At 32.8% G+C, this 57,671-nt stretch carries 39 protein-coding genes (2 of these 39 cut by a window edge); 19 read left to right on the top strand and 20 right to left on the bottom strand.

Annotation, left to right across the window (positions count from 1 at the left end; translation table 11 throughout):
* From rpoB to AB3G34_RS10795, 7 genes are all read left to right on the top strand, one after another.
* Window positions 1-3,205 carry the 3' portion of a DNA-directed RNA polymerase subunit beta gene (rpoB, locus tag AB3G34_RS10825; protein ID WP_367771745.1) on the top strand. 608 nt of this gene lie to the left of the window's left edge, so 3,205 of the gene's 3,813 nt are visible here — the last part of the coding sequence; the start codon falls outside the window, past its left edge; the stop codon is at window positions 3,203-3,205.
* 292 nt (window positions 3,206-3,497) lie between these two features.
* Window positions 3,498-7,808 (top strand): DNA-directed RNA polymerase subunit beta', encoded by a 4,311-nt coding sequence (gene rpoC, locus AB3G34_RS10820; RefSeq protein ID WP_367754850.1) that lies wholly within the window; start codon window positions 3,498-3,500, stop codon window positions 7,806-7,808.
* 3 nt (window positions 7,809-7,811) lie between these two features.
* Window positions 7,812-8,123 carry a DUF3467 domain-containing protein gene (locus tag AB3G34_RS10815; protein WP_331578288.1) on the top strand — a complete coding sequence of 104 codons (312 nt, stop codon included), beginning with the start codon at window positions 7,812-7,814 and terminating at the stop codon, window positions 8,121-8,123.
* Window positions 8,124-8,391: 268 nt separating this feature from the next.
* Window positions 8,392-8,739 carry a hypothetical protein gene (locus AB3G34_RS10810; protein WP_367754848.1) on the top strand — a complete coding sequence of 116 codons (348 nt, stop codon included), beginning with the start codon at window positions 8,392-8,394 and terminating at the stop codon, window positions 8,737-8,739.
* A 321-nt stretch (window positions 8,740-9,060) separates the two neighbouring features.
* Window positions 9,061-13,242, top strand: coding sequence for a two-component regulator propeller domain-containing protein (locus AB3G34_RS10805; RefSeq protein WP_369752460.1), 4,182 nt, complete (start codon window positions 9,061-9,063; stop codon window positions 13,240-13,242).
* 1,192 nt (window positions 13,243-14,434) lie between these two features.
* Entirely contained in the window at window positions 14,435-17,458 is a 3,024-nt protein-coding gene (locus AB3G34_RS10800) for a SusC/RagA family TonB-linked outer membrane protein (RefSeq protein ID WP_369752459.1), read from the top strand.
* Window positions 17,459-17,476: 18 nt separating this feature from the next.
* On the top strand, window positions 17,477-19,003 hold the full coding sequence (locus tag AB3G34_RS10795) for a RagB/SusD family nutrient uptake outer membrane protein (protein WP_369752458.1): 1,527 nt from the start codon (window positions 17,477-17,479) through the stop codon (window positions 19,001-19,003).
* Between the two features lie 452 nt (window positions 19,004-19,455).
* Here the strand turns inward: AB3G34_RS10795 and AB3G34_RS10790 are convergent, their stop codons facing one another.
* Window positions 19,456-21,045, bottom strand: a complete 1,590-nt coding sequence (locus AB3G34_RS10790) for a peptide chain release factor 3 (RefSeq protein ID WP_369752457.1) — start codon at window positions 21,043-21,045, stop codon at window positions 19,456-19,458.
* Between the two features lie 368 nt (window positions 21,046-21,413).
* Between AB3G34_RS10790 and AB3G34_RS10785 the strand changes: the two genes are divergently transcribed.
* The 4 genes from AB3G34_RS10785 to AB3G34_RS10770 all read left to right on the top strand — a co-directional run bounded on the left by AB3G34_RS10785 (window position 21,414) and on the right by AB3G34_RS10770 (window position 29,379).
* Window positions 21,414-22,847 (top strand): peptidylprolyl isomerase, encoded by a 1,434-nt coding sequence (locus tag AB3G34_RS10785; protein ID WP_367771737.1) that lies wholly within the window; start codon window positions 21,414-21,416, stop codon window positions 22,845-22,847.
* 80 nt (window positions 22,848-22,927) lie between these two features.
* Window positions 22,928-23,881 (top strand): AAA family ATPase, encoded by a 954-nt coding sequence (locus tag AB3G34_RS10780; RefSeq protein WP_369752456.1) that lies wholly within the window; start codon window positions 22,928-22,930, stop codon window positions 23,879-23,881.
* Between the two features lie 343 nt (window positions 23,882-24,224).
* Window positions 24,225-26,996: a bifunctional aconitate hydratase 2/2-methylisocitrate dehydratase gene (locus AB3G34_RS10775; RefSeq protein ID WP_369754095.1), complete on the top strand. Its 2,772-nt coding sequence runs from the start codon at window positions 24,225-24,227 to the stop codon at window positions 26,994-26,996.
* A 121-nt stretch (window positions 26,997-27,117) separates the two neighbouring features.
* A complete protein-coding gene (locus AB3G34_RS10770; RefSeq protein WP_369752455.1) occupies window positions 27,118-29,379 on the top strand; it encodes an aconitate hydratase in 2,262 nt (753 codons plus the stop codon).
* A gap of 71 nt (window positions 29,380-29,450) precedes the next feature.
* On the opposite strand, the gene AB3G34_RS10765 is transcribed toward AB3G34_RS10770, so the two are convergent.
* Entirely contained in the window at window positions 29,451-30,794 is a 1,344-nt protein-coding gene (locus AB3G34_RS10765) for a kelch repeat-containing protein (protein ID WP_369752454.1), read from the bottom strand.
* Window positions 30,795-31,078: 284 nt separating this feature from the next.
* On the opposite strand from AB3G34_RS10765, the gene AB3G34_RS10760 reads away from it, so the two are divergent.
* On the top strand, window positions 31,079-32,512 hold the full coding sequence (locus AB3G34_RS10760; protein WP_367771731.1) for a LysM peptidoglycan-binding domain-containing protein: 1,434 nt from the start codon (window positions 31,079-31,081) through the stop codon (window positions 32,510-32,512).
* Between the two features lie 227 nt (window positions 32,513-32,739).
* Here the strand turns inward: AB3G34_RS10760 and AB3G34_RS10755 are convergent, their stop codons facing one another.
* The 5 genes from AB3G34_RS10755 to AB3G34_RS10735 all read right to left on the bottom strand — a co-directional run bounded on the left by AB3G34_RS10755 (window position 32,740) and on the right by AB3G34_RS10735 (window position 35,704).
* Complete coding sequence (locus AB3G34_RS10755) at window positions 32,740-33,198, bottom strand: VOC family protein (RefSeq protein ID WP_367754833.1); 459 nt, start codon at window positions 33,196-33,198, stop codon at window positions 32,740-32,742.
* An 89-nt stretch (window positions 33,199-33,287) separates the two neighbouring features.
* Window positions 33,288-33,656, bottom strand: a complete 369-nt coding sequence (locus AB3G34_RS10750; protein ID WP_369752452.1) for an iron chaperone — start codon at window positions 33,654-33,656, stop codon at window positions 33,288-33,290.
* A 33-nt stretch (window positions 33,657-33,689) separates the two neighbouring features.
* Window positions 33,690-34,070: a PH domain-containing protein gene (locus tag AB3G34_RS10745; RefSeq protein ID WP_367754829.1), complete on the bottom strand. Its 381-nt coding sequence runs from the start codon at window positions 34,068-34,070 to the stop codon at window positions 33,690-33,692.
* Window positions 34,071-34,086: 16 nt separating this feature from the next.
* Window positions 34,087-34,950 carry an NAD(P)-dependent oxidoreductase gene (locus AB3G34_RS10740; protein WP_369752450.1) on the bottom strand — a complete coding sequence of 288 codons (864 nt, stop codon included), beginning with the start codon at window positions 34,948-34,950 and terminating at the stop codon, window positions 34,087-34,089.
* 154 nt (window positions 34,951-35,104) lie between these two features.
* Window positions 35,105-35,704 (bottom strand): GNAT family N-acetyltransferase, encoded by a 600-nt coding sequence (locus AB3G34_RS10735; RefSeq protein WP_367771723.1) that lies wholly within the window; start codon window positions 35,702-35,704, stop codon window positions 35,105-35,107.
* A 141-nt stretch (window positions 35,705-35,845) separates the two neighbouring features.
* Between AB3G34_RS10735 and AB3G34_RS10730 the strand changes: the two genes are divergently transcribed.
* Window positions 35,846-36,073, top strand: coding sequence for a CDGSH iron-sulfur domain-containing protein (locus tag AB3G34_RS10730; RefSeq protein WP_367771720.1), 228 nt, complete (start codon window positions 35,846-35,848; stop codon window positions 36,071-36,073).
* A gap of 108 nt (window positions 36,074-36,181) precedes the next feature.
* Here the strand turns inward: AB3G34_RS10730 and AB3G34_RS10725 are convergent, their stop codons facing one another.
* The 6 genes from AB3G34_RS10725 to AB3G34_RS10700 all read right to left on the bottom strand — a co-directional run bounded on the left by AB3G34_RS10725 (window position 36,182) and on the right by AB3G34_RS10700 (window position 42,700).
* The gene (locus tag AB3G34_RS10725; RefSeq protein ID WP_369752448.1) at window positions 36,182-38,152 is read right to left on the bottom strand and encodes a KUP/HAK/KT family potassium transporter; all 1,971 of its coding nucleotides are present in this window, start codon (window positions 38,150-38,152) and stop codon (window positions 36,182-36,184) included.
* Window positions 38,153-38,250: 98 nt separating this feature from the next.
* Window positions 38,251-38,928: a response regulator gene (locus AB3G34_RS10720; RefSeq protein WP_367771715.1), complete on the bottom strand. Its 678-nt coding sequence runs from the start codon at window positions 38,926-38,928 to the stop codon at window positions 38,251-38,253.
* Entirely contained in the window at window positions 38,921-40,003 is a 1,083-nt protein-coding gene (locus AB3G34_RS10715; RefSeq protein ID WP_367771712.1) for an ATP-binding protein, read from the bottom strand. The genes AB3G34_RS10720 and AB3G34_RS10715 overlap by 8 nt, the downstream gene beginning before the upstream one ends.
* Before the next feature lie 124 nt (window positions 40,004-40,127).
* Window positions 40,128-41,099, bottom strand: coding sequence for a tetratricopeptide repeat protein (locus AB3G34_RS10710; RefSeq protein ID WP_369752446.1), 972 nt, complete (start codon window positions 41,097-41,099; stop codon window positions 40,128-40,130).
* Window positions 41,100-41,176: 77 nt separating this feature from the next.
* Entirely contained in the window at window positions 41,177-41,929 is a 753-nt protein-coding gene (locus tag AB3G34_RS10705) for a hypothetical protein (protein WP_369752444.1), read from the bottom strand.
* A gap of 36 nt (window positions 41,930-41,965) precedes the next feature.
* Window positions 41,966-42,700, bottom strand: a complete 735-nt coding sequence (locus AB3G34_RS10700) for a hypothetical protein (RefSeq protein ID WP_369752442.1) — start codon at window positions 42,698-42,700, stop codon at window positions 41,966-41,968.
* Window positions 42,701-43,108: 408 nt separating this feature from the next.
* Between AB3G34_RS10700 and AB3G34_RS10695 the strand changes: the two genes are divergently transcribed.
* Complete coding sequence (locus AB3G34_RS10695; protein ID WP_367774170.1) at window positions 43,109-44,515, top strand: APC family permease; 1,407 nt, start codon at window positions 43,109-43,111, stop codon at window positions 44,513-44,515.
* Between the two features lie 257 nt (window positions 44,516-44,772).
* Here AB3G34_RS10695 and AB3G34_RS10690 read toward each other — a convergent pair whose 3' ends face one another.
* Complete coding sequence (locus AB3G34_RS10690; protein ID WP_369752441.1) at window positions 44,773-46,221, bottom strand: glyceraldehyde-3-phosphate dehydrogenase; 1,449 nt, start codon at window positions 46,219-46,221, stop codon at window positions 44,773-44,775.
* A 154-nt stretch (window positions 46,222-46,375) separates the two neighbouring features.
* Window positions 46,376-47,776, bottom strand: coding sequence for a trypsin-like peptidase domain-containing protein (locus AB3G34_RS10685; RefSeq protein WP_369752440.1), 1,401 nt, complete (start codon window positions 47,774-47,776; stop codon window positions 46,376-46,378).
* Window positions 47,777-47,913: 137 nt separating this feature from the next.
* Between AB3G34_RS10685 and dapF the strand changes: the two genes are divergently transcribed.
* The 5 genes from dapF to AB3G34_RS10660 all read left to right on the top strand — a co-directional run bounded on the left by dapF (window position 47,914) and on the right by AB3G34_RS10660 (window position 51,975).
* Complete coding sequence (gene dapF / locus AB3G34_RS10680; protein WP_369752438.1) at window positions 47,914-48,696, top strand: diaminopimelate epimerase; 783 nt, start codon at window positions 47,914-47,916, stop codon at window positions 48,694-48,696.
* A 33-nt stretch (window positions 48,697-48,729) separates the two neighbouring features.
* Window positions 48,730-49,263, top strand: coding sequence for a GNAT family N-acetyltransferase (locus tag AB3G34_RS10675; protein ID WP_369752437.1), 534 nt, complete (start codon window positions 48,730-48,732; stop codon window positions 49,261-49,263).
* 10 nt (window positions 49,264-49,273) lie between these two features.
* Window positions 49,274-50,314 (top strand): endolytic transglycosylase MltG, encoded by a 1,041-nt coding sequence (mltG, locus tag AB3G34_RS10670; protein WP_369752436.1) that lies wholly within the window; start codon window positions 49,274-49,276, stop codon window positions 50,312-50,314.
* A gap of 2 nt (window positions 50,315-50,316) precedes the next feature.
* Window positions 50,317-51,237 (top strand): DUF2279 domain-containing protein, encoded by a 921-nt coding sequence (locus AB3G34_RS10665; RefSeq protein ID WP_369752435.1) that lies wholly within the window; start codon window positions 50,317-50,319, stop codon window positions 51,235-51,237.
* Between the two features lie 96 nt (window positions 51,238-51,333).
* Window positions 51,334-51,975 carry a peptidoglycan-binding protein LysM gene (locus AB3G34_RS10660; RefSeq protein WP_369752433.1) on the top strand — a complete coding sequence of 214 codons (642 nt, stop codon included), beginning with the start codon at window positions 51,334-51,336 and terminating at the stop codon, window positions 51,973-51,975.
* A gap of 58 nt (window positions 51,976-52,033) precedes the next feature.
* On the opposite strand, the gene AB3G34_RS10655 is transcribed toward AB3G34_RS10660, so the two are convergent.
* The 5 genes from AB3G34_RS10655 to AB3G34_RS10635 all read right to left on the bottom strand — a co-directional run.
* On the bottom strand, window positions 52,034-52,570 hold the full coding sequence (locus tag AB3G34_RS10655) for a hypothetical protein (protein ID WP_369752431.1): 537 nt from the start codon (window positions 52,568-52,570) through the stop codon (window positions 52,034-52,036).
* Window positions 52,571-52,885: 315 nt separating this feature from the next.
* On the bottom strand, window positions 52,886-53,422 hold the full coding sequence (locus AB3G34_RS10650; protein ID WP_369752430.1) for a hypothetical protein: 537 nt from the start codon (window positions 53,420-53,422) through the stop codon (window positions 52,886-52,888).
* Window positions 53,423-53,777: 355 nt separating this feature from the next.
* Window positions 53,778-55,907 (bottom strand): methylmalonyl-CoA mutase, encoded by a 2,130-nt coding sequence (gene scpA / locus AB3G34_RS10645; protein WP_369752429.1) that lies wholly within the window; start codon window positions 55,905-55,907, stop codon window positions 53,778-53,780.
* Between the two features lie 48 nt (window positions 55,908-55,955).
* Entirely contained in the window at window positions 55,956-57,320 is a 1,365-nt protein-coding gene (locus AB3G34_RS10640) for a methylmalonyl-CoA mutase subunit beta (RefSeq protein WP_369752427.1), read from the bottom strand.
* Between the two features lie 22 nt (window positions 57,321-57,342).
* Window positions 57,343-57,671: the 3' portion of a septum formation initiator family protein gene (locus AB3G34_RS10635; protein ID WP_367754795.1), read on the bottom strand. Its footprint extends 4 nt past the window's final position; the window shows 329 of its 333 coding nt (coding positions 5-333); its start codon lies off the right edge, out of view; the stop codon is at window positions 57,343-57,345.

Raw genomic sequence — 57,671 nt, 5'->3', positions numbered from 1 at the left:
ATTCCGTGCAATAGGTTTCGAAAGAGACAAGGATATCCTTGAGATTTTTGACCTTGCTGAAGAAATTAAAGTTTCTAAAACAGGACTTAAAAAATATATCGGTAGAAAATTAGCTGCTCGTGTATTAAATACATGGCATGAAGATTTCGTAGATGAAGATACTGGTGAAGTAGTTTCTATCGAACGTAACGAAATAATCCTTGATAGAGATACTATTATCGACAAAGATAATGTGGAAGAAATCATTGATTCTAACGTTAAATCTATTTTGTTACATAAAGAGGATGCTAATCAAGCTGATTATGCTATCATCCATAACACGTTACAAAAAGATCCAACAAACTCTGAAAAAGAAGCTGTTGAGCATATCTACAGACAATTGCGTAACGCAGAACCGCCTGATGAAGAAACTGCTCGTGGTATTATAGATAAATTATTCTTCTCTGACCAACGTTACAACTTAGGTGAAGTAGGTCGTTATAGAATGAATAAAAAACTTGGTTTAGATATTCCAATGGAAAAGCAAGTGCTTACCAAAGAAGATATCATAACTATCGTTAAGTATTTGATTGAATTAATAAATGCAAAAGCAGATATTGATGATATTGACCACTTATCAAACCGTCGTGTTAGAACAGTTGGAGAACAATTGTCGCAACAATTCGGTGTTGGTTTAGCGCGTATGGCTAGAACTATTAGAGAGCGTATGAACGTTAGAGATAACGAGGTGTTTACACCAATAGATTTGATTAATGCTAAAACATTATCATCTGTTATCAACTCTTTCTTTGGAACAAACCAGTTGTCTCAATTTATGGATCAAACGAATCCACTAGCTGAGATAACGCACAAAAGAAGATTATCTGCACTAGGACCAGGTGGACTTTCGAGAGAAAGAGCTGGATTTGAGGTTCGTGACGTTCACTATACACATTACGGACGTTTATGTCCTATTGAAACACCAGAGGGACCAAACATTGGTTTGATTTCATCTCTTGGAGTTTATGCTAAAGTAAACGGAATGGGATTCATTGAAACACCTTACCGTAAAGTAACTAATGGAGTTGTAGATTTAGAGTCTACTCCTATTTACTTAAGTGCTGAAGAAGAAGAAGGAATGTTAATCGCGCAAGCGAATATTGAAATGGACAATTCTGGAAAAATCATTGCCGAAAACGTAATTGCGCGTCAAGAAGGTGATTTCCCTGTTATTGATCCTGCTCAAGTAGATTATACAGACGTTGCTCCAAACCAAATTGCTTCTATATCTGCCTCTTTGATTCCTTTCTTGGAACATGATGATGCGAATAGAGCCTTGATGGGATCTAACATGATGCGTCAGGCCGTACCATTAATTCGTCCTGAAGCTCCAATTGTTGGAACTGGTTTAGAGCGTCAAGTAGCTTCTGATTCTAGAGTATTGATAAATGCTGAAGGTCCTGGAGTTATTGAATATGTAGATGCTAATATTATTACTATTAAATACGATCGTTCTGAGGAAGAAAGAATGGTAAGTTTTGATACTGATGAGAAAACATACAATCTAATTAAATTTAGAAAAACCAATCAAGGAACAAGTATTAACCTTAAACCTATCGTAAGAAAAGGGGATAGAGTAGTTCTTGGACAAGTATTATCAGAAGGTTATGCAACTCAAAATGGGGAGCTAGCTTTAGGTCGTAACTTGAAAGTGGCGTTTATGCCATGGAAAGGATACAACTTTGAGGATGCGATTGTAATTTCTGAAAAAGTAGTTCGTGACGATATTTTTACCTCTATTCACGTTGATGATTATTCATTAGAAGTTAGAGATACTAAATTAGGTAACGAAGAATTGACAAATGATATACCAAACGTTTCTGAAGAGGCTACTAAAGACTTAGATGAAAATGGTATGATTAGAATTGGTGCCGAGGTTAAACCTGGTGATATTCTTATCGGTAAAATTACTCCAAAAGGGGAATCAGATCCTACTCCAGAAGAGAAATTGCTTCGTGCAATCTTCGGGGATAAAGCAGGTGATGTAAAAGATGCTTCATTAAAAGCTTCTCCTTCTTTACATGGTGTTGTTTTAGACAAAAAATTATTTGCAAGAGCAGTAAAAGATAAACGCAAACGTACTCAAGATAAAGATGCTTTAGGCGCTTTAGAAATGGAATTCGAAACTAAATTTGTTGAATTAAAAGACAAATTAGTTGAAAAACTTTTCTTAATCGTTAACGGTAAAACATCTCAAGGTGTAATGAATGATTTGGGTGAAGAAGTTTTACCAAAAGGTAAAAAATATACTCAAAAAATGCTTTATGCTGTTGAAGATTTTGCTCACTTAAGCAAAGGTCAATGGGTTGCGGATGACTCAACTAATAAAATGGTGAATGAATTAATTCATAACTATAAAATTAAGTTGAATGATTTACAAGGTGCATTAAGAAGAGAGAAATTCACTATTACTGTTGGAGATGAATTGCCAGCAGGAATCTTGAAATTAGCTAAAGTATATATTGCCAAAAAACGTAAGTTGAAAGTAGGGGATAAAATGGCTGGACGTCACGGTAACAAAGGTATTGTTGCTCGTATTGTTCGTCATGAAGATATGCCTTTCCTTGAAGACGGAACGCCAGTTGATATTGTGTTGAATCCACTTGGGGTACCTTCACGTATGAACATCGGTCAAATTTATGAAACGGTATTAGGTTGGGCTGGACAAAACTTAGGTAGAAAATTTGCTACTCCAATTTTTGATGGTGCTTCTCTTGACCAAATTAATGAATTGACTGACGAAGCTGGAGTGCCACGTTTTGGACATACACACCTTTATGATGGTGGTACTGGAGAGCGTTTCCATCAAGCAGCAACTGTAGGTGTGATCTATATGTTAAAATTAGGACACATGGTTGATGATAAGATGCACGCACGTTCTATCGGACCATACTCGTTGATTACACAACAACCACTTGGAGGTAAAGCTCAATTTGGAGGTCAACGTTTTGGAGAGATGGAGGTTTGGGCACTTGAGGCTTATGGAGCGTCAAGTACACTTAGAGAAATCTTGACAGTGAAGTCTGATGATGTAATTGGTAGAGCTAAAACTTACGAAGCTATCGTAAAAGGAGAGTCTATGCCAGAACCAGGATTACCTGAATCATTCAATGTATTGATGCATGAATTGAAAGGTCTTGGATTAGACATTAGATTAGAAGAATAATAATATTTAGTAGTTTTCAGCCTTGATTTTTTCGGGGCTGAATTCTCATTTTTAAGAGTTTTTAGGATTTATACCCGTAACCCGTTCCGATTTTTTAATGAACTAAATTTAGTTTTTAATTAGCACTTCAAGTCGTTTGAAGTTTAGAGAAGTAAGCCGAGGTAATGTTATAGTCGAAAGTTTGAAAGTCGAAAGTCCAAAGTCGTTTATGACTTTAAAAACTTTATGACATTTGACTTTAGACTAAAACGAGAATCAATTTTCAATTGCTAATAAATCAATAGTAAAAACTATGATGAATAATAGAAATAATAATAAAGATAAGAATCCTGTAAAAAGGTTTAATAAAATTTCGATTGGTCTTGCTTCTCCTGAATCTATCTTGAAAGAATCAAGAGGTGAAGTTTTAAAACCAGAAACTATCAATTACCGTACGCACAAGCCTGAGCGTGACGGTCTTTTCTGTGAAAGAATTTTTGGACCAGTTAAGGATTTTGAATGTGCTTGTGGTAAATACAAAAGAATTCGTTACAAAGGAATTATTTGTGACCGTTGTGGAGTAGAAGTTACTGAGAAAAAAGTACGTAGAGATAGAGTGGGTCATATCAACCTTGTTGTGCCTATCGCTCACATCTGGTATTTCCGTTCTCTTCCAAATAAAATTGGTTATATCCTTGGTCTTCCATCTAAGAAATTAGACATGATCATTTACTACGAAAGATACGTAGTAATCCAAGCTGGTATTGCTAAAAATGCAGAAGGTGAATCAGTTCAAAGATTAGACTTCTTAACTGAAGAGGAATATTTGAATATCTTAGATACACTTCCTGCTGATAATCAGTATTTAGATGATTTCGATCCTAATAAATTCGTTGCCAAAATGGGAGCTGAATGTATTATGGACTTATTAGCTCGTATTGATCTGGATGAGTTATCTTACCAATTAAGACATAGTGCTAACAATGAAACGTCTAAACAACGTAAAACAGAAGCATTAAAAAGATTACAAGTTGTTGAGTCTTTCCGTGAATCTAACTTGAACCGTGAGAATCGTCCAGAATGGATGATTATGAAAGTAGTTCCTGTTATTCCACCAGAATTACGTCCACTTGTGCCACTTGATGGAGGTCGTTTTGCAACTTCAGATTTAAATGATTTATACCGTCGTGTAATTATACGTAACAACCGTTTGAAAAGATTAATGGAGATTAAAGCTCCAGAAGTGATCTTAAGAAACGAGAAACGTATGTTGCAAGAATCAGTAGATTCATTATTTGACAATACAAGAAAAGCATCTGCTGTTAAAACAGAATCTAACAGACCATTAAAATCATTATCTGATTCCCTTAAAGGTAAGCAAGGACGTTTCCGTCAAAACTTACTTGGAAAACGTGTGGATTATTCTGCTCGTTCGGTAATTGTTGTTGGACCTGAATTGAAATTGTTCGAATGTGGTATCCCTAAAGATATGGCAGCTGAACTATACAAACCTTTTGTTATCCGTAAATTGATAGAAAGAGGTATTGTTAAAACTGTAAAATCAGCTAAGAAAATAATAGATAAGAAAGAGCCAGTAGTTTGGGATATCCTTGAAAATGTAATTAAAGGTCACCCAATATTACTGAATCGTGCTCCTACTTTGCACAGATTAGGTATACAAGCGTTCCAACCAAAATTAATTGAAGGAAAAGCAATCCAATTGCACCCTTTAGTTTGTACTGCATTTAATGCGGATTTTGATGGGGATCAAATGGCAGTTCACTTGCCGTTAGGACCAGAAGCTATTCTTGAAGCACAATTATTAATGTTGGCTTCTCATAACATTCTGAATCCTGCAAATGGTGCGCCAATTACTGTACCTTCTCAGGATATGGTTTTGGGTCTATATTATATGACCAAAGAACGTATCTCAACTCCTGAACACATTATTTTAGGTCAAGATTTGACTTTCTATTCTGCTGAAGAAGTAAATATTGCATTAAACGAAGGTAAATTAGAATTGAATGCTCGTGTTAGAATTAGAGCTAAAGATTTTAATGATGCTGGAGAATTAGTATATAAAATCATTCAAACTACTGCGGGTCGTGTATTATTTAATGAAGTAGTACCAGAAGCAGCAGGTTATATCAATGATGTATTAACTAAGAAAAACCTTAGAGATATTATTGGTCACGTATTAAACGCGACTAGTGTACCTGAAACAGCAGCTTTCTTGGATAATATGAAAGATATGGGGTATAAATTCGCCTTTAGAGGAGGATTATCATTCTCATTAGGTGATATTAGAATTCCAGAGCAAAAACCAAAATTAATTGCAGATGCTAGAGAGCAAGTTGAAGGTATCTCTGCTAATTATAACATGGGTCTTATTACAAATAACGAACGTTACAACCAAGTTATTGATGTATGGACTTCTGCAAATGCTCAGCTTACTGAATTAGCAATGAAAAACATTAGAGAAGACCAACAAGGTTTCAACTCAGTGTATATGATGCTTGATTCTGGAGCAAGGGGTTCCAAAGAACAAATTCGTCAGTTAACTGGTATGCGTGGTTTGATGGCTAAGCCTAAAAAATCGACCGCTGGTGGTGGGGAAATTATTGAAAATCCGATTCTTTCTAACTTTAAAGAAGGTCTTTCTATCCTTGAGTATTTTATCTCTACTCACGGTGCGCGTAAAGGTCTTGCGGATACTGCCTTGAAAACGGCGGATGCAGGATATTTAACAAGAAGATTGCATGATGTTTCTCAAGATGTTATTGTTAACATCGAAGATTGTGGAACATTAAGAGGTGTTGAAGTTTCAGCATTGAAAAAGAATGAAGAAATTGTTGAATCATTAGGAGAAAGAATTTTAGGGCGTGTTGCATTGCAAGATGTCATTAATCCTTTAACTAATGAAGTATTAGTACAATCTGGACAACAAATTACTGAGGCAATAATGAAAGTAATTGAAGCTTCTCCAATCGAGAAAGTGGAAGTTCGTTCGCCTCTTGTATGTGAAGCTCCTAAAGGTATTTGTGCTAAATGTTACGGTAGAAACTTAGCTACTGGTAAAATGACACAAAGAGGTGAGGCAGTTGGTGTAATTGCAGCACAATCTATTGGAGAACCAGGTACACAGCTGACATTACGTACTTTCCACGTTGGAGGGGTTGCGGGTGGTATTTCTGAAGAATCTAGCATCGTTACTAAATTTAACGGTAAACTAGAAATTGAAGATTTAAAAACTGTTAAAGGTGAAGACAATGATGGTAATGCAGTTGACATCGTAGTTTCTCGTTCAACTGAATTAAAATTAATTGACGAAAAAACAGGTATTTTATTAAATACTCATAATATCCCTTACGGTTCAAGTATTTTTGTAAAAGACGGTCAATCCGTTGCAAAAGGAGATGTAATCTGTAAATGGGATCCATATAATGGAGTTATTGTTTCGGAATTCACGGGTAAAATTGCTTACGAAGATTTAGAGCAAGGTCAATCATTTATGGTTGAAATTGATGAGCAAACGGGTTTCCAAGAAAAAGTAATTTCTGAGTCAAGAGCTAAAAAATTAATACCTACTTTATTGGTTTACGGTAAAGAAGGTGAATTGATTCGTTCTTACAACTTACCAGTAGGTGCCCACTTAATGGTTGAAAATGGGGAGAAAATTAAAGCAGGTAAAGTATTGGTTAAAATTCCACGTCGTTCTTCTAAATCAGGAGATATTACAGGAGGTTTACCAAGAATTACAGAGTTGTTAGAAGCTCGTAATCCATCTAATCCAGCTGTAGTTTCTGAAATTGATGGTGTTGTTTCTTTTGGAAAAATCAAAAGAGGTAACCGTGAGATTGTTATCGAATCTAAATTTGGTGACATCAGAAAGTACTTAGTAAAACTTTCAAGTCAAATTCTTGTTCAAGAAAATGACTTCGTAAGAGCTGGTGTACCTTTATCTGATGGAGCAATCACACCAGATGATATCTTAAGAATTAAAGGACCTGCTGCTGTTCAACAGTATTTGGTTAATGAAATTCAAGAAGTATACCGTTTACAAGGGGTGAAAATTAACGACAAGCACTTTGAAGTAGTAATACGTCAAATGATGCGTAAAGTGAGAGTTCAAGATCCTGGAGATACTTTATTCTTAGAAGATCAATTGATTCATACTAAAGATTTTATCGTTCAAAATGATAAGCTTTATGGTATGAAAGTTGTTGAAGAAGCTGGTGATTCGACTAACCTAAAAGAAGGTCAAATTATAACGCCTCGTGAATTACGTGATGAAAATTCACTTTTAAAACGTAATGATAAAAATATTGTTGTAGCACGCGATGTTATTACTGCTACTGGTACTCCAGTTTTACAAGGTATTACGAGAGCGTCATTACAAACAAAATCATTTATTTCTGCTGCTTCTTTCCAAGAAACAACTAAAGTATTAAACGAAGCTGCTGTTGCGGGTAAAATTGATTATTTAGAAGGATTGAAAGAAAATGTTATTGTTGGTCATAGAATCCCTGCCGGAACTGGTATGAGAGAATACGATCACACGATAGTAGGATCAAAAGAAGATTATAATGATATGATGGCTAATAAAGAGGAATATATTTATTAAGATATGAGTAATTCTAAACAACAACAGGAACAAATTAATATAGAGTTGGATGAAAAAACTGCTGAAGGAATTTATTCCAATTTAGCAATAATTAATCATTCATCTTCAGAGTTTGTTCTCGATTTTGTAAGTATCATGCCTGGTATTCCTAAAGCTAAAGTAAAGTCAAGAATAGTTTTGACTCCGCAGCATGCCAAAAGATTGTTGAAAGCAATTGGAGAAAATATTCATCGTTTTGAACTTGCCCATGGTGAGATTAAAGATACTGAACAACCTCCAATACCGCTGAATTTTGGTCCTGCAGGACAAGCATAATTTTTATTAAAGGCTCCATTTTTATGGAGCCTTTTTTGTTATATCTTATTATTGCAAATGGGATATTCGTAGTAAGTAGTAAATATTTGTTGTTAATGTGAAAATTAGTAGGTCAGTGAACGTACATATTAGCGTTTAAACTGTTCTTTTGTTAGTTAACGAGTTTAAGTGGTGTTCATCGGAAATATTTTTTAAAAGTCTAATGCGGTTGTATTTTTGCTAAAGAATAAGGAGATAAATTAATAATCCTTATTGAAAAACAAAAATTATGATCAATTCAGTAGCTATAAATAACAAGAGAAATTCAATAACATTATTTTTAATGTTTGCTTTTATTTTGTTGTCTAATGTTTCATTTTCTCAAACTCAAATTGTTAATTCTTTAGTATCAAATACTACAGAATCTACTAATGAGGTTAAACAAGAAAATAACAAAGCAGCTAATATGGAATTTGTTCTTTGGTTCATGGGTTCAAAACAAGATCCAAACAGTACAATATCTACTGAGGGTATAAATACAAAAAAACAAATTATGACTTCTGGGTTGGCACCTAATCGTTTATTGATTAAAGCTTTCTTGAAAAAAGCAGTGAATTTTGAAAGTGCTTTAGCATAAACAAAATAAAATTTAAAAGGGATAAAAAAAACGCTAATGTGAATTAGCGTTTTTTTTATGCCTCTTATTCTGAAACAGCATTACACAATTTAATTTACCCAGCCTAAAAAATTAACACACTTAATAGGAAATAAACAAACAAAAAATAATAATTTGTTGCTATTTTTTCAAATAAATTTTCCGCCAACTCGAGTTTTTAAATATCTTTATCTTTTCTGTATCAGTTGATTTAAGATTTTTTGACTTCTTAAATTTAAATGATTTAGAATATTTAAAATTCTAATTTTAATTCTATTTAGTTTGAAGAAGGGGGTGTTTACTATGAAAAGAATTTTGTTTGTTTGTTATTTGGTGTTGTTATCGTTAACTATTTGGTCTCAAAATCAAGTTGAGAAGTATAGATTTGTTAATATAAAAGAAAGCATTTCCCAAATAGGCGTTCAAACTATAATTCAAGATCATTATGGTTTTATTTGGCTTGGGACCAGTGGAGCTGGATTAAATAAATTTGATGGTACTGAGTACAAGATATATAAATTCAAACCAAATGATCCTACCTCATTAAGTAACAATACTATTAATTGTTCCTATCTTGATAGTAAGAACAGATTGTGGTTTGGTACTGATGATGGACTCAATTTATATGACTACAAGAATGATTGTTTTAAAAGAATTCTTTTGTCCGAATTCAAAAGAAACAAAGTAAAAGTTTTGGTTAAGAGTTTAATAGGTGATAATAGGGGGAGCTTATTTATTGGTACTTTAGAACTTGGATTATTCAAGCTGGATTTAAATACATTTAAAGTAGAAAAAATATCATTTCAGGAAACTAACTTACCGACTACTGTTTCGATAAATGCGTTAAAGGTGGACTCTAAGGGAAAGGTATATGCTGGAACTGATAAAGGTCTTAAGGAGTTTGATGCTAAAACTAATACACTTAGACGTTCTATTTTTAAAAATAAGGAAGGGTTTAAGTCCATTAATGAACCTGTTCAATGTTTATTGATAGAAAGTGATAATATATGGATTGGAACTGTTTCTACTGGCTTATTTAAAATTAAGAGGAACGATAATAGTAAAAATCATCTATTTGAGATTAGTCATTTTCAAATTTCACCAAACCGTCTTTTATCAATTATTACTTTACCGGACAAAACGGTAATGTGTGGTACGGAGAATGATGGATTATTTCATATTGATGCCAACGGACAAATTTTAAATCACTATCTATCGAGCAAATCCGAGAGAAAAAACATTTTATGTAATTCTATTTGGTATTTATTCTTGGATCGTAATGAACGTATATGGATTGGTTATTATAATGAAGGAATCGGTATTTATGACAAGTTATATGATAAGTTTGATAATCTAGAATGTCTACCTGGTATTGCTAATTCATTACAAATAAGTTCTGTTACCTCTATTGTAAAGGATCATCTTAACAGATTTTGGATAGCTATGGATGGGGGAGGTATTGATGTTTTTGAGCCTAAGTCAGGTCATTATACTCATATTAGTTCTACCGAAAACAAGGTCTTTTCTGGGTTGACCAATAATTATGTTGAGGCATTATTTATTGACAGCAAACAAAATATTTGGGCAGGTACCTGGAACGGAGGGTTGTATTTTTTAAAGAATGGTGATAAAAAATTCATTAATTTCACAGTAAAAAATACAGGTGGAGGTTTAATCTCAAATAATATCATCAGCATTGCTGAAGATTTAGATGGAATCATGTGGTGTGCTAGTAGGGATAAAGGTCTACATTCGTACAATCCTGAAACGGGAAAATTTACCAACCATAGATCAGCACCGTTTCTAAAACATCGTATTTCAGAAAGTTATGTTTCTAAAGTATTGGTTGATAAAAAAGGTAACCTTTGGGTAGCAACAAGAAATATAGGTTTGTTTAAGATAAAAAAGTTAGCAGGGAATACGTTTTCTATTGTATCAATGGCTAATAGGATGTCTAAGGAATTTAAAAATTATGCAAAAACTGAAGACATTTTGTCACTATATGAAGGTGAGGATGGATCAATATGGATTGGAACAAAAGGGGCTGGTTTATGTAAATATAGTGGTAAAACTGATAGTTTTAATTGGTATAACAAAGCAAATGGTTTAGAAGCCGATAATATAGTTGGTATTATTGGTGATTTGGAAGGCAATATTTGGCTAAGTTCAAATTCAGGGATTGCTAGATTAGATGTAAAAACCAATACGATTACGAGTTATACAAAAAATGATGGACTCCTTTCTAATGATTTTAACCGAAATGCTACTTTTAGAGATGAAAAAGGAATCATATATTTTGGAGGTTATTCTGGATTAGATTATTTCAACCCTTCAAATATTATGGTTAATAATGTTTTGCCATCATTATATTTAACAGACTTTAAGTTATTTAATAAAACGGTTACAACTAATCAGGAAGGGTCACCTCTTAAAAGTGTTATTGGATCAACTAGGAATATTACTTTAAACAATTCTCAATCTGTCTTTACTATTGAATATACAGGAATTAACTACACCAGACCCGAGAAGAATCAATATGCCTATTATCTCGAAGGTTTAGAAAAATCATGGAATTATGTAGGTAGGTCAAAAAGTGCCACCTATACAAATTTGGGGCAAGGAGATTATATATTCAAGTTAAAATCTGCCAATAGTGATGGCAAATGGAATAAAGAAATATTAGAACTAAAAATAACTGTTTTACCACCTTGGTGGAAATCAAATTTGGCTTGGTTTTCTTATGTTGTATTATTTTTTTTAGGGATCTATTATATAAATAAAATGATGCTTATTAGGCTATCTAAAAAAGAAGAAATAGCTCTAGAACAAAGTAGAAAATTACAAGAAAAGGCCTTAAATGAAAAAAAGTTTCAGTTTTTTACTAATATATCCCATGAATTAAGAACACCCCTTGCTTTAATTAAGAACCCTATTGAAGATATTATTAGAGATGACAGCTTAAACCTCCCCATTCGAACAAAAGAAAAGCTTACTATTATTCATAAAAACACAAATAGACTTTATCGATTGCTAAATGAGCTATTAGATTTTAGAAAACTTGAATCAAATAAAGTAAAGGTTAAAGCTGTAAAATTAAATTTGTTGGATTTTATTAAAGATATAGTAATCCATTTTAGAGAAGAATTGTCTATCAAAGGAATAGAATTTGATCTAGATTCAGATGTTGCAGATGTTTCAATTTGGAGTGATGCAGGTATGTTGGAAAAAATTATTTTCAATATCCTATCAAATGCTATTAAGGTTACACCAAACGGTGGGGCAATCAATATAAACGTACAATCAACGGATAAGTTATTTCATTTACCTTTAGTGCATAAAACGGAGGGGGTAAAAGTGGTAGAAATTATTGTTTCGGATACAGGTCCGGGCATTGAAAAAGGAGAATTGGAAAAAATATTTGAGCGGTTCTATCAAGTTGAAAATTTGAATAAAAGTTATTATGGAGGTACAGGTATTGGTTTAGAATTAGTTCGAGATTTTGTTAGGTTACATAAAGGCGAAATTAAAGTTGACAGTAAAGTAGGAGAAGGAACTAGTTTTACAATCATTTTGCCAATAGGAAAATCACATTTTGATGATGATGAAATATTTTTAGATAGTGTAGAGGTTCAAGTTAAAAACGAACAAGCAATTATAAATCTTGAAATAGATGTAGAAAAGGAAAAAGTAGAGGAAATTATTGTTATAGATGATAATTTACATAAATATACATTGTTAATAGTAGAAGATAATTATGAATTTAGAGATTATTTAAAAAATGAACTTGAAAATGAGTACAAGGTTTTAGTTGCTAATAATGGGAAAAGAGGGATGGATTTAGTTAATGAGTTCCTTCCAGATATTATATTAACAGATGTCATGATGCCAGAAATGGATGGGTTCGATTTTTGTGAAAAAATAAAAGGAGACTTAAGAACAAGTCATATTCCTTTATTAATGCTAACTGCCAAAACTGAAATCGAAGATAGAATAGAAGGTATTGAAATGGGTGCGGATGCTTATATGGCTAAACCTTTTGACATGAGGTTGTTAAGGCTTCGTTTATCCCAGTTAATAACAAGCAGGCAGCTGATTTTTAATAAATATTTTAGTTTAATTAGTGAAGTTCCTGAGGGGGGTAAAACATTATCGTTAGATAAAGAATTTATTGAGAAAGTGTTAAACTATATTAAAGAAAATATAAATAATCCGGATTTAAATATAGAATTACTTGCTACTCAAGTAAAATTGAGTAGAAGTCAGTTTTATAGAAAAATTAAAGTACTCACGAACCAGACTGCTAATGAGTTTTTAAGAAATGTTCGACTTCAAAAAGCAAAACAAATTTTAGAAAACGAGAATTTGAGTATAAGTGACGTTTGTTATAAAACAGGATTTTCATCCCCATCCTATTTTACAAAATGCTTTAAGAGTTATTTTGAGATGTTACCAACAGATGTTAAAATCAAAAAAAATGAGCTCTAATTATTGATTTATTTGAAGGTAAGTTAGCGTGGAATTATTTTTATTAAACCGACTTGACATACTATTCCAAAAAGTGTGCAAGTTGAAATGGATTTGTAAATAAAAACGACATGCTCTCCAACAGTATGTAAGTTAAATGTTAGGCTTCGATTTTATAATCGAAGCCTTTTTTTATGTAACAGGAAATGAGTTTAAAACAATTCTCCAATGATAAGTTGAAATGTACTCTTTTTTGTTTCTTCTCTAAAGCCCCAAAAAAAAACTGAATTCTGAACTGACTCATCTGTAGGTAATGCCAGTTTTTTTTTTGGTTTAGTTTTTTGGATTTTACCAGTAAGATTTTCAATTGCATAGTGGTATGTATAATTTTTCGGATTACAATTGAAAAGTCAACAAATCTGTAAGCTCCTCCCAGTTTTCGTACCAAGGTTTGAGAACATAAAAACATTTATTTTTCATTTGTTAGTAAAATCGTTTAACTACTTTGGTTAGATCGTTATAATTGGCAAAGGATTATATACGATTCTTCCAAATAAGATATTTTCAAACTTTTCTAATTTGATAGATTACGCATATTTGAGTTTGGGATTTCTGAAAAACACTTCAGTATTGAACAACAAATGCTCCTAAATCAGTTAGGAGATTCATCCAATAACTGCTGCATTCAAAATTACTAATCCGTATATCATAATCTTCTTTTTTGTCCTTTTCTATTTGGACCTAAGTCTAGAAAAGGATTTCTTGATGACTTTTGTGCCTTTTTTTAACTTAAAAATAATTTTATCCAACCAAACAGTTAATTAACAGCCTTCTACTACTCTATTTGGTTTGAGAAATAATTAATTACAGGATTAAAAAATGATAAATGTTTTTTCACAAGGTTTTTTTTACGTAAAATGAAATTTTAGACTATAAAAATTGTTGCATTGTCTATAAATACTTCACTTAAAGGTTAATTAAATTGGTAATAGCTCTAAAATTTATAGCTATTGCTTTAAAAATGATATTTAAATTTTTGGATTTTATTAACATTTGTCAAACTATGGAGTTTGAATTTTATTAATGAAATTATTTGTTGAAATACAACTATTTAGATGATCTCACTGTACTTTTTGTTATTCGCATTTATTCTTTTTTAAAAATTAAATCTCTTAGCTAACCAAAACAAATTACTAAACCAAACTAAATTTTTATGAAAAACAAACTACTAAAAAAATTAATACTTCCAGTATTTTTATTATTTGGAAGTATTATTTATGCTCAATCTGTATCGGGGATTGTATCCGATAAAACAGGTCCTATTCCTGGTGTTAATGTGTCGGTTAAAGGTACAACTGTAGGGGTACAAACAGATTTTGATGGTGCTTTTAAAATCAATGCTAAGAATGGAGATGTTTTAGTCTTCACTTTTATTGGTTATAAATCCCAAGAGATTATTTATAAAGGGAAATCTCCAATTAATGTATCCTTGGAAGAGAATTCAAATGCTTTAGACGAAGTTGTGGTTGTAGGTTATGGGGCAAAGAAGAAAAGTCTAGTAACAGGGGCGATTTCTAGTATTAGTTCTGCTGATATTCAAAATTCTTCATCAGCACGTGTTGAGTCCGTGTTACAGGGTAAAACATCAGGTGTTACTGTTGTGTCTTCTTCTGGGGCTCCAGGTTCTAGTTCTAAAGTTAGAATTAGAGGCGCTGGTTCTAATGGAAATTCAGATCCATTATATATTGTTGATGGAATGAAAGTAAGTTCCATAGATAATATTTCTCCAAATGACATTGCTAGCATGGAGGTTTTAAAAGATGCTGCATCTTCTGCAATTTACGGTACACAAGGAGCAAATGGAGTTATCATTATTACAACTAAACAAGGTAAGCCTGGAGAAACAATAGTTAGCTACAGTACGCAAATAGGTACTCAATCCGTTAGGTCTAATATGAAGTTGATGAATGCGTCTCAATTTGTAACTTATTTCCAAGAGGCAGGAAGAACTAATGTAGTTGATAACGGTATTAATACAAATTGGATCGATGAAACTTTTAAAAATGCCGCTACACAAAGACATGATTTAAGTATCTCTGGAGCGAACGAGAAAACGTCTTTCTATTTTTCAAGCTCCTATATGGATCAAGATGGAGTTGTTGGTAAAGATTCAAACTATAAAAGATTTACAGGAAGACTTAATCTTAAATCTCAAGTCAATGATTGGCTAGAAATAGGTTCTAATATGACCTATTCAAATATAGGGTCTTCGCCTATTACTGAAGATAATTCAACAGCTGGAGTTGTTACTCAAGCTTTAGTTATGGATCCATTAACGCCCGTAATTTATACAGGAACTTTACCTGCACGAGCTTTAGCTGGAGTAGCTGCAGGAACAGCTATGACAGATGGTAATGGGAATGTTTATGGATACCCAACTTATGCAACGGGTGAGGCTGTCAACCCTGTGGGATTAGCAAATTATACATTTAGAGGAGGTATTGATACGGATAAAATTTTAACATCGGTGTTTGCTAAATTGAATTTAGCGGAAGGTTTATCATTTACCTCTAGATTCGGATATGAAAGAACAAATACTTTTGATAATAGATGGAGTCCTATTTGGGTTGTATCGTCAGAAGCTCAAAATTCTACTGTAACATTAAACAATCAGATTTCAAGAAGTTCAAAATGGTTATGGGAAAATTTTGCGAGCTACACTAAAGAATTTGGAAATCATAATTTAACGGGATTATTAGGGTATTCATCTGAGAAAACGAAGAATCCATTTTATTCTTTACGCGGGGCACAAATTCATGATCAAACAGACCAGTTTGCATACTTTGACTTTGCAAACCGTAACAATGATGTAATTGGTGGTAGTATTGTTGAAAAAAGGGGAAGCTCAGTTTTTGGAAGAATTTCATATGACTATATGGGGAAATATTTATTAGAAGGCTCGTTGCGTAATGATACTTCTAGTTATTTTCCGACTTCAAAAAAATCGGGGTATTTCCCTGCAGCTTCTGCTGGTTGGTTAGTATCTAAAGAAAATTTTTGGAAAGAAGGCTCGAAAATTGATTATCTAAAACTACGAGCTAGTTGGGGACAAAATGGTAGTGATAACAATTTAAGCACTTACATAAACAGCTTAATATTCCAAACTGTAGCAACAGAAACCGCTTTAACAGTTCCAGTTGTTTACGAAGGTCAAACTGGTATTACTCCAGGGAATTTACCAAATACCAATTTAGAATGGGAACGTTCTGAACAATTGGATTTAGGTTTAGATTTAAGAGCATTAAATAATAGACTAAATTTTTCAGTTGACTATTATGTTAAAACAACTAGAAATTTACTTCTTGTAAATGGAAATATCATTGCACCTCCATCTTTAGGTGTAGGAGTTCCTTCTATTAATGCTGGAACAGTTGAAAATAAAGGGTTTGAATTTGAAATGGGGTACAGTGATAAAACAGCGGGTGGTTTTAGTTATGGTATAGACTTTAATTTGTCAACCTTGCATAATGAAGTTACCGATATTAGTTATGTAGGTGACAATGGTTTTATAATAGGTGCACTGGCACCGCAAAACAATGATGGTGTAACTCGTTTCCAAAAAGGATTACCATTATGGTATTTCTATGGATATAAAACTGACGGTATAGATCCTGCAACAGGAAAAATAAAAATTGTAGATACCGATGGTGTTCCTGGAATTACATCAAACGATAAAACAAAAATTGGTTCTCCTCACCCTGATATTCTTTTTGGAGGAAATATTCAATTTGGATATAAAGGCATTGATTTAAACATTAGATTTCAAGGTACGCAAGGGAATGATATTTTTGAAGCTTACCACCAGACTTCAAGACCGCTTACCAATCACCCAATTGAATTTTTTACGGGTAGATGGCAACAAGCAGGAGATATTGCATCTTATCCAGCTGCGCAATATGCAACATCTGCATACGATACTGATTTAGTAGTAAAAGATGGTTCTTATATGAGAATTAAACAAATTCAATTAGGATATAATTTCTCTAAGGATGTTTCTAATAAAATGAAATTGAAAAAACTAAGAACTTATATTTCTTTAGATGACTATTTTACCTTTACTAAATATAATGGTTTGGATCCTGAAGCAGGAAGTTTTTCTGATAATAGTATAGGAGTGGATAGAGGATATTATCCAGTAGCTGCTAAAATATTACTTGGTTTGTCACTTGAATTTTAATAAAATAAAACATTAAATATGAAAAAAATAATATATAGTGTTGCGGTTATATTTTTAATAACTGTATCATGTAGTTCAGATTTTACCGAGGTAAAACCTGTTGGTGTACTGGAGAGTACAACTTTCTTTAATAGTGAAAGTAATACGGAAGAAGCTTTAATTGGATTGTATGACCTTGTACAATTTAATAATGATCAGGCTTGGAATTCAGCTTTTTTTATTAAAGTACTGCCGGGTGATGAGGCTAATGCCGGTGGTGGTACTGCAACAGATCAAAAGCAATTACAAGAAATTGATGATTATGCAAATATATCTATTTCTAATCCCTCTTTGGAAGGGGTTTGGAATAAGGAATATAAAACAATTGCACTTGCAAACACTATTATAGAGAAGGTGGAAGCAGGAACCTTAAGTACTAAGACTTTTGCAATTGCAGAAGCAAAGTTTATGAGAGCTTGGTGTTATTTTGAGCTAACAACTATGTGGGGAGATGTGCCATTGCGTTTAGAAAATCCCACAACAATTAGCGCTGAAGCTTTTGCTAAAGCCAAAAGTCCAAGAGCAGAAATTTATGCTCAAATAGAAGCTGATTTAGCTGTTGCTATTGCTGGTTTGCCAGATAAAACCGCGGTTAAAAATAATTTTAGAGTTTCTAAAGGGGCTGCTCAAGCATTATTAGGGAAAGTTTTGGTTTTTCAAGGGAAAACTCTTGCTGCAATTCCTTATCTAAAAGCTGTAATAGATAATCCCGCTCATGGTTTAGAGTCAGACGTTTCAAAAGTTTGGTTAAAAGATTCAGAATTTGGAAAAGAGTCTTTATTCGAAGTAGGCTTTATTACTACAAAAGGGTACAATTTTACTACTGCAAATCTTGCTGGTCGTGAAGAAAGTAACATATTTATACAATTAATGGGTCCTCGTGGTGACGGTTACTTTAATTTGAATGGTACTGGATTGAAAAATGGATGGGGCTTTAACTTGCCAACAGCAAAAATATTAAGTGCGTTTGATGTTGCAGGAGATGTAAGTCGTAAAGCAGCTACAGTAATGAGTGAAGCAGAACTTGTTTCATTTGGTGGAAGTTTAACTGGAACGCCTTGGGACTATGAAGGAGGTATTAGAACTAAATATGCTCCACGTGCTTCAGAAACAAGCGCTGGTGGTGTTGTGGAAGCAAATTATGGTACAAACTTGAGATTATTTAGATTTGCTGAAGTATTGTTGCTTGCAGCCGAAGCTTATAATAAGGAAGGACAAGATGCCAATGCAAGAATAGAATTAAACAAAATTAGACAAAGAGCTGGATTAGCTGATGTATCTTCGACCTTAACAGGTGCAAATTTGTTTAACGCTATTGTAAATGAAAAATTCTTGGAGTTAGCTTTTGAAGGACAGCGTTTTTGGGATTTAGTTAGATGGGGAAGAGCTAATGCAGAGTTATCAAGTAAAGGATATACTTCTAAAAATGATTTATTTCCAATTCCAGCATCAGAAATTGCTAAAAATAAGGCGCTAACAATTGCGGATCAAAATCCAGGGTATTAATATAATTTGTTAAGTTGGTTTGTTAAATTCAGCTGCCCGAAAAGAGATTTTTGGGCAGTTTTTTTATTTATAATGGGCAGTTTTTGATTTTTAAGCTTTATAAAAACTCATAATACAAGCTGGATTTAAATTCTATTCATCATTAAATGTTTTTCTTTAGATTTAAATGTTTTAATTCCTGAAAAAAATCGATAAGTCAGATACGTTCGGTTAGTGAAAGAATAAAGATTCCGGATGTTGTTTTTCAATACGGAGGCGTAGACTTATTCGTAATTCCATAGCAAGTACTATTGTTTTTATTTTATAATAACTCGATTGGATTGCTTTCTTTTTAAAAGTATTTATAAATTTTGCACATTTGTATCAAGGCTAAGATGGAGATTTATTTCTAAACAATTCTTGAATGATAGGTCAACGTGTTCAAAAGTGTAATTGCCTTTGAAATTATAACCTTATTCAAATTCTGATGTAAAGAATAATTTTACACTTGGGTATTTGTTTTGAGTCATTTGGATTGTAAAGTCGGAATCAGCTAGAAACACTAATTGTCCGTATTTATCATGAGCCAAGAATTTTTGTTTTATTCTTCTAAATTCTTTAAACTCATTGTTTTTAGCATCATCTGGTTTTACCCAACACGCTTTGTGTACAGGGAAGTTTTCATAAGTACATTTAGCACCATATTCATGTTCTAGTCGGTATTGAATTACTTCATACTGAAGTGCACCTACAGTCCCAATGATTTTACGGTTATTCATTTCAAGGGTGAACAACTGCGCAACCCCTTCATCCATCAATTGATCGATACCTTTATCCAGTTGTTTTGCTTTCATTGGATCTGCATTATTAATGTATCTAAAATGTTCTGGAGAGAAACTAGGGATTCCTTTAAAGCTCATGATTTCTCCTTCGGTTAAAGTGTCGCCAATTTTGAAATTCCCAGTATCGTGAAGACCAACGATATCACCAGGATAAGAAATGTCTACGATTTCCTTTTTTTCTGCAAAAAATGCATTTGGACTTGAGAATTTTAAATTCTTTTTCTGACGTACATGGTAATACGGTTTGTTTCTTTCAAAAGTACCAGAAACAATTTTTATAAAAGCCAAACGGTCTCTGTGTTTTGGATCCATATTAGCATGGATTTTAAATACAAAACCAGACATTTTTTCTTCTTTTGGGTCTACTAATCTTGTTTCAGATTCTTTTGGTCTTGGTGAAGGTGCAATAGCAACAAAACAATCTAGTAATTCTCTTACCCCGAAATTGTTCAATGCCGATCCAAAAAACACGGGTTGTAGTTTACCGTCTAAATAGTCTTGACGATCAAATTTTGGATAAACTTCATCAATCAATTCTAGTTCTTCACGTAAAGTATTTGCAGGTTTTTGACCTATTATTTTTTCTAATTCAGGGTTTTGAACATCAGAAAAAGCGATTGTTTCTTCAATATTTTTACGATTGTCTCCGCTAAATAAATTGATGTTTTGTTCCCATAAATTATAAATACCTTGAAAGTCATACCCCATTCCTATTGGAAAACTAAGAGGTGTGACAGTAAGTCCTAATTTTTGTTCCACTTCATCCATCAAGTCAAAAGCATCTTTTCCCTCACGATCCATTTTATTAATAAAAACGATGATAGGAATTTTTCGCATTCTACAAACTGCGACTAATTTTTCTGTTTGTTCTTCAACCCCTTTTGCTACGTCAATTACAACGATAACACTGTCAACAGCGGTTAAAGTTCTAAAAGTATCTTCGGCAAAATCTTTATGCCCAGGAGTATCAAGAATATTGATTTTTTTATCTTGGTAATTAAAAGCCAAAACAGAGGTAGAAACCGAAATTCCTCTCTGACGCTCAATTTCCATGAAATCACTCGTAGCTCCTTTTTTAATTTTATTGTTTTTTACTGCACCAGCTTCTTGAATTGCTCCTCCAAAAAGCAACAATTTTTCTGTTAGTGTTGTTTTACCTGCATCGGGATGCGAGATAATTCCGAAAGTTCTTCTTCTTTGTATTTCTTTTAAAAAGCTCATATTTACTGTAAATAGTTTGCAAAAGTACTATTTATAAATGCTAATAAAAAAAAATGAGGCTCTCTTTTAGAATAGCCTCATTTATAATTATTGCAAACTCGATTTCAATAAGTTAAAAGGACTATTAATGCAGTACTTCTAATAAAGAATAATGCTCCTATAAAATTTTGTTAATAGTGGAGTGGAAACTTGTATTATGTAATTGAATTGTTATTTTTGTTCGTTTTAATTATGGGAAAAGGTTTGTAAGAACATTTTTATTTCTTGATACTTATAGCGTATATTTGGTCGCGAAAGTAAAGACTTCTATAAATAAATTTTGAAGAATTGAGGAACAGAATCCTTTGCCGTAATATAAATTTCAAATAATGCTATTAAATAAATTACAAATGAAGTCCATAAATAATAAAATTGCGCTTGTTTTTTTTCTTTTACTATTTTCAAGTACAATTTCAAGAGCTCAAGAGATAATTAAAGACAGTGTTATTGTTCCTGTTAAGAAAATCCAATCCAATCAAAGACAAAAAATAGACGGTGTAGTTGCTACTGTAGGGGATTATATTATATTGGATTCAGATATTGATAAATCGTATTTAGAAATTTCAAGTCAAGGAGGTTCAATTAAAGATATAACAAGATGTCAGATGTTAGGAAAACTAATGGAAGACAAACTGTATGCGCATCAAGCAATTCAGGATAGTATTAAAGTAACTGATGCTGAAGTAAAAGGGATGTTGGAAGATAGATTAGCCTATATGGTAGGTCAAATTGGATCTCTTGAAAAAGTAGTAAAATACTATAAAAAAAATTCAGAAGAGGAGTTTAAAAGTTACTTTTTTGATATTTTGAAAGAGCAAAAATTAACTTCTGAAATGACAAAAAAGATTGTTGAAGGAGTTGAAATTACACCAGAAGAAGTTCGTAATTTTTTCAAAAAAATACCTAAGGATGAATTGCCTCTTTTTGGTGCAGAAATGGAAGTAGCGCAAATCGTAATTACTCCTAAAGTTTCGGATGCTGAAAAACAAAAAGTAATTGATAAACTTAATGGGTTTAAGAAAGAAGTAGAAGAAGGTTCTAGTTTTGCAACTAAAGCAGTTTTATACTCTAAAGATCCTGGGTCAGCTACAAATGGAGGTTATTATAAAATGAATAGAAAAACAGCTTTTATTAAAGAATTTAAGGATGTTGCTTTTAGTTTGCAAGAAGGGGAGATATCGGCTCCGTTTGAAACTATTTACGGGTTTCATATTATATACATAGAGAAAATTAAAGGACAAGAAATTGAATTACGCCATATATTATTGACGCCAACAGTTTCTGACGAAGCTATTAATGAAGCTAAAGAGAAGATAAGTTTAATTAGAAGTAAAATTGTAGATAAAAAAATAACTTTTGCAGAAGCGGCTAGAACAGAATCTGATCAAAAGGAAACTAAAGCAAATGGTGGTGTTTTGATTAATCCAAAAACGCAAGATACGCGTTTCGAATTGACAAAAATGGATCCTAGTCTGTATGGTCAAGTTTCAAATTTAAAAGATGATGCGATTTCACAACCTATATTGGATACGGATGAAAACGGTAAAAAAAGTTTTAAGCTTATTACTGTGACAAATAGAATCAACGAACATGTTGCGGATTATGCCACCGATTATCTTAAAATAAAAGAGTTGGCTTTAAAAGAAAAACAAATTAAAGCTGTTGGAAAATGGTTTGATGAGAAAATAAATGAAACGTATATTAAGGTTCTTGGTGAATACAGAGATTGTGATTTTACCAATAACTGGTTGAAGAAAAAATAATTTTTATAAAATAAATAAAAAGAGTTAGCTTTATGGATTTTCATAGCGTTAACTCTTTTTTAATTTAAATAGGTTTATAAATGTCTGATGTAGCAGCAATACATAATTTAGTACAGAAACGGAACGATCTTAAAAACGAAATCGCCAAAATAATAGTGGGTCAAGATGCAGTAGTAGATCAAATTTTACTCTGTATTTTTTCTGGAGGTCATGCTCTTTTAGTTGGTGTTCCAGGATTAGCAAAAACATTGTTAGTAAATACACTGGCTCAAGCTTTAGGGCTTCATTTTAAAAGAATACAATTTACACCAGATTTGATGCCTTCCGATATTTTAGGTAGTGAAATATTAGATGAAAATCGCCAATTTAAATTTATAAAAGGACCTATTTTTTCGAATATCATTCTTGCGGATGAAATCAATAGAACACCTCCTAAAACACAAGCCGCTTTATTAGAAGCGATGCAAGAGCGTTCTGTTACAATAGCAGGTGAGAATTACAAACTGGATCTGCCTTATTTCGTTTTAGCTACACAAAACCCTATTGAGCAAGAGGGAACTTATCCGTTGCCAGAAGCGCAGTTAGACCGCTTTATGTTTGCTATAAAATTAGAATATCCTTCATTTGATGAAGAGGTAGAAGTGGTTAAAAGAACTACTTCTGATGTGAGTTCAAGTATTAATCCTCTTTTTACGGCTCAAGAAATAATAGACTTTCAGCATTTGATACGTAGAATACCAGTTGCCGATAATGTTGTTGAATATGCAGTAAGTTTGGTTTGTAAAACACGTCCTGATAATGCTTTGTCTGATGGGTTTGTTGAAAATTATTTAGATTGGGGTGCAGGACCTAGGGCATCACAAAATTTAATTTTAGCTGCCAAAGCTCATGCCGCTTTCAACGGTAAATTTTCGCCAGATATTGAAGATGTCAAAGCCGTGGCAATTGGCATACTTCGCCATAGAATTATCAAGAATTACAAAGCAGATGCTGAGGGGATAACTGAAGAGATTATAATCTCAAAGTTACTTTAAAATGAAATTTATTAGCTGGTTTGTAGTTGGGTTTTGAATAGAACTACAACGTTTTCTTGTTGAGTGTGATTTTTGCTTTTTAGAAAAAATACTAATACAAATGTTTGATTACGGATTAATCATTTTAGTGTTAAATTTTTTCTATTTTACTAATTATACGCATTAAAAATCAGTATTAGATAATAATAATTTTTGAAAAGGGCACCTCTATTAAATTTTTTTAATTCTCATCTTTAATATGTAAATTTGCACTTGAAAAAACAAAAATCACCTATATATAATGGCTTTTTGATATTGAAATTATCAATGGAATCTGCTATTAAAATTGAAAAAGACTTCTATTATGAATACGTATCAGGATTACATCCAAGAGATTGAAGAAAGAAAAAACCAAGGACTTAACCCAAAGCCAATTGATGGTGCTGAATTACTAAGCGATGTTATTTCGCAAATTAAAGATTTAAATAACAAGGATAGAGAAAGTTCTCTTGACTTTTTTATTTATAATGTGGTACCGGGTACTACTCCTGCGGCAGGTTTAAAAGCTAAATTTTTGAAAGAAATTATTTTAGGAGAATCAGTTGTTGCTGAGATTACTCCTGCTTTTGCTTTAGAGTTGTTATCACATATGAAAGGTGGAACTTCGGTTGAAGTGTTGCTAGACTTAGCTTTAGGTGCTGATGCTGCTATTGCAAAAGATGCTGCGGCAGTATTAAAAACACAAGTTTTTCTTTATGAAGCAGATACTGATCGTTTAGAAGAGGCTTATAAAAGCGGTAATGCTGTAGCAAAAGAAATCTTAGAGAGCTATGCTCAAGCAGAATTCTTTACAAAATTACCAGAAATAGCTGATGAAATTAAGGTAATTACTTATATCGCTGGTGAAGGAGATATTTCAACTGATTTACTTTCTCCAGGAAACCAAGCACACTCAAGATCGGATCGTGAATTGCATGGTAAATGTTTGATTTCTCCTGAAGCACAAGATGAAATTAAAGCATTGGCAGAAGCTAATCCTGATAAAAGCGTTATGTTAATCGCTGAGAGAGGTACTATGGGCGTAGGTTCATCAAGAATGTCAGGTGTTAACAACGTGGCATTATGGACAGGTAAAAAAGCAAGTCCGTATGTTCCATTTATCAATATTGCTCCAATTATTGCCGGTACAAACGGTATTTCACCAATTTTCCTAACAACTGTTGGGGTAACAGGTGGGATTGGGATTGATCTTAAAAACTGGGCTAAAAAATTAGATGCAGAAGGAAATGTTGTCGTTGATGCAGCAGGAGAGGCTATTCTTGAAGAAGTGTACTCTGTTGCTACAGGAACTGTTCTTACAATCAACACAAAGACTAAGAAATTATATAATGGGGACAAAGAATTGATTGATATTTCATCTTCTTTAACTCCTCAAAAAGTGGAATTTATAAAAGCGGGTGGGTCTTATGCTATCGTTTTTGGTAAAAAATTACAAACATTTGCTTGTAAAACTTTAAATATTGACATACCTCAAGTGTACGCTGCATCAAAAGAAATTTCTATTGAAGGACAAGGTCTAACTGCAGTTGAAAAAATATTCAATAAAAACGCTGTTGGAACTACTCCAGGTAAAGTATTGCACGCTGGTTCAGATGTGCGTGTTACCGTAAATATTGTGGGTTCACAAGATACAACTGGTTTGATGACTTCTCAGGAGTTAGAGTCTATGGCTGCTACAGTGATTTCGCCAATTGTTGACGGTGCTTATCAATCAGGGTGCCACACTGCTTCAGTTTGGGATAATAAGTCTAAGGCAAATATCCCTAGATTAATGAAGTTTATGAACGACTTCGGTTTGATTACTGCACGTGACCCGAAAGGAGAATATCTTGCAATGACGGATGTTATTCATAAAGTATTAAATGACCTTACAGTTGATGATTGGGCAATTACTATTGGTGGTGACTCTCATACCAGAATGTCTAAAGGAGTTGCTTTTGGTGCTGACTCAGGAACCGTTGCGCTTGCATTGGCTACGGGTGAGGCTTCTATGCCAATCCCGCAATCTGTGAAGGTAACTTTCAAAGGGGAAATGAAGGAATATATGGATTTCCGTGATGTAGTTCATGCTACTCAATCTCAGATGCTTCATCAGTTTAAAGGAGATAACGTATTCCAAGGACGAGTTATTGAGGTACATATTGGTACTCTTACAGCTGACCAATCCTTTACATTTACGGATTGGACTGCAGAGATGAAAGCGAAAGCTTCTATCTGTATTTCTGAAGATGCTACATTAATCGAATCTTTAGAGATTGCAAAAGGTAGAATCCAGATCATGATTGATAAAGGAATGGATAATAAAACACAAGTTCTGAAAGGATTGATTGCTATTGCTGATAAGCGAATTGCGGAAATCAAATCAGGTGACAAACCAGCATTGACTCCAGATGCAGATGCTAAGTATTTTGCTGAAGTTGTTGTTGATCTTGATGTGATTGCAGAGCCAATGATTGCAGATCCAGACGTAAATAATATTGATGTTTCTAAACGATATACGCACGATACAATTAGACCACTTTCTTTCTATGGTGGTGATAAAAAAGTAGATCTTGGTTTTATAGGTTCTTGTATGGTTCACAAGGGAGATATGAAAATTCTGGCTCAAATGCTTAAAAACATAGATGAGCAACAAGGTAAGGTAGAGTTCAAAGCACCGCTTGTAGTGGCGCCACCTACTTATAATATCGTAGATGAACTTAAAGCAGAAGGAGACTGGGAGATTTTACAGAAGTATTCTGGTTTTGAATTTGATGATAACATACCTAAAGCGATAGCACGTACTTCATACGAAAAAATGTTGTACTTAGAACGTCCAGGATGTAACCTATGTATGGGTAATCAAGAAAAAGCCGCCAAAGGAGATACGGTAATGGCAACTTCTACACGTCTTTTCCAAGGGCGAGTTGTTGAGGATACTGAAGGTAAAAAAGGAGAGTCATTACTTTCGTCTACACCTGTTGTAGTTTTATCCACAATTTTAGGTAGAACTCCTACTATAGAAGAATACAAAGTAGCTGTAAAAGGAATCAATTTGACTAAGTTTGCACCTCCTCATAAGCAATTAGTTAGGTAATTGTTAATCTTTATTAAATATATGAAAAGTCTGAGTTATTAACTCAGGCTTTTTTTTATAGCTCCTCATTTTTTTGTATATTGTGGTGTTTAAAATTGAACAACAAAAACACTTATATATTATGGCTTTTGATATTGATATGATTAAAAAAGTGTATGACAACATGGCTGCTCGTGTTGATGCTGCACGCGAGGTAGTGGGTCGTCCGCTAACTTTAACAGAGAAAATTTTATATACCCACTTGTGGGACGGAAAGGCAAAGCAAGCGTACGGACGAGGAGTTGATTATGTTGACTTTGCTCCAGATAGAGTAGCTTGTCAAGATGCAACTGCTCAAATGGCTTTGTTGCAATTCATGCATGCAGGTAAGAAAACGGTAGCGGTGCCTACAACGGTACATTGTGATCACCTAATTTTGGCGAAAGTAGGTGCTGAGAAAGATTTAGCAGTAGCAAAACAACAGTCAAGTGAAGTTTTTGACTTCCTTTCTTCTGTTTCAAATAAATACGGAATTGGATTCTGGAAACCTGGTTCGGGGATTATTCATCAAATCGTTTTGGAGAATTATGCTTTTCCAGGCGGAATGATGATTGGTACTGACTCTCATACTGTGAATGCAGGTGGATTAGGTATGTTGGCAATAGGTGTTGGTGGAGCTGATGCCGTTGATGTAATGTCAGGTATGGGATGGGAATTAAAATTTCCTAAATTAATTGGTGTTAAGTTAACTGGAAAGTTATCTGGTTGGACTGCTCCAAAAGATGTGATCTTAAAAGTAGCTGATATTCTTACTGTAAAAGGGGGAACTGGTGCTATTGTTGAATATTTTGGTGAAGGTGCTACTAATATGTCTTGTACTGGTAAAGGTACAATTTGTAATATGGGTGCCGAAATTGGAGCTACAACTTCAACATTTGGTTATGATGATTCTATGCGTAGGTATTTATCTGCAACGGGTCGTCAAGATGTAGTGGATGCTGCTGATAAAGTGGCTGATTATTTAACAGGCGATCCTGAAGTTTATGCTAATCCTGAGCACTATTTTGACCAAGTAATTGAAATAAATTTATCAGAATTAGAACCACATATCAATGGGCCTTTTACTCCAGATAGAGGTACTCCAGTTTCTAAAATGAAAGAAGAAGCTGCTACAAATGGATGGCCTATAAAAGTAGAATGGGGATTAATTGGTTCTTGTACCAACTCTTCTTACGAAGATATGGCTCGTGCAGCATCTATCGTAAATCAAGCTGTTGAGCATGGAATTACTCCAAAAGCGGAGTTTGGAATTAATCCAGGTTCAGAGCAAATTAGATTTACAATTGAAAGAGATGGTATAATTGCTACATTTGAAAAAATGGGTACAAAAGTATTTACAAATGCTTGTGGACCATGTATTGGACAATGGGATAGAGCAGGAGCTGATAAACAGGAGAAAAATACAATTGTGCACTCTTTCAACCGTAACTTCTCAAAAAGAGCAGATGGTAACCCAAATACACATGCTTTCGTAACTTCACCAGAGATGGTAGCTGCGTTAGCAATTTCAGGAAGATTAGATTTCAATCCATTAACGGATACTTTATTGAATGATAATGGAGAAGAAGTGAAATTGAAAGCTCCTTATGGTGATGAATTACCAAAAAGAGGATTTGATGTTGATGATAATGGATTTCAAGCGCCTGCTTCCGATGGTTCTGGTGTTAAAATAGTGGTTAGTGAAACATCGGATAGACTACAATTATTAGCTCCATTTGATGCGTGGGACGGAAAAAATATTACAGGAGCTAAATTGCTTATTAAAGCATTTGGTAAATGTACAACGGACCATATTTCTATGGCTGGACCATGGTTGCGTTTTCGTGGACATTTAGATAATATTTCTAATAATATGTTGATTGGTGCAGTAAATGCGTACACACAAAAAACAAATTCAGTTAAAAATCAATTAACAGGTGAATATGATGCAGTTCCTGCAGTTGCTCGTGCATACAAAGCAGCTGGAGTCCCTTCCGTTGTTGTTGGAGATCATAACTATGGGGAAGGCTCTTCTCGTGAGCATGCTGCAATGGAACCTCGTTTCTTAGGAGTAAAAGCAGTACTAGTAAAATCATTTGCTCGTATCCATGAAACGAATCTTAAAAAACAAGGACTTTTAGGATTGACTTTTGCTAATGAAGCAGATTACGATAAAATCCAAGAAGATGATACAATCAACTTTATTGATTTAGTCGATTTTGCTCCAGCGAAACCAATATCAATAGAATTTGTTCATGCTGATGGAAGTAAAGATATTATCTTGGCTAACCATACATACAATGAAGGGCAAATTGGTTGGTATGTTGCTGGATCAGCATTAAACTTAATTGCAGCTGAAGCTTAATTTTTAGTTTTATTATATATTTAAAAACGCTCTGTGAAAACAGAGCGTTTTTTGTTTGTAATCTTATCAGGTTATAAAGTTTTTAAGTGGTAAATTTTTGTAATAGTAAATTCATTTAGATCAATACTGTAAAGATTAGCAGATGGGCTCTTCGAATAATAGTTTTCTATTGAACCCCCAAGTAAATATATAGTATCATTATAGAAATACAATTGAGAAGTCTTCATGGGTAAGTCAATTAAGTATTCCTTTAAAATATTGGAATTGAGGTCCAATGTGATAATTTTCCCGTTTTCAAATATATATATCGTATCATTATTTACTGTCAAAGCAGGTTTTTCCATTGCATATGGTAGATTGCCAATTGTATCCCACTTCCCAGTTAGTAAATCGAGAGTTGTAATTTCTGTTAATGGTGTATTGTCGTAGCCACCAATTAAATAAATTTTGTCTCCTACTAGAACACCGGATGTTTCCTTTGCAGTAGGCATGTCTTCTAGTTTGTACCAATATCCAGATTTAGTAACATAGTTGTGAACTTCTTTGGAATATATTTTCTCCCCTTTTTTATTTGATTTTGTGGATCCTCCCAAGAGGATTATATTATCTTTATAGGTAAATGAAGAAAAATTGGTGGCTTGGTGTGGATTTGTTTTATCAATTTCAATTGTTTTATTTTTCAAATCGTATACTTCAATAGTATTTTCTAAATAATCATAGACACCATTTCTAGATCTTCTTCTGCCACCTATTACGTATATTTTATTGTCATAATAATTAAGATTATGATACGCTCTTTTTCTGAAGTCAGCTGTTGATTTTTCCCAATAATCTTGTTTTATGTTGTAAATATATAAATTGCCTGAAAATGCAGTACCACTGAACTGCGTAGCTAATTCTCTCATATAATCTTCCAAAGTAAAGTCGGGGTTTTCGTATTGCAATTTTTTGAAAGCATCTGATTCAAATGAAGTATCACCACCAATTACGTATATTTTACCATCAATTAATACAGAGCCAAAAGAGTAAATCCCTTTTTTTAAGTTGCTTAACTTGGTGAAGCTAATTTTACTTTTTAAATTTTTGGTACTGTATATAGTCGTTTCTTTTAAATTTTCAATTTCAGTTTCTAGTTGGATAGAAAAATTATTTTTTTTGAATTCTGAAATAAGAATTCCTTTTGTAATATAACCTATATGCGAAAAATAGATGGAATCATTATATTGAATTTCATTTTTCAATTTTAAGTTAAATTTGCCGTCTTCATCCGTTAATGCAGTTGCCGTTGTTTTTTGGGAGGTAATATTGACATCCTCAATACCTAGGTTTGTGTTTTTATCTAGGACAACTCCTTTTATACTTTGTGCGTACGTAAGTAAAGAGGAAAATGTAAAAAGGAATATTAATTTTTTCAAAGCATTAATTTTAATATGAGATTCTAATTTAGAATTAAAAGTAAGGATAATATGACTGTATTTTAAAAAGTTTTTTTAATTTTTGAGGTTTGTTAAATTCTATATAAAGAGTTGTTAAAAAAATACGATATTTGTATTAATTGGTTAAATTCGCTTTTATCAAATGATTTTTTTGATTTTTTATAATTTAAAGTATAAAAAATAATTGATTTTTATTAAAGTTTTTTTATATATTGCTGGTAATTAAGGTGTTGTTTTTTGTATGTAGCGTTTAAATGTATTTTATGAGGTATAGTAATTGGATTTTAGGGATGGTATTTTTAACTGGGCTCAGTTCTTTTTCGCAAGAAAAGTACACAAAACATACCGTTTCTAAAGGAGAGACAATTACTAAAATAGCACAACAATACCATGTCAAGACAAGTGCTATTTATGAACTTAATCCTGATGCCAAAAAAGGGATAAAGTTTCACACCGTTCTATTAATTCCTTCAACTACAGTAAAAGGTAAAATTGCAACTACCGAAATTACTACCAATTTTCCTGAAAAAACACATACAGTTCTTTCCAAAGAAACACTTTACGGTATTGCTAAACAATATGGAGTTACGGTCAATGATCTATACAAAAGCAATCCTGCACTTGAAAAATCAGGATTAAAAAAAGGTCAAAAAATCACTATTCCAGGAAACGAATTAAATACTACAACGCAACAAATAGCTGTACAACAACCAGTAAAAGAAAATCCAAAAACAACAGTTCCCGAAAAAACACCATCAAAAAAAGAAACAGAAACAAATTCAATTGTTGCTGAAACTACTACTGATGGAATTGTTCGTGAAATACAACCTAGTGAAACCAAATATGCTATTGCAAAAGAATATGGGATTACGGTTGCCGATTTAGACAAAGCAAATCCAATATTGGAGACAGAAGCATTAAAAATTGGTCAAAAGATTATTATTCCTGTGAAACCAGAAAATAGTACTAAGCCAATCGCAACTGTTGATAATAATAATAATAATAATAATAAAACAGTAACTGAAAAAGTAATTTTAGACCCTGTTCAGCCAGTTGTATTAGATAATAAAATAGTTGAAACTTCAGTAATAACCCGTGAAGTTTTACCTAAAGAAACTAAATATGGTATAGCAAAAGAGTTTGGTATTTCAGTTAAAGAACTAGAGAGACAAAATCCTAAAATAGTAAAAAGACTACCTGTAGGTTATAAATTGTCAATTCATAGCCTTAAAATTGTTGAACCCGTTATTGTTAAAGAAGTAATTGCAGAAACGTCACAAACCCCAGATTATAATGTTAAAGGTTTTCACGGAACTGATTTTCTAGATCAATTAGTTTCAACCGCTTCTGAAAATATAGGGACTCGCTACCGCACAGGTGGAACTACAAAAGAGGGTTTTGATTGTTCCGGTCTCATGTGTACTACTTTTGGTGCATTTGATATCGATTTGCCTAGAACTTCTATTGAGCAGTCTCGTTATGGTGTTAAAATAAATAATGAAGATGCACAAAAAGGAGATTTAATTTTCTTTAAAACTAATGGAAGAAGACAAATTAATCATGTTGGAATGGTAGTCGAAGTAAATGATGGAGATATTAAATTCATCCACGCTTCTGTAGGCGGCGGAGTTATTATTTCTTCGATAAAAGAAAAGTATTATAGTAAGAAGTTAACTCAAATCAATCGTGTTTTGTAATATAAATCAAATATTAGATATATAAAAAAACTCTCAAGGCTACTTGGGAGTTTTTTTATAGAGCTTTTTCCTGCTGTCGTTACAGCCTTATTTTATTTCTTCCCTTTTTTCTAATGCCCTAAAAGGAGCTTCTTTTAGTCGCTCTTTTAGTTCAAGAAAAAGAGGGGAAGAATTTCATAATGCTTTCACTTGCATCAGGGCTATTGGTGTAGTGCAACGAAAATAGTTTATATTTTTTCAGCACTATTTATTTCAATCCAGTACCCATCAGGATCCTGAATGTAGACTTGTTGAATCCCATCAGCTCTAATGCTAATTTTGTTCAATGAACCTGCCCAATCAGAGTACGTAATTTTCATTTCTTTTAAAACATTCATAAAATGGTCAAATTCCGGAGTTGTAAATGCAATATGCACTGCTTTATTAATAACGACAGGTTCTTTGATAGTAGAAATAAGGTGTAGTTCTTTTCCATCACCTAGTGACATCCAGCGAATTCCTTCTTTTTCGGTGCGATTCGTAATTTCTTGAAGGTGCAATACATTTTTATAAAAATCAACCGAACGGTTTACATCCTTAACCGATATGGCGTCGTGATTTAATGTTAGTGAAAAGAAATTAGATTCCTGTGCCCAAAGCGAACCAGAACCTACAAGTACAAGTAATAATAAACCTAATTTTTTCATGATATTTTTTTTACTAAAGTAATAATTTTTTAAATGAATCGGGATTATTTGCTAGTATACTAGATAGTTAATTTAATGGTATTGCACTTTTATTTATTTGTAGGGCTCTTCATTTCATTTTCTTTTACCCTATAATCAACAATTTTGCGTATTAAATCATAGGGTATTTCTTTGTCAAAAGGAAACTGAATAGATCCCTTTGCACCTTTGTAAATTGAAAGTTCTTGTTTGAAAGCATCTATACCACCTGGTGTAGGATAAAAACCAATATGATTTTTAAAAGCTGCAAAATGTACCAAGTTGCCATGCAGAGTAAAAGTGGGAATACCATATTTAATATTTTCTTTTGCTTTGGGAGCGCTATTTCGAATGGTTTCTCTCATTTTTTCCAAGATAATTTGTATCTCTTTTGGAAAATCTTTGATATAACTATCTATATTTTTTTGCTCGCGTTCCATACTTTCAAATCTAGGTAAACTTCTTTTTAGGTATTACTTTAAAACATGATGCGCCAATACTTTTTGTACTTCATATACATTCACTGATTTATTAAACTGTTTTCTGATGCTAGGCTGCAATTCACTAGAGACCCAAATTTTAAGTTCGGCATCAAGATCAAATGTTCCGGCTGTTTCAACACTAAATCTTGAAATACTTTTATAGGATATTGATTTGTATTCGGTTTTACTTGCGGTTAAACCTTGTTTGTCCACTAGAATTAGTCGTTTGGTGGTAAAAATAAAAGTGTCTCGAATGAGTTTAAAACCCATTTCTATTTCTTCTCCATCAATTAAAAGTTGACCGTATTCTTTCATTAATTGTTCTTGGCTTACAGTTCCTGCATTACCCAAAAGCGCTGAAAATAATCCCATATATTTTTATTGTAAATTATTGTTTATTTTTTAAACTACTTAAAATTGCCATTACATCTTGATCTCCTAATCCTTCTTTTTCTGCTGCAGCATAACTATTAAATAATGGATGTATCAATGGAGAATCTAGTCCCGCTTCTTTGGCTAATCGTAAATCTTTGACTAGATGTTTCAAGGCAAAGGCGGCAGGGTAGAAGTCATTTAAGATAGAAGGTGCTTTTATATTGGTAATTCCGTTGCCACACGCACCAGCATTAATTATGTTTAACATGTCTTCTTTGCTCACTCCATTACTTTCGGCAAACAATACGGTTTCGGCTAATCCTTGTAGGTTGAGTCCTAAAAGGTAATTAATCGCTAGTTTAGCTGAACTTGCTACACCCGCTTCCCCTACGTGTATTGCAGTTTTACCTAAAACGTCAAATATAGGTTTTGCTAATTCGTAATCAGTAGTACTTGAACCTACAAGAATTACTAGTGTTCCATCTTGAGCAGGTTTAACACTTCCTGAAACTGGAGCATCTATAAAATGGACATTATGGGTACTACAACTGCTTGCCAGATAACGAGATGTTTCAGGCGAAACGGTACTCATGTTGATAATAACTTTCGTAGGATACTCTTTGGATAATAAACCCGTTGGGCTTTCAAAAACTTCTTTTACTGCAGCATCATTGGATAACATAGTAATGACAACATCGCATTTTTCCATCAGTTCTTGTGGACTATTTGCTGTTGTAGCACCTGCTTCAATTAGTGGAGCTTCTTTATCTTTAGTTCGGTTGAAAACAGTTACTTCAAAACCTGCTTTTAGCAAGTTCATTACCATTGGATTTCCCATGTTTCCAAGGCCTACCCATCCTAATTTTAATGTATTCATTTTTATAGCGCTAATTTGTTTTTAAAAAAATAATCTGATTTTTATTTGAGCATAGAGCTCTTCTATAAACCTCAGAAAAGAAGCACTAATTTACCGTTTATTTTTCAGTAATAAATTATAATTATTATCGTGTTTTAAAAATTTAATGATTTTGTTATTCGATATAATAGCGAACCATCGGTCTATTCTTAGAAGTTCTATCGACAATCTCAAAACCAGCTCTTTCAAATGATTTATATAACCCAATCCAAGCAAAAGAATCAGGTAGTTTTTCTTGAGTGGGAATAGTAGGATACGCTTCTAAGATTTTTATACCTACTGTTTTGGCATAGTTTGCAATCCCTTTTAATAGCGCGACAGAAACACCATGGCGTCTGAATTTTTTTGCAATAAATGTACAGGGGATAGACCAAACTAATTTGTCATCAATGGGTTTGTGCACTCTGGATCTTGCTAGCTTGGAGAAGTCTTCTCTTGGAGCAAAGGCACACCAAGCAATGGGAATATCTTCATAAAAAGCTAAAATTCCCGTGGGTTGATTGTCCCATACAAGTTCTTTCATCGCTTCTTTATTCCCATCATTGCATTTTCCTTCGTCAAAATCACTTTTTTTAAGGCGATAGTACATGCACCAACAGTTTCCGCAAGCCCCATTGTTACCAAATAATTGTACAAACTGATTCCAATTCTTTTTGGTTAAAGGTTGAAATTGTAAAGAAGCCAAAAAATCAGTATCTAAAGGTTCGTTTTTCATGTCTTAAATGGGATTTACAGTACACTTTATATAAAATAGAATTGATGTAAATTAGGAATTTAAATTATAAAAAATACCCACGAATACAAAATTGTATATTTTATTTTGCAATCTTTGAACCAAAAAGAAATAAATAGCATTATGAGCAAGACAAAATTAATAATCAACAAGAACGGTTCTATTAAAATAGAAGGCGATTTTGAAATAATGGATAGTGAAGGAAAAGTATACGGATTAGAAGGAAGAACAGCATTAGGGCTTTGTCGTTGCGGATTGTCATCTAACAAACCTTTTTGCGATGGTTCACACCGCAACGGTTTTGACCATGAATCAGCTGCGTTTGATTTGCCACCAATGAAAACAAAATAAATAAGTTTTGTTTTCTAATTGAATTATAAAAAAGCTGCATTTTGAGTAAATGCAGCTTTTTTATTGTGGTAGAATTATTATGTTTACGAGGGTTTAAAAAACTTGTTGTTACCTTGTTGCACGATCCAATTTAATATTAGTTATAGGCTGATAAACTAAAGGAATTTGTTCTATCTCAACATCTGATTTTTCTAATCCAAATGCTTTTTCATCACTTACTCCTAAACGTTTCAAAAAGAAATAACCATTTAGTAATAGCCCTTCACGTAATGTAAATTCGTTTTCGATAGATAAAAATTTCTCAATTACAATAAACTTAAAATCAGGCTCGTTATTGTATTTGCTGGATCCGTCAGGACGAATATGTAAATTAAGTTCTTTATTGTTTACTAATTCTTTTACTATATTTTTGAAATAAAGTTCCGTTTTAGGTTGTATTCGAAACCCTACATTGATGTTTACTTTTATAACTTTATCATCAACTAATTCCGAAACATCATACGATAATGTAAAGGGGTCTTCGGTACGATTGATGTGTAAAAACCAATATACATCGGCACGTTTTGGTTTTTTAGCAAAAATAGATTTGATTATTTTATCTTCTATTTCATGTCTTCTGTCAGCTTTAGTTAAATATATTAAATGCGTTGCAAATTTTGGAATGGCATCGTCTTGACTTAATTCTGTAAGTTGGGAACTGTATTTTCCTATTTCTTCAAATTTTGTAAAACGATTGTGGATTTTTCGAGCATAATACCAAATGTACATTACCATAAAAATGAACAATTCGAAGAATAAAAACATCCAACGTTCTTTAATTTTTGCCACATTTGCTATGAAAAAAGATATTTCAATAGTTCCAAAAATGGTTAGAAATAAGATGACGTATATTTTTTTCCATTTTAATCTATAATAAATAAAATAGCTTAATAATAAGGAGGTCATCATCATAGTAATGGTAATAGAGAAACCATATGCAGCTTCCATGTGTGCACTTTCCTTGAAGTAAACCATCATTAAAACACATCCAAACCAAAGTATGGTATTGATACTTGGGATGTATATTTGACCTTTGCTGTCACTGGGTTGTCTTACCGTAATTCGAGGCCAAAAATTCAGGTTCATAGCTTCACTAATTAGGGTGAAACTTCCGCTTATTAAGGCTTGAGAGGCAATAATTGTAGCAAAAGTAGAAATTATGACACTAGGTAATAAAAACCAGGTGGGGATAATTTCAAAAAAAGGATTTCTACCATTTAATAAAGTTTCGCCTTGATGCATAAGCCAAGCTGCTTGTCCTAAGTATGCAACAACTAAACTTATTTTTACATAAACCCAAGTGATGCGAATGTTTTTTATACCGCAATGTCCTAAGTCCGAATATAGAGCTTCGGCTCCTGTTGTACAGAGGAAAACAGCACCCAATAACCAAAATCCCTTAGGGTAATTTACTAATAAATCATAAGCATAATACGGATTTAATGCGTGTAATATGTCTGTGTGTTGCGCAATTTCTTTAATTCCAAACACTAACAACATTGTAAACCAAATTGTCATTATAGGACCAAATGCTTTACCTATGACTTGAGTTCCAAAACGCTGAAAGAAAAATAATAATGATAAAATAGCTACTACAATTCCAATAGTTAAAAAATTACCAGGAATAATTATATTTTCTAAACCGTGTACCATATTTAAACCCTCAATTGCAGAGGAAACAGAGATAGGTGGTGTTATAATTCCATCGGCCAATAGGGTTGTAGCTCCAAGTATTGTTGGAATAACTAATTTTTTGCCGTAACGTCTAACTAAGGCGTAAAGAGAGAAAATCCCACCTTCACCGTGGTTGTCTGCTCGAAGTGTAAGCCAAATATATTTGATTGTTGTTTGAAAAACCAAAGTCCAAAAAACGCAGGAAACACCACCATATACTAACATTAGGTTAATATCTCTAGATCCAATAATTGCTTTGAAAACATAGAGAGGACTTGTTCCTATATCTCCATAAATAATACCAAGTGCGACTAAAAGTGATGCAATAGTTACTTTATTAGCGACACCATTTTTTGTTGTATTCATTGTGTAATTTTTTTAAAATTCTAATGATACAAAGGTCTTTAAAATGGTATTTGCAGAATATAAAGATATACGGGCTAGATATAAAGATTTTATAAAGATTAGATAAAACGATATCCAACACCACTTTCAGTAATGATGTGTTTTGGGTGGTTTGGGTTTTCTTCTATTTTTTTGCGCAATGTTGCTACAAAAACTCTTAAGTATTGTGTTTCTGTTTGGTAGGCCACTCCCCAAATTTCTTTTAAGACAAATTGATGTGTTAATACTCGACCTTCATTTTTCATAAAAAGGGATAATAAATTGAATTCGGTTGTAGTTAATTTTAATACTTCGTCATTTTGTTTTATGATTCGAGCTCCAAAATCAATTTGTAAATCTCCACAAGTAAGAATACTACAATCATTTTGTAATTGATTTCGTCGAATTACTGAACGAATTCGTGCCAAAAGTTCGGCGTTTCTAAACGGTTTTGTTAGGTAATCAGTGGCTCCATTATCTAGTGCTTTTACAATATCATCTTCGCTGTCTTGTACAGATAGGATAATAATTGCCTTATTGTACCAAGTGCGTAATTCTTTAAGAATCTCGTGTCCGCTTTTATCAGGTAAACCAATATCTAATAAAATTAATTCTGGAGGATGATTTACAGCCATAAGAATTCCTTCTTTTCCTGTTTCGGCAAGCCACACTTTGTAGTCGTTACTTTCTAATGTAATTTCTAATAGTTTTCTAATTGGCGCTTCATCATCAATCACTAATATTTCGGCTTTATTCATTTTTGAGATTGTTTAAATAAGAGGTTTCCGTAGGAATTGTTACGGTGAAATTGGCACCAGAATTCAGATTATTTTTTAATTTTATAGTCCCATTATGGGCTTCAACAAAACCTTTTACAATAGATAGTCCAAGGCCGCTTCCTCCCGTTTTTGTGCTTGGTAATCGGTAGAATTTATCAAAAGCAAATTGAATTTGACTTTCAGGGAAGCCATTTCCGTTGTCAGAAACTGAAAAAACGCAACTGTCATTTTGATGTGAAGCTTCAATTTTTATGATTGAGTTTTTGGGAGTATATTGTAGTGCATTAGTTATTAAATTTTGAATAATTTCTTCCATTAATCCTGCATCTAGCTTGAATAATGGTAATTTTTCATTTGAAATAAAATGAATGGTATGATTGTTTTTTATGGTTGCTATTTTTTGAATTACTCCATAAATAAGTTCATTACTATCACACCAGTCTAGTTTTAGTTTTAGCATTCCAGTTTCTAATCGGCTCATGTTTAATAAGTTTTCTACTTGTCTATTGAGTCGAATAGTAGCTGAGTCAATTTCATCTAATAGTGCGTTCTGATTTATTTCTGAAAGTTTGTTTTTATTTTCTTTGAGTATGTCAATTGCTCCAATAATTGTAGCTATTGGGGTTCGCAACTCATGAGATAGGGAATTGAGTAAGGTATTGTATAGCTTTATTGTTTTTTCTTTCTCTTCTTTATCTCTTGCTTTTTTTTCGGCTTCTCGAATTTTTAAGGTTAAAACGGCATTTACTAACGCTATAATAAAATACATTAAAAACAGTAATATGTCTTCGGTATTTGTAATATGAAAAGTATAAAGAGGAAGTATAAAGAAGAAATTTAAAATCAAACCACTTAAAATAGCTGTTACTACAACTGGTATAATTTCAAAAAGCATTGCAACAATAGAAACCGTCATCAGTAGAATTAATGCAGTTATCCTGTAATCGATATATTTTAAGGAAAAAAAACAGATTATTGAAACAGTAAATACCAATGCGATGCTAATGGAAGACTGCATTAGTATTGAATGTTTTTTTGCTTTAAATTTTCTCAAGATAAAGTTGTTTTATGTTTCAACAAAAGTAATTCAATTCGTTAAATAAATAAGAGTTGTTTTTTGAGTTGCGTAGATGAAGTTATTATGATACGAAATAAAAATCAGTCTAATGATGCATTCATTAGTTTTGATTAATATGATTGGCCTTTAAAATAGTGTTAAATTGCTCTTCTTTTCCTTGTTTTTTCATTTCAGAATAAATGATATTAATAATTTTTTCGGCGTCAGTTCTATAAGGTGATTTTTGATCGATGTATAGATTGTAGGCTTTGCACATATTATCTAATCCTTTTTCGTAATCCTTTAGGTTTGTTGTGTAAACATTTCCTATGCCATAAAAAACTTCAGGATTGTTGTTGTCTACTTTAGCTAATTTCTCATAGGCTTCTATGGCTTTAGAATATTCTTTTTTATATTGATATACAATTGCGATATTTTGCAAAGGCATTAATCCATTTGGGTCTAATTCTAAAGATTTTTTATACGATTCAATGGCTTTGTCAAAATTATTTAATTGTCTGTAACTAATGCCTAAATTATCCCAAGCAAAGGCAAATTCAGGATCTTCTTTCACTGCTTTTTCAAAATATTGTGCTGCTTTTTCATAATTTTCATTTTTAGATTCTTTTTGACCTTTGGAATAAAATTCTAAAGCTTTTTTATTCTCTGATACTGATTTTGTACTTTGTTTTTCAGTTGACGCCACTTTGTCTTTTATAGAGCTACAATTACTCATCATATACCGTTCTAATTCGTAATAAGATTTTTTATACTCTTCTGAATTTTTGTTAAAATCAATTGAAATATCCACTTGTTTTTTGCCTTCTTTCTCTTTGGCATTTTTTTTCAAGTCTTTGATATTCATTAGTTTTTTACCTAGTTGAAGTGCTCCAGTTTGTTCATCAATACATTTACTAATTTCTTTTGCTACTATATCAGTAGCTTTATCGTAAACATTAATTGAATCTATGCATTTGCAGCTGTTTTCAGCCAACTCTTTCAAAAGGGTGTCAGTATTTGATTTTTTAGTTTCTTGAGCAAGACCTTTTGAATAAAAAGAAAGTATAAGGAGTAGTAATGTTAATTTTTTCATAGATTTGATTAATATTAATTTAAATATTGAGCTAATTTTATTTGAAGGCTAATTTGTTTTTTGCAGGAATAATTATATTATTTGCTTTTTGAAAATATTTCAATCACGCCATTTTTTCCTTTTTCTCCATATTTGTCAACTGCACTTTTATCTTTTAAAACATTAATAGACTCAACATCTTCGGGTTTAATTGCTCTCAAAATATCTTCATTCACTTCTTTTCCATCAAGAATGTAAAGTGGTTGAATTGTTGGATTGTCTTTTTTGTTAAATGAGTAACAATCTGAAACAATATCAATTCCTTCAATTTGCTGTTCTGAGTAGTATTTTGAGTCTATTGGATAACGAGGTTCTTTTTTCTTATTTAGTTTTACATAAAAGTAAAGCGCTTTGCTTTTATTTATTCCTAAATAATCAGAACAACCTCTAGAAGTCCAAACATTCAAACTATCATATTTTATAAGAACATCTTTTGCTTTTAAATACTTTAAGTCAACATAATTTCCATCAGGTAAATATCCTTTAAAATCTTTGGTTAAGTGAATTTTTGCAATTGTATTTAAATCTGATTTGTATTTTTGAAAAATTACACCAGGATATAGTATAGAGGCGTAGCCAATTAGATTCTCAAATCTTTCATCTTGTACAAAGCCATCTGTACATAAGTCCATTTCATCTAACTTGACTTGAATTATTGTAGCGTCTTTTTGTTTTAGATTGTCTAAGGTTAATTCGCATAATTTTATTTCAGAAAGCTTAATTGTGTCTATTTGTTGTGATAAAGATTTTAGGCTAAATAGTAATATTGGAATTGCAATTATTTTTTTCATAGGTTAGATGGAGGTTAGTCTTTTGTTATAAGATTATTATTCAATGTAATACCAAGGTATATTTAAGAGACCTTCTTTGAAATCAATTGAAACTGTTTGTCCAATTTCTGTTTCATTATATTGAGTTTTTGTTATTGATATATTTTCGGCATCACGATGGTGCCCCCAAGGTTCAACTCTAAAATAATATGTTGTACTTCGTCTTCCACTGCTTATTGATTTGTTGATTACTTTAGCCTGATAAATTTTCGGGATAGAATTGTCGAAAACACAATTAATTCCGTACGTTGCTGCATAACTATATATAGCAATATTACCTACAACTGTAAGATAAATTAGTACTATATTAGGATTCGTTTTATGGACAAGTTTATGTGTTGTTCCAAGTATAACAAGCAATAAAAGAAAACTAATAGTACCTACTTTTAATATGCTAAAAAAACTTTCAAATTCGTAATCAATTAAAACCCTAATAAAAATAATAAGCCCAGGAAATTCTATAAAGTCAGCAAGATCGTATTTCTCTTCGCCTTTCTGATTTGTAATTGAAACTAATGAAGCTAGGTTTGGTTTTGAGAGTCCGTTTATAATGAGTCCAATTATAGGTAACGAAAGAACTAAACCAAAAACTAATTTATATGGATGAGGATAAAACCAAAACCAAATACAAAGCCCAATTGAAATCCACTCCAACCAGTCAAGTTGATGAAGTGTCACTTTTGGAAAAGTTGGTTTACTATGTTGTCTTTTTTTTCTGTACACTTTCATCATCTAAAGTTGTAATTACCTTAAAGCTTTAATCAAATATATATAAATTTCATCTTCAAATCGATGTCTTGAGTGCGTTTTTTCTTGTTATTTTATCAAATCATTTTTTGGAATTCAATTTTTACTAAATTGTAAATTAAGTAATTATATGTTTGTGTTGCGTGAAGGATACCAGTGGAAATCCTCCCGTTTTTCAGGGAGATTACTTCATCTGATATTATTTTATTTGGTATTCAGTAAATTTTATTTGAAACGGATAGCCTGACCTTGTTGCCGCACTTAAGCAGTTATTTTGCTGAAATTTTCTATAACAAGGACACGCCAAAAAGAATAAGCGTAAGTTTTAAGGATACCTTAAAGTTTTTAGAAAAAAAGTATATCTTTAGCCAACCATTAAAACCAAAAACAAATATGCAAGACAATAACCAAGACGATTTTAAGAGAGAACTCGGCCTGCTGGACGGAACCATGCTGGTGGTGGGATCGATGATAGGTTCGGGAATATTTATAGTGAGTTCTGATATGGTTCGTCAATTGGGTTCGGCTGGATGGTTGATTGCCATGTGGGTGCTTACGGGTGTTATTACGGTGATTGCTGCGGTGAGTTACGGCGAGTTGAGTGCCTTGTTTCCTAAAGCGGGCGGACAATACGTATACATTAAGGAAGCATACGGTAAATTAATTGGGTTTTTATATGGCTGGAGCTTTTTTGCGGTGATTCAAACCGGAACGATTGCTGCCGTGGGTGTAGCTTTCTCCAAGTTTGCTGCCTATTTATTTCCGTCGTTTAGTGATAAAAACATCCTATATGAAATAGGAGATTTTAAACTGAATGCAGCGCAACTGGTTTCTATTTTTACAATTATTTTATTGAGTTATATCAACAGTCGTGGGGTAAAAAACTCTAAGATTTTACAAACCGTGTTAACGGTAATCAAGATTTTATCGTTGGCGGGATTAATTCTTTTTGGTTTTTTTGCCGCTAAAGCTGAGGTTTGGGATGCGAACTGGGCTAATGCCTGGACATCGCAATCACTAGATGTGGCGAGTGGTTCTTGGATGCCTATTAGCGGAACGGCTTTGATATCGGGAATATCGGCTGCTTTGGTAGGATCGATGTTTTCGAGTGTGGCTTGGGAAGGAGTAACTTTTATTGCTGCCGAAATTAAGAACCCAAAACGCAATGTAGGATTGAGTTTGTTTTTGGGGACTTTGATTGTAAGTGTAATTTATATTTTGGCTAACTTAATGTATTTGGCGGTTGTGCCTTTGCAAGAAATAGCAACAGCCGAGTCAGATAGAGTAGCGGTAGTGGCTTCACAATATATTTTTGGCTCTATAGGGACCTTGATTATTGCGGTAATGATTATGATTTCGACTTTTGCTTGTAATAACGGTTTAATTATGGCTGGTGCAAGAGTGTATTATACGATGGCACAAGATGGTGTTTTCTTCAAAAAAGCAGCTGAACTGAATAAAGCAAGCGTTCCTGCTTGGTCTATTTGGGCACAATGTGTTTGGGCTTCGGCTTTGTGTTTAACAGGGAAATATGGTGACTTATTGGACTTTGTAGTCATCATCGTTTTGATCTTTTACATCTTGACTATTTTAGGAATCTTCATTTTGCGTAGAAAATTACCTGATGCTGAACGTACTTATAAAGCTTTTGGATATCCAGTAATTCCTGCTATTTATATCATTATTGCAAGTGCAATTTGTATTGCTTTGCTTTATACTAAAACGAGTACAAGTGGCTGGGGTGTATTGATTATGTTAATAGGTATTCCAGTTTATTATTTGACAAAAGCGAAAGAGTAGGTTACTATAGAGAGAAGAAGCTAGAATCAAGGGGTAAGAATCAAAAGATTAGAATCTGTTATGCTTTATAATTTGTTTTTTTGATTCTATCTTCTATTTTCTTTTTAATAAGAATAAAAAAATCCGTTTCGAAATTAATCGAAACGGATTTTTTATTAGATACAGGTTGGATCGCAATACTCTTTAAATCTAAAACTTGAACTAAAAACTAAAAACTAAAAATCTGCAATTACAAATTCCAACCTGTAAGCGATTTGCTAGTAGTACGTGAAACGTCTTACTTTTGCAATATATTTTGCCAAGCGAATTACTTGGTGGCTGTAACCGTATTCATTATCATACCAGATGTATAATACAATGTTTTTTCCATCGTTAGAAACGATAGTTGCATTACTGTCATAGATCGATGGTGCCGATGTACCCACGATATCCGAAGAAACTAATTCGTTATTCATAGAGTATTTGATTTGCTCTACTAACTCTCCTTCAAGAGCGTATTTCTTCATTATCGAATTTATTTCTTTTATTGATGTTTTCTTAGAAACTTCTAAATTCAATACAACCAAAGATCCATTAGGAACAGGAACACGAATGGCATTTGAAGTTAATTTTCCTTCTAAAGATGGTAGTGCTTTTGCAACAGCAGTTCCAGCACCCGTTTCAGTAATAACCATATTCAAAGCAGCAGCTCTACCACGACGGTATTTTTTGTGCATGTTGTCTACTAAATTCTGGTCGTTTGTGTACGAATGAATTGTTTCTAAATGTCCTTTTACAACGCCTAAAGTATCTTCGACTGCTTTTAGGATTGGCGTAATGGCATTAGTAGTACAAGAAGCTGCAGAGAAAATATTAATTTCGTCTGGGTTGTATTCGTTTTGGTTTACCCCGTGAACAATATTAGGAACTCCTTTTCCTGGTGCAGTCAGCAATACTTTGTGTGCTCCTTTTGAAACTAAATGTCTGCTTAAAGCTTCCTCAGTTGTAAAAGCACCAGTATTGTCTATAATTAAAGCATTGTCAATATCATAGACTGTATAATCAATTTCTTCAGGCGCATTAGCAGTAATAATATGTACTGTTGTTCCGTTGATAATTAAGGCATTATTGGCAACATCGGCAGAAACTGATCCTTGAAAATCACCATGAATGGAATCATAACGCAATAAAGAAGCTCTTTTTTCAAGACTGGAAGCATCGTTTTTATCTCTAGTTACAATCGCTCTCAATCGCAATTGATTTCCTTTTCCTGTTTTAGACATTAACTCTCTAGCTAATAAACGACCAATTCTTCCAAAACCATAAAGAACTACATCTTTGGGTTGGATTTCTTCAGAAGTTTTAGCTTCTTTCAGTTTATCCAATACAAAATGTCTCGCATCTTCAAATTTGTCTTCTTCTAAAAGGTATTCGTAAGTTAGTTTACCAATGTCCAACTTGGAAGGAGGTAAGTCTAATTCTCGAACTACTTTGGCAATTTCAACGGTATCAAAAATACTAATAGGTTTGCCTACAAAATCGGCTGCATATTGATGCAAGTTGATAATGTCACTTACATTTTTGTCTAATAATTGATTTTTAAATAAAACCATTTCTATGGATTTGTCATACCATAAATCACTAACGATTTTAATTAATTTGACTCCCGCCCGTCGTCTATCTACCTGAGATGAGACTTCTTTTTGGTACAAAGCTGTGTTTTTCATACTTGAAAATTTGAAAAATTGAGTAGTTATTTTTTTAAATTTGGTGCAAAAATACCCATTTCAATCGATTTCGTAGACTATTTTTCATTTTTTTTCAAATAAAAAAAGCCAACTCAATGAATGAGCTGGCTTTCCTTGATTTTTAAGAATCGAATTAAATGATTATTCGAAATACTTCTCCATTTTTGTTGACCATTTCTAGTCTTACACTTTGACTTTCGTCTTTGCTATTTAAAAGTTTGGAAACTGATTCGATGTCTTTGGCTTTTACGTTGTCAATACTCAAAATAATATTTCCTTTTAATTCATCTGTGTATTGGACCAAATTTTCGTTATTGATAGATTTAATTTTTACTCCGTAATCCAAGTGAAATTTCTTTTTATCAGTGGCGTCAATATTTTCTAATTCAATTCCTTTGAACTCCGTACTAAAAAATTCGTTTTTACTCAAAATTACAGGAACTGTTTTTTGATTTCCATTTCTAATAATGGTTACATCCACCTTATCATTAGGTCTTTTAGTGTTAATATATCCAGATAAGTCAGCATAAGTAGCAATGTTTTGACTGTCTAATTTTACAATGATATCTCCCTTTGTAAGTCCAGCTTTCTCAGCTCCTGATTTTTTGGTTACGTTTTTTATGTAAAACCCTTCTGTTTGGTTGATTCCTAATTCTTTAGAAACGGGACCGTTTAATTCACCGCCTTCAACACCTAGAATTCCTCTTTGTACATTACCATATTCCATAATGTCTTCGATAATTTTTCGAGCAATATTAGAAGGAACTGCAAATGAATATCCTACATACGAACCTGTCATAGAAGAGATCATGGTATTGATTCCTATTAAATCTCCTCGGGTGTTTACCAAAGCACCGCCACTGTTTCCAGGGTTAACGGCAGCATCAGTTTGAATGAAGGACTGGATTCCACTTGTTCCAATATCTCTCGCTTTTGCCGAAACAATTCCAGCCGTTACTGTAGACGTTAAGTTGTATGGATTTCCTACGGCAAGAACCCATTCACCTACTTTTACAGAATCAGAATTTCCAAAAGCAGTATAAGGAAGCTTTTCGTCGGCATCAATTTTTAACAAAGCAATATCCATTTTAGAATCGGTTCCTATGAGTTTCGCTTTGTATGTTTTTTTATTATTTAAGGTAATTTCAATTTCTGAGGCATCTTTAATTACGTGATTGTTGGTCACAATATAACCATCTTCTGAAATTATTACTCCAGATCCTGTTCCTACTTGCTCCTGGGTTTGCCCTCCTTTGTACCCGTAATAATATTCCAGCATAGGATTAGTAACGGTTTTGTATGAAACATTTTTTACATGGACTACAGAGTGAATTGTTTTCTCTGCCGCATCGGTAAAATCAAGTACATCTGGGGATAGGCCTACATTTTTGGTAAATGAGTTGTTTGCAAGGGTAGTTATGGAATGATTTGAGTTGGAAAAATAACCATTAGTGTCAAATAATAATTTGTAAGCCCCTAATGTTATGGCTCCGCTAAGCAGAGACACCAGTAATAGGTGTGAATATTTTTTCATAATAGAGTGTGTTTTACGTTATTTGTCTAGTAAAAATAAAGCTATTTTAGATTGTTAAAAAACAGTTTAACGCTCTTTAACAATGATTAACATTTCATTAATAGTTCGTACTTTTGTGAAACACAATTAAAAAAATAATGCAAATAGAATTTTATAAATACCAAGGAACCGGAAATGATTTTGTAATGATTGATAATCGTTCGAATACTTTTCCAAAAGAAAATATACAGTTGATTGCTCATTTATGTGACAGGCGTTTTGGAATTGGCGGAGATGGACTTATTTTATTAGAAAATGATCCTGAAGCCGATTTTAAAATGGTGTATTACAACTCAGATGGGAATCAAAGTACTATGTGTGGTAATGGAGGAAGATGTTTAGTGGCTTTCGCCCAACAGCTAAAGGTCATTAAAAACGATGCTACTTTTAACGCTATAGATGGTTTACATCATGCAAGTGTAGCAGAAGACGGAATTGTATCATTACAAATGATTGATGTTTTAGAGATCAAAGAAACTCCTGATTATTCTTTCCTGAATACAGGATCTCCACATCATGTTCAGTTAGTAGAGGACTTAGAACATTATAATGTAAAAGAAAATGGTGCTGCAATTCGATACGGTGATTTATATGGAAAAGCGGGTAGTAATATCAATTTTGTAAATAAAATTGATGATACTACTTTTTCGGTCCGTACTTATGAACGAGGAGTTGAAGATGAAACATTAGCTTGTGGAACTGGTGTGACTGCGGTTGCAATTGCGATGAATGCCAAAGGAGTTACTGATGCTACAACTATCGATTTGAATGTGGAAGGTGGAAAACTAGCCGTTTCTTTTGATAAAAAGAACAATGTATATACTAATGTTTTTCTAATAGGACCAGCCAAATTTGTTTTTAAAGGTGTTATTGAAATTTAATAAAAGCCTAAAACTTCAACTCACAAAATTTGTATGATAACTCTAAAAGGCGAAAATATATACATCCGCGCATTGGAACCTAATGATTTAGAGTTCATCTATGCCATTGAGAATGATCAGCGTATTTGGGAAGTAAGCAATACACAAACCCCATATAGTCGATTTTTAGTAAAACAATATTTGGAGAATGCGCATCAAGATATATATGAAGCCAAGCAATTGCGTTTGGCCATATGTCAAGACCAAGACTTTCCTGCATTGGGATTAATCGATTTATTTGATTTTGATCCAAAGAATAATAGAGCAGGAGTAGGGATTGTAATTCAAGGGCAGGAAAATCGAAAACAGAACATTGGGTCCGAAGCTTTGGAGCTTTTAATTCAGTATTCATTTCTCCATTTAAATTTACATCAATTATATGCAAATATTGGGACTGAAAATAAATCTAGTATCGCTCTTTTTACTAAATTTGGATTCCAAAATATAGGTACAAAAAAAGATTGGAATCTGGTGAATGGTGTTTACAAAGACGAAGCCGTTTTTCAATTAATCAATAATCAACTTTAATATTTAAGTTTTGAATTTTAAAAAATATATTACCATCGCAGCTGTTGTTTTAGTAAGTGGATTAATCATTTACGGTTTTGTTTTGATGAGCCAAATTTTTGCTGCTAACACTAAGTTTTCAGATAAAGAAGTTTATGTTCATATCCCAACAAATGCAACGTATACTGATGTCAAAAAAATATTGGCAGATTATGTCGTAAATATCGACCGTTTAGAAATGGTAGCCAGTAAAATGAGTTATCCTGAAAATGTAAAATCGGGACGTTTTCTTTTTACTAAAGGGATGAATAGTTATGAATTAGTCAAATCTTTAAGAAGTAATGTTCCTGTAAAGTTGGCTTTTAATAATCAAGAGCGAGTGGAAAATCTTGCTGGTCGAGTAGGATCCCAAATTGAGGCGGACAGTTTATCATTATTAACTTCATTTAAAGATTCTATCTTCTTGAAAGAAAACGGATTTAATGAAGATAATGTTTTGGCCATGTTTATTCCTAATACCTATGAAACGTATTGGAACACATCTGCAGAGAAGTTTCGAGATAAGATGATTAAAGAATACCGTAATTTTTGGAATAAAGAAAGAGTTGCTAAAGCAGAAAAACAAGGTTTAAACCCAATTGAAGCTACAATTTTAGCTTCTATCGTACATAAAGAATCGGTTAAAAAAGATGAAAGACCAAGAATTGCAGGAGTTTACTTAAACCGTTTGCGATTGGGCATGCCGCTTCAAGCGGATCCCACAGTAATTTTTGCTATCAAGAAAAAAGACGATGACTTTAATCAAGTAATTAAAAGAGTGTTTTTTAAAGACTTGACTATGTCTTCTCCTTATAATACCTATGTCAATATTGGACTTCCTCCTGGTCCTATTGCAATGCCCGACATTACAGCTCTAGAAGCAGTATTGGATCCAGAAAAGAATGATTTTATTTATTTTTGTGCTAGTGTAGAACGTTTTGGATACCATGAATTTGCTGCGACTTTGCCTGAGCATAATAAAAATGCTAAAAAATATTCGGATTGGATCAACAGCCAAGGAGTAAAAAGATAGGTTTGAAATATAAAGCTATTTTTTTTCTGATGTTTTTTTTGGTAAGTGGACTGCGTGATGCGGATGCTCAAAATAATTTCGATCGTTTTTTAAAACCTTCGGACACTTTAAATATAAAAAGACAAAATACAGTTATTCTTTCAGAATCAATATTGGCCTCTACAGCGTTAGTAGGCTTAAACCAGCTATGGTATGCCGATTATCCAAGATCTAATTTTCATTTTATAAATGATAATGCGGAATGGCTTCAAATGGATAAAATAGGACATTTCTATTCTTCGTATCAAATGGGAAGGATGGGAAGTGAAATGCTACAATGGAGTGGAGCTAGTAAAAAGAAGCAATTGCTATATGGTGCTGGTTTAGGATTTGCATTTTTAACGGCTGTTGAGGTTTTAGATGGCTATTCGTCAGAATGGGGAGCATCACCCGGAGATGTTATTGCAAATGCCTCTGGAACGGCTTTATATGTTTCTCAAGAATTACTATGGAATGAACAACGTATTATACCAAAATTCTCTTTTCACACCACACAATTTGCCCAATATAGGCCCAACGTTTTAGGGAGCAACTTAGCGGAGCAGATCCTTAAAGATTATAACGGTCAAACGTATTGGCTTTCGGTTAATTTATATTCTTTTTCCAAAGGTTCTAAAATACCAAAATGGCTTAATCTCGCAATGGGTTATGGAGCGGATGGAATGGTGAGTGGAAATAGCGAAAATTCTGATAAATTACTCCTTCCGAAAACAGAGAGATTCAGACAGTTTTATTTGAGTTTTGACGTTGACCTGACGAAAATTGAAACAAAATCTCATTTTTTGAAGACTTTTTTCTCTGTTTTTAATACGCTTAAAATTCCAGCTCCAACGATTGAATACTCAGTTAACGAGGGTTTTAGAGGACGAATTTTATATTTTTAAAAAGTTTAACGGGTTGATTTTCAGCTTTATGAAATTTATTGTATCTTTGCACGCAGAAATTTCTTAACGGGACAGCGTTTTGAAGAAAAACAATTTATGGTAAAGAAGTGGTATTTTTATACAAGTTTGGCGATTATTATAGCCTTTTTAAGTGCGGGTTTTAAACCTCTTAAAATAGAAAAAAATGATTGGTTTCTAATAAAAAACACGGATGGAACACGATACTTATATCCATCCATAGAACAAGAAGATTATATCAATTTAAATTTCCCTTTTACTGGAAATTTATTTATTGGTTTTAAGGAAGCTCTTGGTTTCAAAGAATCAGAAGGGAAATACAAAAAAATCAATTCTCTCGGTTATTTAGGTAAATACCAATTTGGTATAGAAACCTTAAGATCTGTTGGTGTGAAGGATAGTATTTTATTCCTAAAAAGCCCCAAATTACAAGAAAGAGCCTTTGTGGCACTTTTATCAAAAAACAAATGGATATTACAAGATATCATCGAAAAGTATGATGGTAAAGTAGTTAATGGAATTTTGGTAACAGAATCAGGAATTTTGGCAGCTGCACATCTTGGAGGAGCAGGTTCTGTAAGAAGATACTTTAAGCACAATGGGAAGAAATTTATTAAAGATGCTTATGGTACTTCAATTAGAAGTTATATGAAAGCATTTGGAGGTTATGACACTTCCTTTATTGTGGCTAATGTAAATGCAGTGGCAAGTTTAAATTAATTTTCACAAAAACACTAAAAAATATAAAAGCAGTCCAAAATTATTTGGACTGCTTTTTTTATTTTGCTTTTAAAATTTCACCATTTGAGCGAACAAGCAGTTTCATCTTTTTATCGCCTTTTTCAATTTTCAGATTGTATTGTTTTTTAACAATATCACCTGCTTCTTGGGAGTATAAATACTTGTCGTTGACAATATTCCATCCTGGATAAGCTTTGTAAATTGAATAAACAACTTCATTTGGTAGTCTTACATTTTGGTAATTTTCTACAACTCTAACTAGTTTTCCTTTTTCATCATAAGTTGCAGATAAGGAACCATTTTTTGTTTCCATCAATACCAAATAATTTTCAAAACCTTCATAATCTTTCCCAATGTCATAAGCAATGAATTTTTGTTCCATATTTCTAACATCTTGATCTGGATGATTGTCAGGAATGTATACGGAAAAATCAGATCCGATTCTTTTAATTACCACTGCGGGTAATTCTTCAACATTAACCTTTCCCTGTTCTGCGTCTTGCTTCATTTTATCTTGTGAATAAACGGAAAAAGTTAGGCCCATAAACAATAACATAATAATAAATGATTTCATAATATTTAGTTTTTAAATTAATATTTAGTTATACATAATATTATAGGTTAATTTAGCGTTAAGGGCTATTAATACATTGTTAATCAACAATTTAACATTAATAAAGGTAGTTTTTTTTTATCTAAATTATGTTAATTTAATCTGTATTGTATGTTAATAATATTGAATTCTATGTGTTTTTATTTATTAAGAATAATCATTATTATTTGTTCTGCATCTTAAGGTTTAATAATTACAAGTATTATTTGATGGTGTATCCTCAAGGTTATCATAAAAAAAGCTGTTCTTTTTTAGAACAGCTAAATTATTTTACATTTAAAGACCTGCAATGATTTCTCCATTGGGGTGAACAGTTAATTTTCGCGTTTCATTTCCTTTTTTTATTTTTAAATGATACTGTTTTTTTTGAATGTCACCTTCTTTTTGAGAATATAAATACTTATCATTAACAATTTCCCAACCTGGAAAGGATTTGTAAACTGAGAAAATTACTTTACCGGGTAATTGTATGTTTTTATAATTTTCAACTACGTGAGTTAATTTTCCATTTTCATTGTAAGTTGCGGATAATGATCCATTTTCTATTTCCATTACGACTAAGTAGGTATTAAATCCTTCATAATCTTTACCTAAGTTATAAGCAATAAATTCATTTTCTAATTTTCTAATGTTACTATCTGGATTTCTATCTGGTAAATAGACTGAGAAGTCTTTACCCGCATTTTTAATGACAACTGCAGGTAAATTTTCTACAGTATAATTGATGACATCTGAATCGTCATTTATGTTGTCTTGAGAATAAGATAAACTTGTTATTCCTAATACTAGTATTGCAATAATATATGCTTTCATAATAGTTTATTTTAGTTGATTAATAGTTAATTGTAGCATTAAATTTTTAAGGTTTATAGTTTTCTTCCCCTTTTCATTATTATAATTTAAACTACACTTTTTAATAAAATAACAGTTAAGACTTGGAGCATACAATTAGTTCAGTTGCCTAATTAGGTAAAGTTATTTATTTTTTTAGTACTTGATAGTTAAGGTTTTACGTAAATTTTGTTAATAATAGAAGTCTGTATTGCCATATATTTAATAGGAAGGGTTCCTTTTTTTTAATTAGATAAAATACGCTTTAAAATAAAAAACACCAACATAAAGTTGGTGTTTTACTATTATATGATTTATCTATTATTATTATTATTTATTACCCTATCAGAATTTCTAATATTTTAATAGCAGCTTCGCTAATTTTTGTCCCAGGTCCAAATACAGCTACTGCACCAGCATCAAATAAAAATTGATAATCTTGTGCCGGAATCACACCACCTACGACTACCATTATATCTTCACGACCATATTTTTTAAGCTCTTCTATCACTTGTGGAACTAGAGTTTTGTGGCCTGCAGCCAATGAGGAAACACCAAGAATATGTACATCATTTTCTATGGCTTGTTTTGCAGCTTCGGCAGGAGTTTGAAATAACGGACCAATATCCACATCAAAACCTACATCAGCATAACCTGTGGCAACTACTTTCGCCCCACGATCGTGTCCATCTTGTCCCATTTTGGCAATCATGATTCTAGGACGACGACCTTCTTGTTTGGCAAAGGTATCGGCTAGCTGTTTTGCTTTTTCAAAACTTTTATCGTCTTTAATTTCTTTACTATACACGCCACTAAAGGATTTAATTTGTGCTTTATACCTTCCAAAAACAGTTTCTAAGGCATCACTAATTTCGCCTAGCGTAGTTCTGTTTCTTGCAGCTTCTACTGCGATTTCCAGTAAATTACCTTCACCAGTTTGAGCACAAAGGATTAATTTTTTAATTGATTCTTGTACCTTATTAGTATCTCTTGTTGCTTTTATACGATCGAGTTGTTCCAGTTGTTGCTTTCGCACCATCTGGTTATCGACATCTAGAATTTGTAAAGGATCTTCTTTGTCCAAGCGGTATTTGTTGACCCCTACAATTATGTCCTGTCCACTATCAATGCGGGCTTGTTTTCTTGCCGCTGCTTCTTCTATTCTTAGTTTAGGAATCCCTGCTTCAATCGCTTTGGTCATTCCACCTAGTTCTTCTACTTCTTCAATAAGTTTCCAAGCACTTTGGACAATCTCATCGGTCAAGCTTTCTACGTAATAACTACCTGCCCATGGATCTACAGTTTTTGTAATTTTGGTTTCTTCTTGTAAAAATATTTGTGTATTTCGAGCAATTCTTGCTGAAAAATCAGTTGGCAAAGCAATCGCTTCATCCAAAGCATTAGTATGTAGTGATTGTGTTCCTCCAAAAGCGGCTGCCGATGCTTCAATACACGTACGCGCTACATTATTAAAAGGATCTTGTTCTGTTAAACTCCAGCCACTTGTTTGGCAATGAGTTCTTAATGCTAATGATTTATCATCTTTTGGATTAAACTGTTTCACTAGTTTGGCCCATATCATTCGCCCAGCACGCATTTTAGCAATTTCCATGAAGTGATTCATTCCAATCGCCCAGAAAAAAGATAAACGAGGGGCAAACTCATCAATTTTCATTCCCGTTGCTAGTCCAGTGCGAATGTATTCCAATCCATCCGCCAATGTGTAAGCCAATTCAATATCGGCAGTAGCACCTGCTTCTTGCATGTGATATCCCGATATAGATATCGAGTTGAATTTTGGCATTTTCTTGCTTGTAAATTCAAAAATATCGGCAATGATTTTCATGGAAGGAGTTGGTGGGTAGATGTAAGTGTTACGCACCATAAACTCTTTTAGGATATCATTTTGTATCGTTCCAGAAAGTAATTCTGGTTTTACCCCTTGTTCTTCGGCTGCGACAATATAGAAAGCCATAATAGGTAATACGGCACCATTCATAGTCATGGAAACTGACATTTCATCCAATGGAATTTGATCGAATAATACTTTCATATCCTCAACCGAATCTATTGCCACACCCGCTTTTCCTACATCTCCCACAACACGTTCATGGTCTGAATCATATCCCCGATGCGTTGGTAAATCAAATGCAATGGATAATCCTTTTTGACCAGCTGCAAGATTTCTTCTGTAAAAAGCATTGCTTTCCTCTGCAGTTGAAAAACCAGCATATTGACGAATTGTCCATGGTCTGCGCACATACATCGTAGTGTATGGTCCGCGCAAATTTGGCGCAAAGCCAGCTCCAAAATCTAAATGCGCTAGATTTTCAATATCCTTTTCAGAATAGGTTGGTTTGAGTTCGATTCCCTCTGCCGTTAAGAAATTTTCAGACAATGAATTTTGATTGTCTTCTATTGTCTTAGTACTTTCTAATTTAATATGTCTGAGGTCATTTCTTATCATTTTGACTCTAATTTTTGTGCGTTTTTAATTGATTCCTTTTATTGAAAATTACTCTAATGCGAGACGTTCCTGTTCCGTTTTCTCGGCAAGGCGTTTTTCTATAATAGGGGTTATCAACGTTTTTCTTGGATTGATTTTTATAAATGGATAAAGTTCTAAATCCTGTTTCATGTGATCTTCTTTGTTTGGGTATTTATTGGTACCTAACAATACTTCTTTTCCTGAGTCAAAAAGATCTTGCTCTTTATCAGCACTTTCCTGAATTTTTCTTTTAATGATTCCTTCATTCAATTGTTTTAGAAAACCACCATTGGATTCGATGTCTTTAAACAAAGTCAACGATTTTTCGGCCAGTTGATTGGTGAGTGTTTCTATATAATAACTTCCATCAGCGGGATTATTTACTTTATCAAAATAGCTTTCATTTTTTAATACTAACAGCTGATTTCGAGCAATGCGATCTCCAAACTCATTGTCTTTATGGTACAAAGAATCATAAGGTAAGTTAGCAATAGTATCCGCACCACCAATAATTGCCGACATACATTCGGTTGTGGTACGTAACATATTTACATTGTAATCATAAATGGTTTTGTTTCGTTTTGTGGGTGTAACAAAGAGATGACAATTTAAGTTGTGATTGTATTCTTTGGCAATTAGCTTAAATAAAAGGCGTAATGCTCGAAGTTTTGCAATTTCAAAAAAGTAATTGGTGCCTACAGCAACTTCAAAAACAATAGGTTGATTAATAATAGGAATTCTATTAAAATATTCATTGGCATGCGCTAAACTATAAGCAATTTGCTGTACCATATTAGCACCTGCATTTTGATATAAACTGGTGTCAATACTTATTATCGAATGATTTGGTACGGCAGTTGCAATTAAATTGAGCGTATCAAAATTGGTTTTATCCTTAGTTGTAAACCAGTTTCCCTCTTTGGCTAATTGTCCTATTGGATCTAAATTGATAAATACAACTGCCTTTTTTTGCATTGCTATTGTATTGATTTTAGCTACGAAATCGATTGAAATAAAGTTTAAATTAAAGTAAACAAAAACATTTTCTAATGGTAAGTTTTCTAAAAGTTTAGTAATGTCAATAGTATCATTTTCAATAGTAAAACGAAGACTTTCAGCACCTCTATTTAAAGAATCTAAAGCTCTTTCTATTGATTTCTCAATATCAAAAACAAATATATTTTGGCAAATTTTAAAGTTGGAAGCCTTTGTGGTTATTGGAAAAGCTTTGGTAAATTCATCTTTGTGATAAAAAGGTTTCACCTTAATATCTTCTGGAGAATTCCATATTAAGGTATCATTATAATCGGCACCTTTAAGTTCAAACTGGATTTTTTGTTTCCATTGTTTGGAAGAAACAGGATCGAAATCTTCAAATAAATTAGTCGCCATTTTTATTTTTGTTTTTTATAATTCAGGGTTTATTGCTGTTCTCTATACTGTCACCTTCAAATTCGATCAGATAAATATCCTCACTATCTTTTTTCATATAGTAGTTTTCACGAGCATATTTTTCTATTTGTTCTGGGTTTTTTAGTTCTTTAATTTGTTCTTCGTCTTTTTTTATTTCCTCTTGATAATATTCTTTATTATCCTCAAGTTCATTGATTTGAGTATCTAAAAATCGATGGTCAAAATAGGAATAGTTGTCCAAAAAAACCATCCAAGTTGAAAAGAAAAGCAATACCCAAATGTATTTATTACTTAAAAATTTAAACCAAGGTTTGTCTTTATGTGGATTTG

It is taken from the genome of Flavobacterium sp. WC2409 (genome assembly GCF_041200085.1).
GTDB lineage: Bacteria > Bacteroidota > Bacteroidia > Flavobacteriales > Flavobacteriaceae > Flavobacterium.
The sequence above is the reverse complement of the archived record's forward strand: the minus strand, read 5'-3'. Positions and strand labels throughout refer to the sequence as shown.

Coding starts and splice junctions, on each gene's coding strand:
- rpoC (WP_367754850.1), top strand. CDS start 3,498: ATGATGAATAATAGAAATAATAATAAAGATAAGAATCCTGTAAAAAGG.
- AB3G34_RS10815 (WP_331578288.1), top strand. CDS start 7,812: ATGAGTAATTCTAAACAACAACAGGAACAAATTAATATAGAGTTGGAT.
- AB3G34_RS10810 (WP_367754848.1), top strand. CDS start 8,392: ATGATCAATTCAGTAGCTATAAATAACAAGAGAAATTCAATAACATTA.
- AB3G34_RS10805 (WP_369752460.1), top strand. CDS start 9,061: ATGAAAAGAATTTTGTTTGTTTGTTATTTGGTGTTGTTATCGTTAACT.
- AB3G34_RS10800 (WP_369752459.1), top strand. CDS start 14,435: ATGAAAAACAAACTACTAAAAAAATTAATACTTCCAGTATTTTTATTA.
- AB3G34_RS10795 (WP_369752458.1), top strand. CDS start 17,477: ATGAAAAAAATAATATATAGTGTTGCGGTTATATTTTTAATAACTGTA.
- AB3G34_RS10790 (WP_369752457.1), bottom strand. CDS start 21,045: ATGAGCTTTTTAAAAGAAATACAAAGAAGAAGAACTTTCGGAATTATC.
- AB3G34_RS10785 (WP_367771737.1), top strand. CDS start 21,414: ATGCTATTAAATAAATTACAAATGAAGTCCATAAATAATAAAATTGCG.
- AB3G34_RS10780 (WP_369752456.1), top strand. CDS start 22,928: ATGTCTGATGTAGCAGCAATACATAATTTAGTACAGAAACGGAACGAT.
- AB3G34_RS10775 (WP_369754095.1), top strand. CDS start 24,225: ATGAATACGTATCAGGATTACATCCAAGAGATTGAAGAAAGAAAAAAC.
- AB3G34_RS10770 (WP_369752455.1), top strand. CDS start 27,118: ATGGCTTTTGATATTGATATGATTAAAAAAGTGTATGACAACATGGCT.
- AB3G34_RS10760 (WP_367771731.1), top strand. CDS start 31,079: ATGAGGTATAGTAATTGGATTTTAGGGATGGTATTTTTAACTGGGCTC.
- AB3G34_RS10755 (WP_367754833.1), bottom strand. CDS start 33,198: ATGAAAAAATTAGGTTTATTATTACTTGTACTTGTAGGTTCTGGTTCG.
- AB3G34_RS10750 (WP_369752452.1), bottom strand. CDS start 33,656: ATGGAACGCGAGCAAAAAAATATAGATAGTTATATCAAAGATTTTCCA.
- AB3G34_RS10745 (WP_367754829.1), bottom strand. CDS start 34,070: ATGGGATTATTTTCAGCGCTTTTGGGTAATGCAGGAACTGTAAGCCAA.
- AB3G34_RS10740 (WP_369752450.1), bottom strand. CDS start 34,950: ATGAATACATTAAAATTAGGATGGGTAGGCCTTGGAAACATGGGAAAT.
- AB3G34_RS10735 (WP_367771723.1), bottom strand. CDS start 35,704: ATGAAAAACGAACCTTTAGATACTGATTTTTTGGCTTCTTTACAATTT.
- AB3G34_RS10730 (WP_367771720.1), top strand. CDS start 35,846: ATGAGCAAGACAAAATTAATAATCAACAAGAACGGTTCTATTAAAATA.
- AB3G34_RS10725 (WP_369752448.1), bottom strand. CDS start 38,152: ATGAATACAACAAAAAATGGTGTCGCTAATAAAGTAACTATTGCATCA.
- AB3G34_RS10720 (WP_367771715.1), bottom strand. CDS start 38,928: ATGAATAAAGCCGAAATATTAGTGATTGATGATGAAGCGCCAATTAGA.
- AB3G34_RS10710 (WP_369752446.1), bottom strand. CDS start 41,099: ATGAAAAAATTAACATTACTACTCCTTATACTTTCTTTTTATTCAAAA.
- AB3G34_RS10705 (WP_369752444.1), bottom strand. CDS start 41,929: ATGAAAAAAATAATTGCAATTCCAATATTACTATTTAGCCTAAAATCT.
- AB3G34_RS10700 (WP_369752442.1), bottom strand. CDS start 42,700: ATGATGAAAGTGTACAGAAAAAAAAGACAACATAGTAAACCAACTTTT.
- AB3G34_RS10695 (WP_367774170.1), top strand. CDS start 43,109: ATGCAAGACAATAACCAAGACGATTTTAAGAGAGAACTCGGCCTGCTG.
- AB3G34_RS10690 (WP_369752441.1), bottom strand. CDS start 46,221: ATGAAAAACACAGCTTTGTACCAAAAAGAAGTCTCATCTCAGGTAGAT.
- AB3G34_RS10685 (WP_369752440.1), bottom strand. CDS start 47,776: ATGAAAAAATATTCACACCTATTACTGGTGTCTCTGCTTAGCGGAGCC.
- dapF (WP_369752438.1), top strand. CDS start 47,914: ATGCAAATAGAATTTTATAAATACCAAGGAACCGGAAATGATTTTGTA.
- AB3G34_RS10675 (WP_369752437.1), top strand. CDS start 48,730: ATGATAACTCTAAAAGGCGAAAATATATACATCCGCGCATTGGAACCT.
- AB3G34_RS10660 (WP_369752433.1), top strand. CDS start 51,334: ATGGTAAAGAAGTGGTATTTTTATACAAGTTTGGCGATTATTATAGCC.
- AB3G34_RS10655 (WP_369752431.1), bottom strand. CDS start 52,570: ATGAAATCATTTATTATTATGTTATTGTTTATGGGCCTAACTTTTTCC.
- AB3G34_RS10650 (WP_369752430.1), bottom strand. CDS start 53,422: ATGAAAGCATATATTATTGCAATACTAGTATTAGGAATAACAAGTTTA.
- scpA (WP_369752429.1), bottom strand. CDS start 55,907: ATGATAAGAAATGACCTCAGACATATTAAATTAGAAAGTACTAAGACA.
- AB3G34_RS10640 (WP_369752427.1), bottom strand. CDS start 57,320: ATGGCGACTAATTTATTTGAAGATTTCGATCCTGTTTCTTCCAAACAA.